A 57,671-nucleotide genomic window follows, 5' to 3' on the forward strand; every position below is an offset into this window, starting at 1 on the left:
CAGGTTGATGGTTCACCGGTGGGAAGGGACCGGGCCATGCCACGGCCTGTCCGAAAGGACGACCAGGATCCACTCGGTCTCCTTCCCACTTCAACCATACACCAGAACCAACACACAGGATCCTCGGGTCTACGCGTCCGCTTCGCTCCCGCTCCGCCCGTGGATGACGCAGTTCGGGCGCAGCCATTGGGGTCGAGGCCTACGCTGAAAGCATCGCCAATTCCTCGCTCGTCAGATGCCGCGCCTGACCCTTGGCAACCTCGCCGAGTTGCAACTGGCCGATCGCCACCCTGATGAGCCGCAGCACCTCGATGTCGAAAGCGCCGAGCAGCCTGCGGATCTGCCGGTTGCGTCCTTCGTCGAGCACGATCTCCAGCCAGGCCGTCCGCCCGCCGCTGCGCAACAGCGCGATCGAGCTCGCCGTGAGCAACTCGCCATCGACGACGGCGCCCTGGCGAAAGCGCTCCAGCATCGCCTCGTCGGCCGCGGCGGCGATCTGCACGTGATAGGTCTTGGCGACATGCGAGGCGGGGTCGAGCAGTCCGTTCGCCCAGCGCGTGTCGTTGCTCAGCAAAAGCAGCCCTTCGCTCGCCTTGTCGAGCCGGCCGACCGGCGACACGAAGGGCAGGTCGAGCCCTGCCAGGCAGTCATAGACCGTGCCGCGGCCTTCGGGATCGTCGCGGGTCGTGACCAGCCCGCGCGGCTTGTTGAGCATCAGATAGACTTTGCGCTCGGCAACGATGCGCTCGCCGTCGACCCCGATGCGGTCGCGGTCGGGATCGATGCGCAGCAAGGCATCGCGCACCGTCTTGCCGTTTACTTGCACCCGCCCTTCGACGACGAGATGCTCGGCCTGCGTGCGCGAGCAGAAGCCAAGCTTGGAGAGCGCTCGGGCGAGGCTGACTTTTGCGGTTGCGGATCGTCTGTCGTGTTGGCGTGCCACTATCGTTGTCTTCGATCGCCTCAAAACGCGCAACCGATGCCACGCTTGACGACATGGGCGCAAGCGGCTCCGTCACCTGCTTCGGGCCGTCCAACGTCACTCCTGCGGCGCGCTTAGCCGCCAGTAAGAGACGCCGTCGAATGTTGCCGTCACGAAGCTGTTAACCGACATCTTGCGCTTGCGCCCGTCGCTGCAAGCATAGAGCGGCCAGCCGGCTTCGCTGCACTCGCTGGCCGTGCATATGCGGGTCACGCAGTTGCCGATCGTCAAGCGGAAGCCGCCTTTGCCGCCAAATCCCTGCAGCAGGCTGCCGTCCGCCGAGCGCCATGTCCGTTGCTGGAATTCGGGCCGCAGCAGGCGAGGCTCGAGCGGCGCGGCCAAACCGGCCTGGGCCGCGGAGCCCGAATATTGAAGCCGGTAGCGCGCCATGCCGGTCGTGTATGCGGTGAGGAGATCGGATTGGCCCGAATAGGCTGCGGCGAGGTCGGACCGGTCGAAAAGATGGGACGAGCGCGGTTCCGCCCCTGACGGTCTCGTCAGGGCAGCGATGGCGACAAAAGCCAGGCAGACGCGCAACATCCCGATTTCCAGCAGCCAAACCCCATCCGGCGTGCCGGCTCGCCGGCTGCCTTTTCTACAATTCCGCCAAACAATGCTCTGTGCAAGTCGCCGTTGCCGGGAAGACGCCTTTCATGCGGAGGCCTGGGCTACGCGCGAGCCAATACCGGGCATCAGCCGCCGGGGCTCATGCGTGCGAGGCAGCGTGCCTGGTCGCGTGGCCGCCCGAGCTCCTCGTAGCGGCCTGCCGCCTCCTCGAAGGCGGCCAGCGCGCGCACTTCCTTGTTCTGCGCCCGCCGCTGCACGCCGCGTGCCTCCCAAAGCGCCGCGGCCCAAGGGCCACCCTGCCACATGCCGGCGATACGTTCGGTTCAGGCGGCGGTCCACTTGTTCCAGGTCGCCGGCTTCGGCAAGCGCTATTGCCGATGCGGTGCGCAACGCCATCGAGCAGGGTTGGCAAGCGCCTGGCGTCAACAGCCGGTCGCCGGCGAGGATTTCCTCGGCCACCATCTTGGGTGTTGACGCGGCGCGCACGGCCAGCGCCTGCATGCGCATGATCAGGTGCGGGGAAAGCCAGGATCGCTCCGCATCCGCCAGGCCGCGGCGGATGAGACGGCCGGCGCGCCACCTTTGGCCGCGCTCTAGCGCGATCTCGGCCAGTCGCTCGATTGCAAGCACGCGGCCCGCTACCGCATCCGCCTCCTGAAGCAATTGTTCCGCCGTCGTGAGGAAGCCTTCGGCGCTGTCGAGATCGCCCGAGAAAAGCGAGGCCTCCCCAAGCAGCAGGCAAGCGAGACCGCGGCCCGCACTCGATCCGGCCTCCTCGGCCACGCTGAGCAATTCCCGGGCAAGTCCCGCGACCTCGGCGTGGCCTTTCGCGCTGCACAGGCAGAATTCGGAAAGGCAGAGATGACCATCGAAGACATGCTGAACGAAGGAGGGTTTGGCGCGGACCCATTCGATGAATTCGGACCGGAACAGTTGCGGCCACCGGGCTTGCATCATCGATGCGATGCCCAGCAGCGCGCTGGACTCGCCGACCTCGCGCGGCAGGTCGGCGCCGAGTGCAAGGTCGCGCGTGCGCCGGGCAATTTCGCTTGCCTTGTCGAATTCGCCGCTTTGCAGATGCACCAGCCCCAGGCGAGCGATGTGCGTATCTGCTCCACCGGGCTGACGATCTCCGTGCCGGACAGAGCCAAGGCCTTCTCGTAGAGCGCGATGGTGGCGGCGGTCGGCCCGACGCCGAGCTCGGCATGCAGATTGTCGCGAAGCTGATTGAATTGGCGGATCGCTTCGACGCGGTTGCCGGCATCGAGTGCTGCCTGCATCAGCGCGCATTGCGCCTGCTCGTCGGCCGGGTCGAGCGCGATCAGTCGCTGCCAGAGATTGCCGGCGCGCAGGAGGTCGCTATAGCGCTGCTGCAGTTGCGCGCGCGGAGTTTCCAGCCATTCGACGAACAGATCGTCGGGCAGGAGCATGCCTCCGTAGAGGTCGGTGGCGTGTGCGAAGGCCCGGCTGTCGCCGCCTCGCAGGGCGGCCTTCGTGGCGGTCTCGAAGCTCTCGGTGTCGATCGCCAGTTCGACATCGGGGGCGAGCGCCACGATATCGTTGCTCACGTCGATCAGGTCGTGGCTGCCCAGCGCGCGGCGTGCGAAATGGACCGCCTTGCGCAGGCTGGCGCCGGCGGCGTCGGGGTCCGCGTCTGGCCAGAAGGTCTCCATGATCTGCTCGCGGTGGGCGCGATGTCCAGGCCGCAAGGCAAGCAGCTTGACCAAAGCCGCGGCGCGGTCGCGCCGCCACTCGGCCGCCGGGACCACCCGGTCATCGACGCTGACGGCGAACCGGCCGAGGAGGTGGATCGAAACGCGCATGCATACACCGTCCGGAACAAAGGGCACCGCCGCCGAAGCCATCACCGGGCGGCCGTCGTCGGGGAACGCTGGCGGAACATAGATTTCCTAATTTAGCGCCGCAATCGAATTCCAACCCGAAAGGAACACAACCATGTCACTCCGTATCGCAGATATCGCCCCCGACTTCATGGCCGACACCACCGAGGGTCCGATTTCCTTCCATGAATGGCTGGGCAAGGATTGGGGCATCCTCTTCTCAATCCGAAGGACTACACGCCGGTCTGCACGACCGAGCTCGGCTATATGGCGCGTCTGAAGCCCGAATTCGACAAGCGCGGCGTCAAGGTCATCGGCCTGTCCGTCGGCCCGGTCGAGAAGCATGCCGGCTGGGCGAAGGACATCGCCGAGACGCAAGGCATGGCGCCGAACTTCCCGATGATCGGCGATCCGACGCTGGCCGTCTCGCAGCTTTACGACATGCTGCCGGCGTCGGCCGGCAACAGCGCCGACGGGCGCACCGCAGCCGACAACCAGACGGTGCGCAACGTCTACGTCATCGGCCCCGACAAGAAGATCAAGCTCGTCATATCCTACCCGATGACGACGGGCCGCAACTTCGACGAGGTGCTGCGCGTCGTCGACTCCCTGCAACTGACGGCCAAGCATCGCCTGGCGACTCCGGTGAACTGGAAGCCCGGCGACGACGTCATCATCGCCGGTTCGGTGTCGAACGATGAAGCAAAGCAGCTCTATCCGCAGGGCTGGAAGGAACCGAAACCCTATATCCGCATCGTGCCGCAACCTGTGCTGACCTGACAGGTCAGGCATCGAGGTCTGAGGCGACGGGCATCGGCGGCGAGGACGTGAGAGACACATCCCCGCCGCCACACAACCGAAAGACAGTGAGCAAATTCAAATCCGGCGCTTCTGCATCGCGCCAAGACGTGGGGAACCGAGATGAGCACTGCAAGCAAACCGCGCATCGTCGTCCTGGGAGCGGGCTTTGGCGGCCTGGAACTGACGACGCTGCTGTCCGAGGCAATGGGCGACGGCATCGATGTCACGCTCATCGACAAGAGCGACGCCTTCGTGTTCGGCTTTTCGAAACTCGACGTGATGTTCGGCCTGAAGGCGGCGGAGGCGGTCCGCTTGCCCTACAACCGTTACGCCAAGCCCGGCGTGAAATTGCTGAGGCGCACCATCACCGCGATCGATCCAGAAAGGCGCCGTGTCACCACCGACGACGACGGTGTCTACGATGCCGATTATCTGATTGTCGCGCTTGGCGCTGAATATGATTTCGACGCTACGCCTGGGCTGTCGGGCACCAACGAGTTCTATTCGGTTGCCGGCGCGGAGCGGCTGCGCGACGTGTTGCCGGGCTTCAAGAGAGGCAGGGCGATGGTCGGCGTCTGCGGCGCGCCCTACAAATGCCCGCCGGCCCCGAGCGAATGCGTGTTGATGCTGCATGACTATCTGGTGCGGCAAGGCGTGCGCGAGGCCTGTGAGATATCGCTGGTGCTGCCGCTCGGCAGCCCGGTGCCGCCGTCACCCGATACCTCGAAGGCGCTGCTTGCGGCTTTCGCCGAGCGCGGCATCAAGTTCATTCCCAGCCGTCGCATCGCCTCGGTCGACAATAGCCGAAACGTGGCGGTGCTCGACGACGGCACCGAAATGCCTTTCGACCTTTTCCTCGGCGTCCCCAAACATCGCGTGCCGCCGGTCGTGCTGGAAAGCGGCATGTCGGAGAACGGCTGGATCCCGGTCAACCCGCGCACGCTCGAGACGAAATACGAGAATGTCTACGCGGTCGGTGACGGCGCCAACACCGGGACGCCCAAGGCCGGCGTCTTCGCCGAAGGTGCCGCGCGCGCCGTTGCCTCAGCACTCGTCGCCAAGCTGCGTGGCAGCGGAAACGGCACGCTCTATGACGGCTTCGGCACCTGTTACATCGAATTTGGCGGCGGGCGCATCGGCAAGGTCGAGGTGGACTTCTTCTCGGGTCCCTCGCCGACCGGCAACTACTATGAGCCTTCGTTCACGCTTCGTGCCGACAAGGAGATGTTCGGCGCAAGCAGGAGGTCGCGCTGGTTCGGCCTCTGACGAGAGGGGCTGCGGCAGGCGTGGGCGTCGTTCGCGGCCTTTCAGCCGTTTGCGGCTGGCGGCAGCTCGAACAGGGTGGCGCCGTTCTCCCGCCCCCGGTCGATATAGCCGATCACGCGGAACCATTTCGCGACGTCGGGCCTGTCCAGCCAGCTGCGCGAATGTATGGGAAGATTGCCGGCGAGCGCCTGGACATGGCGGATATGCCGCTTGCAGAAGCGGACCGTCGCGGCGTTGAAGAAATCCTCATGCGCGGCAAAGAGCGTATCGGCGGCGTCCGCGTGCTCGTGCCAGGCGATGATCGCAACCGTCCTGTCGTCCTGCGCGAGCGCATGCGCCCGGCCTTCCTTCAGGTTCATCATCAGATTGTCATAGGCGCTTTTGCTGTCCTTGCCGGCCGCCACATATTCGTCCGACATTCGCTTGGACAGGCCGCGGAAAACATCTTCGAGGTCTCCGACCGTCGCCGCGCGTGCTCTCATGTCTCCTCCTGACGGCCCGGGTAGCAGTTTGCCTCAAGGAACAGGGATCACCAAGTAAACCAGATCCCCACTCCGGGCTATGCGCGCAATCTCATTCCGGGCGGAAGGGCTCGACCGCTGATCACGCTCGCATATCAGCGTTGGCTTGAGATCACATTTCCGCCGGTCTTACCCCGGCGGAAACGGCCGCAGGGGGCGGCATCATTGGAGCGGCGGAAGAAAGCGTATCGTTGAATTCATCGCCAGCCTGCCATACAAGTTGCAAGCTTTCGACTGGCCTTGGACTGCAGCGTTAGGGGTATGCATTGACGTCGAGCAGGCCGATCCTGATCACCGGCGCAGCCGGCTTCATAGGTTTTCACCTTTGCCAGAGGCTGCTCGCCGAAGGCCGGCAGGTTGTCGGCCTCGATTCCATGAGCGAGTATTACGACGTCACGCTCAAACAGGCGCGGCTGGAGCGGCTGAAAGGGTTCGCCAACTTTCGTTTCGAGCATGTCGATCTCGCCGACCGCGATGGCATCTCGGCGGTCTTTGCCTCGGCCGCGCCGGAGATCGTCGTCAATCTCGCCGCGCAGGCGGGCGTTCGCTATTCGCTGATCAATCCGCATGTCTACGCGCAAAGCAATCTCAACGGCTTCCTCAACATCCTGGAAGGGTGCAGGCAGGCCTCGGTCGGCCATCTCGTCTATGCGTCGTCGAGCTCGATCTATGGCGGAAGCACGCGCATGCCGTTCTCGGTGCATGATTCCGCCGACCATCCCCTCAGCCTCTATGCCGCCAGCAAGAAGGCGAACGAGCTGATGGCCCACACCTACAGCCATCTGTTCGGGCTGCCGACGACGGGCCTGCGCTTCTTCACCGTCTATGGTCCGTGGGGACGGCCCGACATGGCTTTGTTCATCTTCACCAAGGCCATCCTCGCCGGCCAGCCGATCGACGTTTTCAACCATGGCAACATGCAGCGCGATTTCACTTATATCGACGACATCGTCGAGGGGGTGGTCCGCGTCATGCATCATCCCGCGACGCCCAATCCCGATTGGACAAATGCTGCGCCGGATCCCGCGACAAGCAATGCACCGTTCAGGATCCACAACATCGGCGACAGCTCGCCCACCGAGCTGAATCGGCTGATCGACGTGCTGGAAGGAGCGCTTGGGCGCAAGGCCATCCGCAATATGATGCCGCTCCAGCCGGGCGACGTGCCGGCAACTTTCGCCGATGTGACCTCGCTCGAAGAGGTGACCGGCTTCAAGCCCAGCATCCCGATCGAGATCGGCGTCCCGCGCTTCGTAGAATGGTATCGGGATTTTTACCAGGTCTGATCGCAGTTAGCGGCCGCAAACCGAGCCTGCTGCTCGTTCAGTCGGCCTGGCGTGCCTGCGTGTCGATCCAGAGCGCGATCAGCGTGCAGGCGGCGCCTGAAAGCAGATAGGCGCCGGCGGCGATGAGGCCGAAGGTACCGGCCAGCAGCAGCGCGGCTAGCGGCGCGAAGCCTGCGCCGAACATCCAGGCGAGGTCCGACGTCACGGCCGAGCCCGTATAGCGGTGCCGGCGCGAGAAGCTCGATGCGACGACGCCCGAGGATTGCCCGAAGCTTAGGCCCAGCAGGATGAAGCCCAGCACCATGAACACCGTCTCGCCGACCGTGCCGCCATTGAGGAGCTGCGGGGCAAAGCCGCTGAATGCGGCGATGGCGACGGCGCCGCCGCCGAGCAGGGCGCGACGTCCGACGCGGTCGGCTAGCGGGCCTGATGCGACGATCGCCGCGATGCCGAACAGCGCGCTCACCGCTTCAATGACCAGGAACCGCTCCGGCCCTTCATTGGTGAACAGGAACACCCAGGACAGCGGGAACACCGTCACCATGTGGAACAGGGCGAAGCTCGCCAGCGGCGCGAAGGCGCCGACGACGACGTTACGGCCTTCCGTGCGGATCATGTCCCTGATGCGGGTCGGCTGCAGGTCGCCGCTCTCGTAGAGTTTCGAGAACTCGGGCGTCACCACGATGCGCAGTCTGGCAAACAGCGCCACGACATTGATGGCGAATGCGACGAAGAAGGGGTAGCGCCAGCCCCAGGCGAAGAAATCTTCGGCCGAGAGGTTGGCAACGAAGAAGGCAAACAGCGAGCTGGCCACGATGAGGCCGATCGGCGCGCCGAGCTGCGGGATCATCGCATAGATGCCGCGCCGGTTCTGCGGCGCATTTAGCGCCAGGAGCGAGGGCAGCCCGTCCCAGGTCCCGCCAAGCGCAAGGCCCTGCAGGAATCGGGTAAGCGCCAGCAGCCAGGCGGCGACCGCGCCGACGTCTTCATAGGAGGGCAGGAACGCCATGGCGACGGTCGAGGTGCCGAGCAGGAACAGCGCGATCGTCAGCTTGGCGCCGCGGCCATAGGCGCGGTCGATCGCCATGAACAGCACGGTGCCGAACGGGCGGGCGATGAAGGCAAGCGCGAAGATGGCGAAGGAGTAGAGCGTCCCCACCAGCGGGTCGTGCGTTGGGAACACAAGCTTGGGGAACACGATCACGGAAGCGATCGCGTAGACGAAGAAATCGAAGAATTCCGACGTTCTGCCAATGATCACGCCGACCGCGATATCGCCCGCGCTGACCTGGCCGTGATGCGAGCCGATCAGCCTGCTGTCAGTTTCGCCAGTCGAAGTTTCAGCCATCTTGTCCGTCGCCACCGAGCTCAAGTTCGGAACGCGATTGTCGTCGTCCCGATGCGTCATCCAGATGCGATGTTGTCGTCATCCAATTATGCGTGCACACTTTCGCCAAAGCCATAGCAATCCGGCATTGGACAAATTGTCCAATGTCGTCGCCGTGCCCGCGGCAGTAGCCGTTGGTCCATATCGCATCGCAACCTGCAGAGATCCTGCTGCAGGGCCATCGAGGGCAGCGTTTGATGAGACGATCTGGAGCCTTGCTTCTTTTTCCGCTCGCCGCGCTGCTGAGCGGTTGCGATCTGGTCGTGCTGGCGCCCGCGGGCGACGTGGCAGTGCAGCAGCGCGACCTGCTCGTCGTCTCGACCCTGCTGATGCTGCTCATCATCTTGCCGGTCATGGCGCTGACCGTGCTGTTTGCCTGGCGCTACCGGCAATCCAGCACCACGGCGACCTATACGCCGGACTGGGACCATTCGACCAAGCTGGAGCTGGTGATCTGGGCCGCGCCCCTGCTCGTCATCATCTGCCTCGGCGCGCTCACCTGGCTCGGCACCCATCTGCTCGATCCCTATCGGCGCATCGACCGCATCGAGGCTGGACAGCCGGTCACGCAGAACCACAAGCCGCTCAAGGTCGAGGTCGTCGCGCTCGATTGGAAATGGTTGTTCATCTATCCGGATTACGGCATTGCCTCCGTCAACGAGCTGGCGGCGCCGGTCAACCAGCCGATCGATTTCCGCATCACCTCGTCGACGGTGATGAACTCCTTCTACATCCCAGCCCTTGCCGGGCAGATCTACGCCATGCCCGGCATGGAGACCAAGCTCCACGCCGTCATCAACAGGCCGGGCACCTATACCGGCTTCTCGGCCAACTACAGCGGCGCCGGCTTCTCCGGCATGCGCTTTGCGTTCCACGGTCTCTCCGACCAGGCCTTCGGCGAGTGGGTGGCGCAGACCAAAAACGCTCAAGGTACGCTCAGCCGCGAGACCTATCTCGAGCTCGAACGTCCGAGCGAGAACGAGCCGGTCCGCCACTATGCCTCCGTCGATCCTGACCTCTATGGCGCGATCCTCAATCTGTGCGTCGAACGCGGCAAGATGTGCATGAACGAGATGATGTCGATCGACGCCAAGGGCGGCCTTGGCCTGGCCGGCGTGCGAAACACCCTGCCGCTGCAATATGACAAGCTTGCGCGTCGAGGGGCGGTGTTCGGCAACGATCCGTCCTATGTCGCAAGCATCTGCACGGCGGAGGAGGCCGCCGCCGCTTCGCGCGCGGCCCGTAATGACGATGACAGGGGCTGGCCGCTCAGGGACCTTTCCCCGCTGCGCGGCGTTGGCCTGCTCGCGCCCGGCGCCGGCAGCCGCCGCGCCGACGCCGGCGCGCCGTCGCTCGGCCTGCTGCGTTTCGAATTGTGAGGGATCGCGGATGCCTGAGTCGCTAACCAAGTTCATCTTCGGCCGCCTCACTCTGGAGTCGCTGCCGCTGCACGAGCCGATCGTCGTCGTCACCTTCGTCGTGGTGGCGTTGGGCGGGCTCGCGGTGCTCGGCGCGGTCACCTATTTCAAGCTTTGGGGCTATCTGTGGCGTGAGTGGTTCACCAGCGTCGACCACAAGAAGATCGGCATCATGTACATGGCGCTCGGCCTCGTCATGCTTTTGCGCGGCTTCTCCGACGCCATCATGATGCGCCTGCAGCAGGCCATCGCCTTCAACGGCTCCGAGGGCTATCTCAACGCCCATCACTACGACCAGATCTTCACCGCCCATGGCGTGATCATGATCTTCTTCGTGGCGATGCCATTCGTCACCGGGCTGATGAACTTCGTCGTGCCGCTGCAGATCGGCGCGCGCGACGTCTCATTCCCCTTCCTCAACAATTTCAGCTTCTGGATGACGGTCGGCGGCGCCATACTGGTGATGGCCTCGCTGTTCGTCGGCGAGTTCGCCCGTACCGGCTGGCTGGCTTATCCGCCGCTCTCGGGTATCAACTACAGTCCCGATGTCGGCGTCGATTATTACATATGGGCGCTGCAGGTGGCGGGTGTCGGCACGACCCTGTCCGGCATCAACCTGATCTGCACGATCATCAAGATGCGCGCCCCCGGCATGACCATGATGCGCATGCCCGTCTTCACCTGGACCTCGCTTTGCACCAACGTGCTGATCGTGGCGTCTTTCCCGGTGCTGACGGCGGTGCTCACGCTGCTCGCGCTCGACCGCTATGTCGGCACCAACTTCTTCACCAACGACTTCGGCGGCAATCCGATGATGTATGTGAACCTCATCTGGATATGGGGTCACCCAGAGGTCTACATCCTTATCCTGCCGCTGTTCGGCGTCTTCTCCGAGGTCACCTCGACCTTCTCCGGCAAGCGCCTGTTCGGCTACACCTCGATGGTCTACGCCACGATAGTCATCACCATCCTGTCCTATCTTGTCTGGCTGCACCACTTCTTCACCATGGGCTCCGGGGCCAGCGTCAATTCCTTCTTCGGCATTACCACAATGATCATCTCGATCCCGACCGGGGCGAAGATATTCAACTGGCTGTTCACCATGTATCGCGGCCGCATCCGCTTCGAATTGCCGATGATGTGGACGGTGGCCTTCATGCTCACCTTCGTCGTCGGCGGCATGACCGGCGTGCTGCTTGCGGTGCCGCCGGCCGACTTCGTGCTGCACAACAGCCTGTTCCTGATTGCGCATTTCCACAACGTCATCATCGGCGGCGTGCTGTTCGGCCTGTTCGCCGGCATCGCCTATTGGTGGCCCAAGGCCTTCGGCTTCAAGCTCGATCCGTTCTGGGGCAAGGTCTCGTTCTGGTGCTGGGTGCTCGGCTTCTGGTTCGCCTTCATGCCGCTCTACATCCTTGGCCTGATGGGCGTGACGCGCCGCATGCGCGTGTTCGACGATCCCTCGCTTCAAATCTGGTTCTTGATCGCCGCTTTCGGCGCGGTGCTGATCGCCTGCGGCATCGCCGCCTTCCTGGTCCAGATCTTCGTCTCCATTCGCAAGCGCGCCGAGCTGGTCGACGTCACCGGCGATCCGTGGCACGGCCGCACGCTCGAATGGTCTACCTCCTCGCCGCCGCCGGCCTACAATTTCGCTTTCACGCCCATCATCCGCGACAATGACGCCTGGTGGGACATGAAGAAGGCCGGCTACCGGCGCCCGCTCTCCGGCTTCAGGCCGATCCATATGCCGAAAAACACCGGCACAGGGGTGATCCTCGCCGCTTTCAGCGTCGCGCTGGGCTTCGGCCTGATCTGGTACATATGGTGGCTGGCGGCGCTGAGCTTCGTCTGCCTGATCGCCACCGCGATCGGCCATACCTTCAACTATCATCGCGACTTCGACATCCCGGCGGCCGAGATCGCGCAAACGGAAGAGGCGAGGACGATGCTCCTCGCCGCCGATGGGGCTAGGGCTTGAGCATGACATCGACGGCGATCACGGCCGGCTCAGAGCCGGTCTTCCACCTGGAAGAGGAGCACGCGCACGCCGAAGGCGGCAGCACCATGCTCGGCTTCTGGCTTTATCTGATGAGCGACTGCCTGATCTTCGCCATGCTGTTCGCGGACTTTGGCGTGCTTGGCGGCAATTACGCGGCGGGTCCGGCGCCGAAGGACCTGTTCGATCTCCGTTTGGTGGCGGTCAACACCACCATGCTGCTCCTGTCCTCGATCACCTATGGCTTTGCCATGTTGACCATGGACAAGGGCCGCGTCGGCGCGACGCAAGGCTGGCTCGCGGTGACCATGCTGTTCGGCCTGGCGTTCCTCTCCATCGAGCTCTACGAATTCGCGCACATGATCCATGAAGGCGCGACGCCGCAGCGCAGCGCCTTCCTGTCGTCCTTCTTCACGCTGGTCGGCACGCACGGCCTGCACGTTACCTTCGGCATCGTCTGGATGCTGACGCTGATGGTGCAGGTCGCGCGATACGGCCTCATCAAGGCCAACCGCCGCCGGCTTATGTGCCTCTCGATGTTCTGGCACTTCCTGGACATCGTCTGGATTGGCGTCTTCACCTTCGTCTATCTGATGGGGATGCTCAGATGAGCGCTCATGATCATGCCGATCACGACCACACCCATGGCGGCGCCGCGCACGGGTCGCTGAAGGGCTATCTGATCGGTTTCGTCCTGTCGGTGATCCTCACCGCCATCCCGTTCTGGATGGTCATGACCAGCGCCCTCGACAACAAGCAGGCCACGGCCATCATCATCATGGCCTTCGCGGTGGTGCAGATCGTGGTGCACATGGTCTTCTTCCTGCATATGAACCCCGCCTCGGAAGGCGGATGGTCGATGCTGGCGCTCATTTTCACGGTGATCCTCGTCGTCATCGTGCTGAGCGGCTCGCTCTGGGTAATGTACCACCTCAACGCCAACATGATGCCCGGGCTCCACGAGATGCGGGAGATGCCATGAACCCCATTTCGGGCGCGTCGGGCGCGGGGAGGGCCAAAGTCGAGGCAAAGGATATGACCAGCCGGGCAGGTATCGGCTCTCATTCGGCCTCGAAGGGTTCCGCGTCGCGATTCTTGCTTGCGCTGCTTGGGCTTTTCGGCGTTCTGGTGTTTCTCGGGCTCGGCGTCTGGCAGCTGGAAAGACGGGTCTGGAAGCTCGACCTGATCGCCCGCGTCGACCAGCGCATCCATGCTCCGGTCGTCGATGCGCCCGGCCCGCGGGACTGGAGCGGGTTGAGCGCGCCGGACTACGAATATCGCCATGTGCGCCTGGCCGGGCATTTCCTCGGCAGCGCCAACACGCTGGTGCAGGCGGTGACCGAGCTTGGCGGCGGCTATTGGGTGCTGACGCCGATGCGCAGCGACCGAGGTTTCACGGTCCTCGTCACCCGGGGCTTCGTTCCGCAGGAGCGCAAGGCGGAGTTCGAGCGGGAGAATGCCGGGCTCACCTCGCCGGCGACGGTTGACGGGTTGCTGCGCATCAGCGAGCCCGGCGGCGGTTTCCTGCGCCGCAACGATCCTGCTGCCGATCGCTGGTATTCGCGCGATGTCGATGCCATCGCCAAGGCGCGCGGCCTGACCGATGTCGCGCCCTATTTCGTCGATGCCGAAGCCTCCGGCGCTGCTGGCTGGCCGCGCGGCGGGCTCACCGTCGTCACCTTCCGCAACAGCCATCTGGTCTGTGCTTTGACCTGGTTTGCCCTGGCGGGGTTGCTGGCGATGGCGCTTGCCAGGCAGGTCTTCGCCGACCGCCTCCAGGTGGAAGCGCCGAGATGAGCATCTCGATCGCCAGGCCCCATCACGACAAGCCGTTCCTGACAGTTCCCCCGACCGGACAGGGAGGCGCCGCCTCGAACGCCGACGTCACGAACAGGAAGAACCTGCTCCTGCTCATCCAACTGCGCTGGCTGGCGGTGGCGGGGCAGGTGCTGACCATCCTGGTGACGCAATACTGGTTCGCCATCCCATTGCCGCTCACCGAGATGGCGGGCGTGGTGCTGTTTCTCGTCGGCCTCAATATCTTCAGCCTGCTCGCCCTGCGCGGCAACCGCCGCATCTCCAACGCGCAGCTCTTCGTCGCGCTGATCTTCGACATGGCGGCGCTGACGACGCAGCTTTACCTGAGCGGCGGCGCCTCGAATCCTTTCGTGTCGCTCTATCTGTTGCAGATCACGCTCGGCGCCGCGCTGCTGGCGCCGTGGTCGACCTGGCTCCTCGTGGTGGCGGCCTCGGCCTGCTTCGTCTTCCTCATCTTCGTCTTCCAGCCGATCGCGCTCCCGCATCACGGTGGCAGCGACCTCCTGGCGCTGCATCTGCGCGGCATGTTTATCTGCTTCGTGCTCGCGGCCGGGCTGATCGTGATCTTCATGACGCGCATCAACCGCAACCTGCGCGAACGCGACGCCTATCTCGCCGACCTGCGCCAGCGTTCGGCCGAGGAAGATCACATCGTGCGCATGGGGCTGCTGGCCTCGGGTGCCGCGCATGAACTGGGCACACCGCTCTCGACCATATCGGTCATCCTGTCCGACTGGCGCCAGATGCGCGGCGTCAAGCGCAACCGCGAGCTTTCCGAGGACGTGGCCGAGATGCAGGCGCAGATCGAGCGCTGCAAAGGCATCGTCACGGGCATCCTCATGTCCTCCGGTCAGGCGCGGGGCGAGGGCACCATCCGCACCACGATCCGCCGGTTCCTCGACGATCTCGTCGAGGAATGGCGCGTCAGCCGCCAGCCTATCAAGATGGACTACGGCAATGGTTTCGAGCCGGACGAGCCGATCGTGTCCGACACGGCGCTGAAACAAGTGATCTTCAATGTGCTCGACAATGCGCAGGAAGCATCGCACGATTGGGTCGGCGTCACCGCCGTGCGGCAGGATGAGAAGCTGGTGCTCTCCGTCACGGATCGCGGACCGGGTTTCGACAAGGATATTCTGGCAACGCTCGGCCAGCCCTATATGTCGAGCAAGGGGCGTCCGGGCGGAGGCCTGGGCCTCTTCCTGGTGTTCAACGTGGTGCGCAAGCTCGGCGGCGACGTTTCGGCGCGCAACATGGCCAAGGGCGGCTGCGTTACCCTTTCGCTGCCTCTGGCGGCGCTGACCGATGGAGGCGACCGTGAAGCCTGATCGATCCTTGTTTGTCGTCGAGGACGACGCGACCTTCGCGCGGACGCTCAAACGTTCGTTTGAAAAGCGCGACTACGACGTCGTGGTCTGCCACGACCGCGAGGCGCTGCTGGTCGCGCTGGAAACGGCGGTTCCGGCCTACGCCGTTGTCGATCTCAAGCTCGGAGCGGGATCGGGGCTCGAATGCGTCAAGCTGCTCAGCGCCCGCAATCCGTCGATGCGCATCGTCGTGCTGACGGGATTCGCCAGCATCGCCACGGCGGTCGAGGCGATCAAGCTCGGCGCCTGCCATTATCTGGCCAAGCCTGCCAACACCGATGACATCGAAGCCGCCTTCGGCCGCGCCGAGGGCGATGTCTCGGTTGCGCTCACCAGCCGCCCCACCTCGATCAAGAACCTCGAATGGGAGCGCATCCACGAAACGCTGGTCGAGACCGGCTTCAACATCTCCGAAACCGCGCGCCGGCTCGGCCTGCACCGGCGCACGCTCGCCCGCAAGCTCGAGAAGCGTGTGGTGCAGTAGGGCGCCGCGCCAGGATTATTCCTGAACGGCCACGGCCAGCACGGAGACGCAGTCGCCCGCCTTGACCAGGCCGGGGAAGTGACGCGCGGCGAGCAGTCCCGACATCCTGGCCCTGATCTCCTGCGGCGCCTGCCCGGTGCGGCCGACCGGATGGATGCGCGCGACAACCTGGCCGTTCTCCACGGGTTCGCCGAGATCGACCATCGTCTCGATCATGCCGTCATCCTCGGCGAAGGCGAAGCAGTCGCCCGACGGCATGTCGAGCCACTGAGTTCTGCCCTTCTCGACCGCACCATCGACGATGCCGGCATGGCGGAGCACGTTGAGGATGCCGCGCCTGGCAATCCGCACCGTCTCGGCGCGCGAGGTCCCGCCGCCGCCGAGCTCGGTGGTGACGAAGACCTTGCCCATCTCCTCGGCGGCCGTGTCATACATGCCGACCGCGTCGATCTCGGTCATGCGCATCGAGAACGGCGCCGAGAAAGCCTCGACCGCGGCGAAGGCCTTTTTCTCCTGCGCCTTGTCCGGCAGCGTGTGCGCCGCGCAGAACGGCACGAAGTCCAGCGTTTTGCCGCCCGAGTGGAAGTCGAAAACGATGTCCGCCCGCGGTAGCAGCTCGCGCTGGAAATAGTCGGCGATCTTCTCCGTCACCGTGCCGTCCGGGCGCCCAGGGAAAGAGCGGTTCATGTTGCCCTTGTCGATCGGCGAGGTGCGCGTGCCGGCCCGGAAGGCCGGATAGTTCATCGCCGGCACGATGATGACCGTGCCGGAGACATTTCTCGGATCGAGCGTGCGCGCGAGTTCGTAAAGCGCCAGCGGCCCCTCATACTCGTCGCCGTGGTTGCCGCCGGTGAGCAGCGCCGTCGAGCCCTTGCCGTTGCGCACGACACAGACCGGGATCATCACAGAGCCCCAGGCGGAATCGTCCCGGCTGTAGGGCAGGCGCAGGAAGCCGTGCTGGACGCCGTCGCGCTCGAAGTCGACGGTGGGCGCGATCGGCGACGGACGCAAAGCGGACATCAGCTCAGTCCTTCACGAACAGCTTGCGCGGCACATTGGCCAGGCACTCGACGCCGGTGTCGGTAATGAGAATGGATTCGGTGATCTCCAGCCCCATCGTATCCAGCCACAGTCCAGTCATGAAATGGAAGGTCATGCCGGGCTTGAGCTCGGTGCGGTCACCGGGGCGCAGGCTCATGGTGCGCTCGCCCCAGTCCGGCGGATAGGAAAGACCGATCGAGTAGCCGGTGCGGTTGTCCTTGACGATGCCGTATTTCTTCAAGACGGCGAAGAAGGCATTGGCGATGTCCTCGCAGGCATTGCCCGGCTTGGCGGCGGCCAAGCCTGCTTCCATGCCCTCAAGTGTGGCCTTCTCGGCATCGAGGAACGCCTGCGTCGGCTTGCCTAGGAAGACAGTGCGCGACAGCGGGCAGTGGTAGCGGTTGTAGCAGCCGGCGATCTCGAAGAACGTGCCTTCGTTCACCTTCATCGGCTTATCGTCCCAGGTGAGATGTGGCGCCGAGGCGTCCGCCCCCGACGGCAAGAGCGGCACGATCGCCGGATAGTCGCCGCCGATGCCGGCGACGCCGCGTGTGCCGGCATCGTAGATTTCGGCGACCAGGTCGCATTTGCGCATGCCGACTTCTACTTTGTCGACGATGCGCTGGTGCATCGCCTCGACGATGCGGGCGGCGTTGCGCATGTACTCGATCTCGGTCGGGCTTTTCACCGCGCGCTGCCAGTTGACCAGCGCGGTGGCGTCGGCGAAGCGGGCATTAGGCAAATGCTTCTGCAGCGCCGCGAAGGCGGCGGCCGAAAACCAGTAATTGTCCATCTCAATGCCGATGCTGAGCTTGTCCCAGCCGCGCTCGGCCAGCACGCTGGCGAGATAATCCATCGGATGCCGCTCGGTCGACTGCACATAGTGGTCGGCGTAGCCAATGATGTTGTCATGCGCGAGATAGGCGGTGCGCTTGGCGCCGTTGGCGTCCTGGCCGCGGCCGTACCAGACCGGCTCGCCGGAAGGCGGCACGATGACGGCCTGATGCACATAGAATGACCAGCCGTCATAGCCTGTCAGCCAGGCCATGTTGGAAGGATCGCTGACGATCAGCAGATCGACGCCTTTAGCCTCCATGGCTTTTCGCGTCTTGGCGAGGCGATCGGCAAATTCGCTCCGCGAGAATTTCAGATTTGGCTGCATTTTGTTGTCCTCGTTTGTTGGGCCTGACGGCCAGCATCAACTTTCGAAATTGAGCCCGGCATTGGCGGCGCGCGCGCGGTCGCGAGCCAAAGCGGCGATCGCGGTGTCCTGCACACCGGTGCCGGTGAGGTCGGCGATGGTGATGTCGCTGGCCGAGCGCCGTCCGGGCTTGCTGCCGGCGATGATCTGGCCGAGCTCCGTCACCTCGGCGTCGGCGGCGAAGACCGCCGCCTCGATGGCGTGATGAAGTTCGCCCAGGCGCCGCGTCTGCTTGGCGCTGTCGGCGACATAGAGATCGGCCATGCGCAGGATCGCCGGCGCGATCTCGTTCTTGTGCTCGGCATCCGAGCCCATCGCGGTGATGTGCTGGCCGGCGGTGACGAAGCCGGCCTTGATCAGCGGCTCGGTCGACGGCGTGGTGGTGACGATGATGTCGGCGCCCGCTGCCGCGTTCGCCGCATCCGGCTCGGCCCGCACCAGGATACCGAGCTTCTCGCGCAGGCGCGCGGCGGTGGCTTCAGCCTTGGCGGCGTCACGCGCCCAGATGCGCGCTTCCTCGATCGGCCTGACGAGACGCAGCGCTTCCAATTGCAGGCCGGCCTGCAGGCCGGCACCGAAGATCGCCGCCACGCTTGAGTCTTGCCGCGACAAATGCCTGGCCGCGACCGCGCCGGCGGCGGCCGTGCGGATATCGGTCAGATAGCCATTGTCGACCAGAAGCGCCTCGACCACACCGGTCCTGGCCGAAAGCAACACCATCATGCCGCCGCCGCTCGGCAGGCCGAGCGTCGGATTGTCGAAGAAGCCTGAGCTTATCTTGACGGCGAAACCGTCTATGCCCGGCACATAGGCCGACTTCACGTCGACCTCGCCGCGATGCTCGGGAATGTCAAGCCGCAGAATCGGCGGCATCGCCACCGGCAGCGTGGCCAAGGCGCGAAAAGCGTTCTCGACGCAGGCAACGGCGTCCAGATCGAGCGTCACGATCTTGCGAAGCTCCGCCTCGGTGAGAATTGTTAGGCGGCTCATGCTGCGCGCTCCGCGATTATCTCGCCGCAGACGATGCGGCGGTGCAGGCTCATGTCGATGTTCTTGCCGGAGAGGATGAGAACAGTGGGGCCGCTCACTTTGACCTTGCCGGCAAGCAGCGCGCCGATGCCGACGGCGCCGGCGCCTTCGACGATCTCGCGCTCCTCTTCATACGCATGGCGGATGCCGGCGGCGATTTCGTCCTCGGCAAGCAGGACGACGTCGTCCAGCAGGTCGCGGCACATGGCGAAGGTCAGCCGGTTGTCGAGCCCGATGCCGCCGCCGAGCGAATCCGCCAGTGTCGGCAATTCCTCGACCTGCACCGGCCGGCGGGCATCGAGGCTGGCCTTCATCGCCGCGCCCCGCGCCATCGAGATGCCGATGACCTTGGTGCCCGGGCTCATGCCTTTGACGGCCGCCGCCACGCCAGCCGCCAGCCCACCGCCCGAGAGCGGCACCAGCACGCTTGCCGCATCCGGAACCTGCTCCATGATTTCCAGCCCGAGCGTGCCCTGCCCGGCGACAATATCGGGATGGTCGAAGGGCGGCAGCATGACCAGCCCTTCATCCGCCACCAGCCTGTCGACTTCCTGCTGGGCGTCGTCCTGGCTGTTGCCGACGATGCGGATATCCGCGTCGAGGCGACGGATGGCGTCGAGCTTGTTTTCCGGCACCAGCCTCGACATGCAGATCACCGCGCGGATGCCTTCGAGCTTCGCCGCATGCGCCAGTGCGCGGCCATGATTGCCGGTCGAGGCGGCGACGACGCCGCGCAATTTTTCTTCCGCGCTCAATGCTGCGATCGCATTGGAAGCGCCGCGCAGCTTGAACGCGCCGGTGGTCTGGTGATGCTCCAGCTTGAGATAAACAGGACGGCCCGCGCGATCCGAGAGGCTTTGCGACAGCACAATGGGGGTCCGCTCGACCTTGCCGGCAATGCGTTCGCGCGCCGCGCGAATATGCTGAAGCTCAACAGTCGTTTCGATCACGGGCATTTCGCTCACTGGGCCAGCGGCTTCGTCCACAGCCGGCCGAACTCGGGCCGGGGCGTCTCGTCACCGCAGAGCCGCAGGCAGTTCCAGGCGCTGGCTTGGTTGCTGGTGACGACCGGACGCCCGATCGCCTTTTCCATGCCTGGAACCGCGAGCGCGGCGCGCAGCGCGGTGCATGAGACGAACAGCGCATCGGCCTGCGGATGGGTGATCTTGCGCGCCAGCTCGACCAGGGACGCCGGCGTGATGCGCGCCATCTCGCGGTCGTCCTCGAAACCGAGGCAGGAGAAGCTCTGGATATCGAAGCCATGCGCCGCGAAATAGGTGGCCATCGGCCGGCTGGTCTCAACGGTGTAAGGAGTCAGGATGCTGATACGCTTCACCCCGAAAGCGTTCAGGCCGCGCACGCCGGCCATCGGTGGGGTGACGACGGGCACGCCGGGCTTGGCTGCATGGATCGCCTGCTCGATCTCGGCGTCGCCGATCACCACCGACGCCGAGGTGCACGAGTAGCATATCGCATCGAGCGGCTCGTCCGGCAGGATGAGCGCCGCGCCCGCCGAAAGCGACGGCTGCATCTTGCGCAAATTTTCCGGTGTCGTCGGGTTGGCATAGGGGATGCGCGCGACATAGACGCCGATCCGCTCGCTCGCCACCATGCGGCGGAAGTCCACTTCGCTGGTGTGGTCGGTCGCAAGTGCAATCAGGCCGACACGCTTTTCCAGCGGACGCGAGTCTAACGTAGGACGCGCCGTTTCGAGGCGGATCTCGGGCAATGCTTTCATGACTTTCATCTTTCGATCCTGCCGTAGCGATGCTCCAGCCAGCGCAACAGCACGACGGAGCAGAGGCTGATGACGAGGAAGAAGGCGCCGACCAGCGTCATCGGCTCGATGTAGCGGTAGTAGGTGTTGGCGACGCTCTTGGCCTGGTTCATCAGTTCCAGCACGGTGATCGCCGACAGCAGCGGCGTCTCCTTGAACATAGCGATGAAATAGTTGGCCAGAGCCGGGATCATCGGCGGGATCGCCTGGGGCAGGATGATATGCGTCCAGGTATGGCGGCCGCTCAGATTGCAGGCCTTGGCAGCTTCCCACTGGCCGCGCGGCACATTGTCGATGCCGGCGCGATAGACTTCGGCCGTGTAGGTGCCGTAATGCAGGCCAAGCCCGATGACGCCCGCCACCAGCGGCGGCAGCAGGATGCCGATATCGGGCAGCACGTAGAAGATGAAATAGAGCTGCACCAGCAGCGGCGTGCCGCGGATGAACTCGGCGAACCAGCCGACACTGCGCGCGACCATCCGGTTCTCCGAGCGCCGCGCCAGCGCGATCCCAAGCCCCACGATCGCCGCAAGGATCGAGCCGAGCACCGTCGCCAGTATGGTGATCTTCACCCCCTGGATCAGGGTCGGCATGATCTCCCAGACGAAGTTCCAATCCCATTGCATCAGACACGCACTCCGTCGAGGCCGCGCGCCATGCGGCGCTCCAGCGTGCGAATGCCCCAGGAGATGATCAGCGCCAGCGCGAAATAGATAACGAGAACGGAGAGGAAGGGCATCAGCGTGCTGCCGGTCTGCGAGCGCACCACCTGCGCCTGGAAGGTCAGGTCGGCGAGCGAGATAAGCGAGACGACCGAGGTTGCCTTGAGCAGCTCGATCGCGTTGTTGCCGAACGTCGGCAGCATCACCAGCAGCGCCTGCGGCAGGATCACATGGCGCATGCCTTGCCAGCGGCCGAGATTGAGCGCCGTGCAGGCCTCGTATTGCTCGCGGCCGACCGACAGGATGGCGCCGCGCACGACTTCCGCCGCATAGGCGCCCACATTCAAGCCCAGCGCCAGAACGCCGGCCTGCAGCGGCGTGAGCGACAGGCCGGCGAAGGGCAGCACGAAATAGGCCCAGAACAGCTGCACGAAAATCGAGGTGCCGCGGAAGAATTCGATGTAGGTCGTCGCCAACGCGCGGATGATGAAGAAGCGCGACACGCGCCCGATGCCGGCAAGGAAGGCCATGATCAGCGCAAGCACCGACCCCATCAGCGTCAGCTCGATGGTGACAAGCGCTCCCTGCAATATCAGGCCGAGATAGCCGGACCACTGGGTCATGAAACTAGAAGTTTCCCAACATTTGATGTGCTTGGCCATCTGCCTCGCTCGGAGAGGCAGAGATGCCGGTTTACCCTCCGTAGCTGCAGCGCAGCTGCTGCGTAGGATGGGCAGGCAGATGAGGGGCGGAGCCAGCCTTGCAGAACTTGGCGCCGCTCCTCATCCGGCTCTTCGAGCCACCTTCTCCCCGCAAGCGGGGAGAAGGCAAAGGAGCTACTTCGCCGCGCAGAGCTTCTCGCGCGTCGTCGACATCGCCGCCTTGGCGGAGAAGCCGTAGGGCTCGATGATTTTGGCGAACTCGCCGGATTTCTTCATCTTGGCGAGCTCGACGTCATAGGCATCGCGCAGCGCCTCGTCGCCTTTCTTGAAGGCAGCGCCATCGCAATAGACCGGCGCGCCCTGCACCGGCGCGATCACTTCGAGGTTCGGATCGTTGGCCTTCTTCATCAGGTCGTTGATCGACAGGACAGGGAGCGAATAAGCGTCGATACGGCCGTCCTGCACCATCTTCAGGCCGCTCTGGCCATCCGGCACGACGATGACGCGATCGCGCGGCACGCCGGCATTGAGCGCCAGCTTCTCCTCGGTGCCGCCGCCGGGCGCGCCGACCGTGGCGGAGCTGTCCTTGGCGATGTCCTCATAGCTCTTGAAGCCCTTCGGATTGCCCTTCTTCACCAGCATCGCTTCGGCATCGCAAAGCACCGGCTCGGAATAGGCGACTGCCGCGCAGCGCTCCGGCTTCATGAACAAGCCCGCGGTGACGACGTCGAAGCGGCCGGCCTGCAGGCCGGGGATCATCGCACCGTATTCGGAGATGGAAGCGACGATGTCATTGACGCCGAGACGCTTGAAGATCTCGCGCGCCACGTCGGGCGCCGCGCCCGACACCTTGCCGTCGGCCGCGACCGCCGTATAGGGCGGCTCGTTGGCGATGGCGACGCGGGCGAAGCCCTGCTGCTTGAGCTGCTCCAGCTTGGCGTCATCCGCCGACCGCGCGCCGGGGGCGAGCAACATCGCGGTGATCGCGAGGCCGGCGACGCCAGCCAGAATGCCAAGTTTCTTCATCGTTCCCAACTCCTTGTTTGTCTTCTTGGTTTGCCTGGTTCGGGACGGCTTTTGGCCGCCCGTGGACGGCTTGCGCCGCCCTTCTGCATTGCGGTCAGACGCGATGTCCGGCTGCGATGATCTTCTTCAGGAAGCTCTGCGTTCTTTCCTGTTTGGGATGGCGGAAAATCTCATCGGGCTTGCCTTCCTCGACGATCCGTCCGCGGTCGAAGAACAGCACGCGGTCGGCGAAGTCGTGTGCAAAGCCCATCTCGTGGGTGACCAGAAGCATCGTCATGTCGGTCTCGGCAGCGAGCTTGCGCATGACGTTGAGCACTTCCTCGACGAGCTCGGGATCGAGCGCCGAGGTGACCTCGTCGAACAGCATGATCTTGGGCGACAGCGCCAGCGCCCTTGCGATCGCCACGCGCTGCTTCTGGCCGCCGGAGAGCTGCGCCGGCATCGCCTTCGCCTTGTCCGCAAGTCCGACCATGTCGAGCAGTTCCATCGCCCGCTTCTCGGCGGCGGCGCGCGCGACGCCCTTGGTCAGCATCGGCGCCAGCGTCACATTGTCCATGACGCATTTGTGCGGGAAGAGATTGAACAGCTGGAAGACCATGCCGATCTTCTGGCGCATCCTGGCCAGATGCCGCTCGTCGGCCGGCAGCAACTGGCCATTGCGCTCCACGTGATAGAGCTGCTCGCCGTCGACCTGGATATGGCCGCCGTCGATCTTCTCCAGCGTCATCAGGATGCGCAGGATCGTCGTCTTGCCTGAGCCGGACGGACCGATCAGCGCCAGCTTCTCGCCTGGCATGACCTGCATCGACAGGCCGTCCAGCACCTTAAAGGAGCCGAAGCTCTTCGAAATCGCATCAACCTTGATGATGGGCGCGGGCAATCCATGTCCCCGTTCTGGAGAAGCCTATGCCCTTAACGATGCGAAACGTGCTAAATCATGTCAATTGGGAAAATAATATCATGACAATATTTCCGGCGCGGCATAATTTCAGGGCAATCTGCGCTCCACTTGGGCATCAGATGGCGAGCAGGAGATGCTCCGGATCGCCGAGCAACAGCTTGGCGACAACGCTCAAGCCGGCGCGCAGTTCCCCCTCGGTGGTCGATCCGAGCGAGATGCGCACGGCCGGGCGCCAGGGCGTGTCGGCGATGCGGAACGAGGTGCCCGGCGCGATCGCTACCCCGCGCAGGCGCGCTTGCGCGACAAAGCTCTCCTCGGCGCGGTCTCCCGGCAGCTCGAGCCACAGATGCAGCCCGTCGCGGTGGACACGGTAATCGACGCCGGCCAGCATTTCGGCGGCGATCTCCTGCCGGCGTCTCAGCGCGCCGCGTTGCCAGTTGACCAGTTCCATCGCGGTGCCGTCGGTCACCCAGCGCGTGGCGATTTCCGCCACCATCGGCGTCGCCATCCAGTTCGAGACGAGGTGGCGGTTGGCGACGGCGGCGACATAGCGGTCCGGCACCGCGAGATAGCCGATGCGCAGGCCGGGCACGGTGATCTTGGTGAAGGAGGTGACGTAGAGCGTCCGCTCCGGCGCGAAGGCGGCGACGGCCGGCGGCCGGCCTTCGACCAGCGGCCCGAGCACGTCGTTCTCGATGATGGCGATATCGTGCTTGCGCGCGACCGCCGCGATCTGCTCGCGCCTTGTGGCGTCCATCAACGTCGCCGTCGGGTTGATCACCGACGGCTGGACGAAGACGGCGCGGATGTCCGAGAGACGGCAGGCCTCATCGAGCGCTTCGGGGATAAGCCCGTTGCCGTCGATCGGCAGGCCTTCGAGGTTGAAGCCGAGATAGCGGGCGAGCGGGATGAGCGTGTGGTGGCCGATCGCCTCGGTAGCGACGGTCGAGCCGGGCGGCGCGACGCTCATCAGCGCCACCGTCATGCCGGCGGTGGCGCCGTTGGTCAGGCTGATATTCTGCGGCGACGCCTCCAGCCCGCAGAGCTTCAGCCATTCGACCGCGACCGCGCGGTGGCGCGGGAAAACCATGTTCGGCCGGAACGATAGCGCCGAGCTCGACGGCAGGTTCTCGGCCAGCCACCCCAGCGCCTGCTTCAATTTTTCCAGATGCATCGGCTCGCAGACCGGCTTCAGGATGGAAAGGTCGATGACCTCGCCCAGCCGCTCCGGGATGTAGGGTGGCTCCGGCTCGCGGCGCTGCGTTTGCACGAAACTGCCGCGGCCGACCTCGCCGGAGATCAGCCCTCGGCGGATCAATTCCTCATAGGCGCGGCTGACGGTCTGCACCGAAAGCTTCAGATCGTCTGCCAGCCGGCGGTGCGTCGGCAGCCGCGTGCCGTTGGCCAGACGCCCGTCATGGATGGCGCGCGCGAACTGGTCGGCCAGCGAGAGATAGGCCGGCCGGCGGATGAGAGCAGGATCTGGCTGCCATAATGTCATGACTTATTAGAGATCGAAATCAGTGCAATTGACAATCGAAATAATGCACCGTCATGGTGTCCGCAACGAAAGGCGGATCCCGCATGGCGGCAGCGAAACTCGACCCGATCGACCTCAGGATTCTCGACGCCATCCAGCGCGACGGGCGCATCACCAAGCTCGCGCTGGCCGAGAAGGTCGGCCTGTCGCCGACGCCGTGCTGGATGCGGCTGCGCAAGCTGGAGAAAGCCGGCATCGTCTCCGGCTATCACGCCGCGATCGCCATGCGCGTTATCGCGCCTGTGGCGACGGTGCTGATGGAGGTGACCCTGGCCAACCACCGCCAGGCTGACTTCGACCGTTTCGAGCGGGTGGTGCGGGACGTCCCGGAGATCGTTGCCTGCTGGTCGGTGGGCGGCGGCGTCGACTACGTGCTGAAAGTGATGGCGCGCGACATCGACGCCTATCAGCGGCTGGTCGACGGCTTGCTTGAGCGCGAGATCGGCATCGACCGCTACTTCACCTACATCGTCACCAAGACGGTCAAGGATGAGACCGTGCTGCCGGTGGCCGATCTGCTGCCGGAATAAGGGTGATGTCTCGGCGAAGGCCCCCTCATCCGGCCGCTTCGCGGCCACCTTCTCCCCGAGGGGAGAAGAGATTTGGCGCCGGCGCTCGCTTCCTCCTCTCCCCTAGGGGAGAGGTCGGATTGCCCCGAATTGCTCTTCGCAATTCGGTTGGTAATCCGGGTGAGGGGGAACTTTGCCTCAGCCGTCGAGCTAGAGAGATCGTCTGCTTCCGCACGCCAATAGAGACCATCTCTCTCTGTCAGCTTGTCGAAACAGCCCCTTTGTCTCGATCGCGCGACTAGTCTCTCCATATCGCCTCGGCACCGGGAGACCCGACTGATGTCCGCGCATTTTGCCCGTACCAACCACCATGAAGCGCTCGACCGCCTCGCCGATCGCCGGCTGCTGCGCGCGCTCGCCTATATCGATGGCCATTGGACGGCGAGCGAAGCGGCGGCAAGTTTTGAGGTTACCGATCCGGCGACCGGCGCTATCGTCGCCTTCGTAGCCGCGCTCGATGCCGCCCAGACGACAAAGGCGATCAATGCCGCGTCACGCGCATTTCCCGCCTGGCGCTCGGCGCTGCCGCAGGAGCGCTCGAAAATCCTGCGAAAATGGTTCGATCTGGTCATCGCCGCCAAGGACGATCTGGCGCTGCTGATGACGCTCGAGCAGGGCAAGCCGTTGAAGGAATCGCTTGGCGAGATCGACTACGCCGCGTCCTTCGTCGAGTGGTATGCCGAGGAAGCGAAACGCCTCAACGCCGAAAGCGTCACCAGCCATCTGCCGAATGCCGAGATGTCGGTGCGCCGCGAGCCGCTCGGCGTGATCGGCGTCGTCACGCCCTGGAATTTTCCGTCGGCCATGCTCACCCGCAAAGCGGCGGCAGCTTTGGCTGCGGGCTGCACGGTGGTGGCGCATCCGTCCTCGGAAACGCCGCTGTCGGCCTTGGCGCTGGCGGAGCTTGGCGAGCGCGCCGGGCTGCCGGCCGGCGTCTTCAACGTCGTCACCGGGGATGCGCGCACCATCGTTGGCGCGATGTGCGCCGATGCGCGGGTTCGCGCCATGAGCTTCACCGGCTCGACCGAAGTCGGCCGGCTGATCGCCGCGCAAAGTGCTGCGACGATGAAGCGGCTGGTGATGGAGCTCGGTGGCCATGCGCCGCTGATCGTCTTCGACGACGCCGACATCGACAAGGCGGTGACGATCGCGCTCGATGCCAAATTCGCCACCTCCGGGCAGGATTGCCTCGCCGCCAACCGCATCTACGTTCAGCGGCCGATCTATGATCGCTTCTGCGCCGCTTTCGCCCGCCGCATCGATCAGCTCCGCACCGGCAATGGTCTATCCGCAGACGCAGATATCGGGCCGCTGATGCATGAGCGCGCGGTCAAGAAGGTCGAGGAGCAAGTCGCCGATGCGCTCACCCACGGCGCGCGCTGCCTGACCGGGGGCAAGCGTCATGCGGCCGGTCCGTTGTTTTACCAGCCGACGCTGCTCGTCGATGTGCCGGACGCGGCTTTGATCATGCGCGAAGAGACCTTCGGCCCTGTCGCGGCTGTGACGCCGTTCGACGACGAGGCGGAAGTCGTCGCCCGCGCCAATGCCACGGAATACGGCCTGGTCGCCTATGTCGTCACCGAAAACGGCGCGCGCCAGAAGCGCATGGGCCGCGCCCTGGAATACGGCATGGTCGCGATCAACCGGGTCAAGATCACCGGCGCGCCGATCCCCTTCGGCGGCGTCAAGCAATCCGGTATCGGCCGCGAGGGCTCGCGCCACGGCCTCGAAGCCTTCACCGATCTGAAATACCTTTGCCTGGACGTTGCCTGAGCGCGCGCCGGCAGGATCCGAACAAGGAGTAAAAAAATGCTCGAACAATCCAACGAACTCGCGGCTTGGGATCGCGACCACTTCTTCCATCCGTCGACGCATATGGGCACGCATGCGCGTGGTGAATCGCCGGCTCGCATCATGGCCGGCGGCGAAGGCGTCACCATCTGGGACAACACCGGCAAGAAGAGCATCGATGCCTTCGCCGGCCTCTATTGCGTCAATGTCGGTTATGGCCGGCAGAAGATCGCCGATGCCATCGCCGAGCAGGCCAAGAACCTCGCCTACTACCACGCCTATGTCGGGCATGGCACGGAAGCCTCGATCACTTTGGCCAAGATGATCATCGACCGCGCGCCAAAGGGCATGAGCCGAGTCTATTTTGGCCTCTCCGGTTCCGATGCCAATGAGACCAACATCAAGCTGATCTGGTACTACAACAACGTCCTCGGTCGGTCGGAGAAGAAGAAGATCATCTCGCGCTGGCGCGGCTATCACGGCTCGGGCGTGATGACCGGGTCGCTGACCGGGCTCGATCTGTTCCACAACGCCTTCGACCTGCCGCGCGCGCCGATCCTGCACACCGAAGCGCCCTACTACTTCCGCCGTGCCGACCGCTCGATGAGCGAGGAGCAGTTCTCGCAATATTGCGCCGACAAGCTGGAAGAGATGATCCTTGCCGAGGGCCCCGACACGGTCGCGGCCTTCATCGGCGAGCCGATCCTCGGCACTGGCGGCATCGTGCCGCCGCCGGCCGGTTACTGGCAGAAGATCCAGGCTGTGCTGAACAAATACGACGTGCTGCTCGTCGCCGACGAGGTGGTGACCGGCTTTGGTCGTCTCGGCACGATGTTCGGCTCCGACCATTACGGCATCAAGCCGGACCTTATCACCATCGCCAAGGGCCTGACCTCGGCCTATGCGCCGCTTTCCGGCGTTATCGTCTCCGACAAGGTCTGGCAGGTGCTGGTCAAGGGTTCCGACAAGCTTGGCTCGCTCGGCCATGGCTGGACCTATTCGGCCCACCCGATCTGCGTTGCCGCGGGTGTGGCCAATCTCGAACTGATCGACGAGATGGACCTGGTGCGGAACGCCGGCGAGACCGGCGCTTACTTCCGCGCCGAGCTTGCCAAGGCCGTTGGCGGCCACCGGAATGTCGGCGAGGTGCGCGGCGACGGCATGTTGGCCGCGGTCGAGTTCGTCAAAGATCGCGATGATCGCGTCTTCTTCGATCCGGCGCTTAAAGTGGGGCCGCAGATCGCCATGGCGCTGGCCGCCAGCGGCGTCATCGGCCGCGCCATGCCGCAGGGCGACATCCTCGGTTTCGCGCCACCGCTCTGCCTGACGCGCGAGGAAGCCGACATCGTCGTCGCCAAGACCGCCGACGCGGTGAACGGCGTGCTCTCAGCTCTCTGATTTTTGGTCGTTGGCGCTGCCCCTCATTCGCCTGCCGGCACCTTCTCCCCGTAAAGGGCGGGGAGAAGGGACAAGCTCCGGCGTTGGCGACCCCTCTCCCCCGTCTTCACGGGGAGAGGGTAAGGGTGAGGGGCAGCGCCAACCTGCACGTTTGGAAGTAACATCTATGAAGTCCTATCCCACCGTTCCCGCCAGGATGGCCGCCGTGCAGCTCATCGGCCATGGCGGCCTTGAGAAGCTCGTCTACCGCACAGATGTGAAAGTACCCGCGCCGGCCGCCGGCGAGGTGCTGGTCAAGGTCAGCGCCTGCGGCATGAACAACACCGATGTCTGGGTGCGCCAGGGCGCCTATGGCACGGAGGAAGATGCCGGGGCGGTATCGACCTGGCGCCGGCAGGGCAACACGCTCACCTTCCCGCGCATCCAGGGCACCGACACGGTGGGCACGATCGTCGCCGTCGGCGACGGCGTGTCCTCCGATCGCATCGGCGAGCGCGTCATGGTCGACTTCTCGATCTACAACCGCGACGACGATTCGCTGGCCGACATCGACTATATGGGCCACGGCCGCGACGGCGGTTATGCCGAATACCAGGCGCTGCCGGCCGAGAACGCGCATGTCGTCGACACCGACCTGAGCGATGTCGAGCTCGCCACCTTCTGCTGCGCCTATCTGACCGGCGAGCAGATGCTGGAACGCGCGGGCTTGAAAGCCGGCGAGCGTGTGCTGGTCACTGGCGCCTCCGGCGGTGTCGGCTCCGGCATCGTGCAACTGGCAAGGGCGCGGGGCGCCATCCCCTATGCCGTCGTCGGCAAAGGCAAGGAACAGGCCGTGCTCGACATCGGCGCCGAGAAGGTGATCACGCGCGGCGTGGCCGACCTGCTCACCGCCGTCAACGAAGCGACGAATGGCCAGCCCATCGATGTGGTGGCCGACCTCGTCGGCGGCGCCATCTTCAACGACCTCCTACGCATCCTTCGGCCCGAAGGCCGCTACACCACGGCGGGCGCCATTGCCGGGCCGATCGTGCAGTTGGACCTCCGCACCATGTATCTGAAGCAGCTTCAGCTACACGGCTCAAGCCAAGGCACGCGGGCGGATTTCCGCCGCATCGTACGCTACATCGAGGAAAAAAAGATCAGGCCGCTGGTCGGCGGCGTCTACAAATTGTCGGACTTCCACCGCGCACAGACCGACTTCATGGGCAAGGACATCGTCGGCAAGCTGGTGGTGGTGCCGGACGCAATGTGGAACAGCGCCTGAGGCGGGAAAGAGGCCGGCGCGGTCAGCGGCCGGGGACACTTTATTCGGCTTCAGGCGGCGCCGCCGCGACCTTTCGTCAATTGCGGCCAGCTCGGCTCCTTTGCAGCCAGCCGTTCAGCCCGTTCGGCCATGCGATTACGAAGACCGCAAGCAGCAGCCCAAGGCCGATGTTGCGGTAATCGGACAATTCCCGCATGCCTTCGTCGGCCAACATCAGCACGGCGGCGCCGAGCAGGGGGCCCCATATCGAGCCGAGGCCGCCGACAACGATCATGGCAATCAGGAACAGCAGCGTCGAGAAGGAAAAGACCGTCGGGCCGACGACGCGGAAATGCACCGCGTAGAAGCCGCCGGCGATGCCGGTGAAGAAGGCGGAGACCGCGAAGATCCAGAGCTGATATTTGAAACGGCTGATGCCGCGCGACATGGCATAGCCCGGATTGTCGCGCAGGGCCCGGAAGGCCAGGCCCAGCGGTCCCCTGATGACGACGATCGAGATCGTCACCGCGACAGCCAGCAGCGCCAGCCCGACATAATAGTGGGCGATGTACCATTTCGACGGGAACAGCGCGCGCAGGCCGATGTCGCCGAACTGGCCGATGCCGCGTACGCCGCCGAACAGCGGCATGCAGCCGCCGGTGGTGGTGAAGCAGTCGGTGTCGTTGACGATGAGCACATACATGACCTGCGCGATCGCCAACGTCAGCAGCGCCACGTAGGGGCCGCGCAGGCGCAGGCACGCGAGGCCGATCAGCATGCCGACCGCGACGGTGACCACGCCGGCCATCGGGATGGCGGCAAGCATGGGCACCTTCCAGTAGAAACCCAGCATCGCGGCGGCATAGGCGCCGGTGGCAAACAGCGCCATCTGCGCCAGGGAGAAGATGCCGCCTATGCCGAGCACGAGGTTCCACTGCACCACCACGATCGCCCAGATGAAGAACAGCGTCGACTGGGTGATGACGTAGCGCCCGGGCATGGCGACCGGCAGCGCGATGGCGACAGCCAGGCAAACGAGGCCGATCAAGACATCGCGGCGGATGGATGTCATAGGCGCACCACCTGCTGTTTGCCGAACAGGCCGTAGGGCCGCCAGATGAGCACGAGGATGACCAGAAGCAGCAAGGTGGCGAAGCTCCAGCGCACCCCGAGCACATATTGGGTGGCGGCCTCGAGCAGGCCGAGCGCGATTGCCGCGATCACGGCGCCGTAGACATTGCCGAGCCCCGCGACCACGCAGACGATGAAGGCTTTCAGCATCGGGTCGCCGCCCATCACCGGCGTCAGCGTGGCGATCGAACTGATCATGATGCCGGAAACGGCGGCCAGCGCGCCGGAGAGCGCCAGCACCTCCGCGTAGACCCGGCCGACCCTGACGCCCATAAGCTGCGCCGCCTCGCGGTTCATCGAGGTGGCGCGGATGGCGCGGCCGGCGCTGGTGCGCTGCAGGAGGATGGCGACCCCCGCCATCAGCACGATGGCAACCCCAAGGATGAAGACGTTCTGCAGCGGAATGTGCACATTGCCGATGACCACCTGGCCGCCGACCGCGAGCGGCTGCGGGATCGGATAAGGTCCAAAACCCTTCAGCATCAAATTCTCGATGACGCTGCCGATGCCGATCGTGGCGATGAAGATGTTGGTCTCGAAATTCTCGGCCCTGAGCAGCGGCAGGGCCGCGCTGAAATAGATCAGCAGCCCGACCAGCGCGCAGACGAATGCTGCGGCGAGAAGCGCCAGCGCAGGATTGAGGCCGGCGTGGACGATCACCGCGTAGCAGATATAGCCGCCCAGCGTCAGGATGGCGCCGTGCGCCATGTTGAGCATGTTGAGCGAGCCGTAGACCAGCGAGAGGCCGATGGTGGCGACCGCGTACATGGCGCCGAGCGTCAGGCCGGAAGCGACGATCTGGATCAGGACGTCCATCGCTCACACTCCGAGATAGGTTTCGACGATTTCCGGGCGCGCCATCAGTTCCGCGCCCAGACCCGACCAGGCGATGCGGCCATTGTCGAGCAGGTGGATCATGTCGGCATGCTCGGCGATCCGCTCGGCATTCTCCTCGACCAGAAGGATGGTGCGGCCTTCGCGCCTGAGGTTGAAGATGACCTCATAGATCTGCTCGATGACGATCGGCGCTAGTCCCAGCGAGGGCTCGTCGAGCATCAGCACCTCGCCGCCCGCCATCAGGCCGCGGCCGATGCCGCACATGCGGCGTTCGCCGCCCGAAAGCGTGCCGGCGGTCTGGTTGCGGCGTTCCTTGAGCTTGGGCAGAAGCGCAAAAACGAAGTCGAGCCGCTCGGCCAATCCGCCGCTGTTGGCATAGGCGCCCATCAAAAGGTTCTCGTGCACGGTCATCGCCGGAAAGAGCAGATCGCCCTGCGGAACCTGTATGACGCCGCGTTCGACGATCTGGTCGGGGCGCAGGCGGTCGATGCGCGAGCCGTCGAGGCGGATCTCGCCCGACGTCACCAGGACAAGCCCGGAAATCGCCTTGAGCAGGGTGCTCTTGCCGTGGCCATTGGGGCCGACAATGGCGGTGAGTTCGCCCTTCCTTGCCGACAATTTGATGGCGTCGAGCACCATGCGGCCGGCATAGCCGGCGCTGGCGTCGATGATCTCAAGCGCCGCTTCAGCCATGCGCGTTTTCCATGAAGGAGCGCAGCCGCTCGGAGGCGCCCTGGCCGAGATAGACGTCGACGACGGTGCGGTCGTCGAGGAGCTTTGTCGGAAGGCCTTCGAAGATCTTTTCGCCGTGATGCATGATCATGATGCGGTCGGAGAGGCGCACCAGGAAGCGCATCACATGCTCGATGAGGATGATGGTGACGCCCGCCGCCTTGATGGCGCGCACGGCTTCCATGACACGGTCGACCTCGCGTGCGGTGAGGCCGCCGACGGGTTCGTCCATCAGAAGCAGTTTCGGCTTCGTCGCCATGGCGCTCGCCATCATCAAGAGCTTGCGGTCGAGCACCGGCAGCTTGCCGGTGACCTTGTCGGCGCGGTCTGCGATGCCGAGCATTTCAAGCGCGGCATCGGCCGCTTCATGCGCGGCGCGGCCGGCGCGCAGCGTCGGCACGGCCCGGTTGCTCCGGCCGAAATAAGCGCCGACCAGCACGTTCTCGCGCGCGGTCATGCTGTCGAAGCCGGCGTTGAGCTGGAAGGTGCGGGCAATGCCGGCATGGCAGATCTGCTCGGGCGCATGCCCGGTGATGTCCTGGTCGTCGAGCACGATCGTGCCTTTGGTGGCCGGGTTGAGGCCCGAAATCACCTCGAACAGCGTCGTCTTGCCGGCGCCGTTCGGCCCACCGATGCCGAGGATCTCTCCGGCTCCGACATCGAAGGACAGATCGCGGACCGCCGCGAGCGCGCCGAATGATTTTCCGACATGCCTGCACGACAGCAATGGCGTCGCGGCGGCGTCTCCTGTCATCCGGCTAGGCCTTGATCCATGCCGGCATCATGAACTTGGTCGTGCCGTATGGCGCCGGCGCGATCAGGCCGGGCCCCTTGGTGTAGTCCTGGATCTGCAGGAATTGATGCGGCATGCCGAGCGATGAATCGTTGACCTGGGTCGGATAGGTGTAGGCGGCGTTCTCGAGCGGCATGAAGCGGGTCGTGCCGGTCACGCCGCGCCATATCATTGCGCTCATCCGGGCCGCAACCTTGCGGTTCTGGTCCTTGTTGCCGGGTTCGCCCGTGCCGCCGGCAAGCGCCGCCGCGGTCGCCCAGACATAGGCGCCGTCATAGGGCTGCGCGCCGGAATTGTGGCCGGCGTTCGGGCCGAACTTCGCCTTGTAGCGCTTCTCGAAGGCGGTGCCGATCTCGTCCTGCAGCGCGCCGACCACGGTTGCGTAGATAATGCCGTTGGCCGCCTGCTTGGCGATGTCGCGGAAGGCCGGGATCGATGGGCCATATTGCATGTAGACCAGGCTCGGCGTCGGATTCGAGGCGAATTGCAGCGCAAACTGCCCGAGATCGGCGGGCAGGAAGTGGGTGATGCAGATCACCGCCGGCGGATCCTGGCGGATCTTGGCCAGCGTCGGTCCCCATTCGGAAGCGGGCACGCTGACGGTCTCGAACAGGCTGATGTCCCAGCCAAAGCTCTTGGCCTGTTCCTTGACGGCGTTGGCGATGTTGGAGGCATAGACGCCGGCCGACAGGATCACCGCCATCTTGTTGTTCTTGCGCTTCCACTCGCCGTTTTCCTCCAATTGCTGCAGGAACTTCAGGAAGCCGGGGCCATACCAATATTCGGCGGGATCGCCCTGGAAGGAGCCCCAGTAGCGGTCCGGATTGGACTTCACCAGGTTGTTGTGGCCGATCGTGGTGTCGTAATGGATGTAGATGATGCCGTTGTCGGCGGCGACCTCCTGGATCGCGGCGCCCGAGCCGATATTGTAGCCGTTGAGGATGGCGTGCACGCCGTGCCGGTCGACGAGGCGCTGCGCCGCCTGCACGTTGGTGGCGTCGCCCATCTGCGCGGTGTCCTCGAAGGACGGTTCCAGCGGCCGGCCCAGTATGCCGCCGAGCGCGTTGATCTCCTCGCAGGCGAGCGTCAGACCGTTCTTGAATTCGATGCCGTCGGGCGCGGCGAAGTCGGTTGTCGGGCCGCACTGGCCGACCGGGATCGGATCGCCTTCGGCGCGCGCCTCGTTGTTCATCGCAAAGAGCATGGCCGGCATGCCGGTCAGTGTAGCGGCGGTCGCAAGTCCGCCCTTGATCAGGAAGTTGCGGCGGGAGCCGGCAATCACATTCGGCGTGGTGAGTTTCGAACTGCGCTTCATCTCGATTCCCCTTGTAGGTTTTTTGTCAGTTTATGTTTTTGACCAGTTCGGCCGCCTGATCGATGATCGCCGTCTGATGCGGCTGCGCCGACATCCCACCCCATTGTCCCATCAGCTGGTCCCACGGGTCCTCGACGCCCGTGCGGTGCCCGCAAAGCTCCTCGATCACGGCAAGGCCGCAATAGGGCACGTACATTTCGGAGTAGCCGCCCTCATGCGTCATCAACAGGCGCCCGCCGCACAGCTCGCGCGCCGCATCGAGCAGCATGCGCGCCAGCCTGCGGTAGCCGCTGGAATTCATCAGCATGCGCCCCATCGGATCGACGCCGGAAGCGTCGAAGCCCGAAGGCACCACGATCAGCTCCGGCTTGAAGCGCGTCAGCGCCGGGATCACCACGCGCTCGAACGCCGCGGCGTAGGCGCCGGGACCGGACCCCGGGGGCAGCGGGACGTTGATGTTGAAGCCCTTGCCCTTGCCCTCGCCATTCTCGGCGATCGCGCCGGAATTGGCCGGGAACAGATTGTCCTGATGCAGCGAGATCGAAAGCACGCTCGGATCGTCATAGAAGATCGCCTGCGTGCCGTTGCCGTGATGCACGTCCCAGTCGACGGTCGCGATGCGGGTGAGGCCGTGCAATTGTTGCGCATGCCGGATGGCGATGGCCGCATTGGAGAACAGGCAGAAGCCCATGCCGACATCGGCGGTGGCGTGATGGCCGGGCGGGCGGATCAGCGCATAGGCGTTGTCCACCTGGCCGGTGATGACGGCTTCGATGGCCTTGATGGCGCCGCCGGCCGCCAGGAGAGCGATCTCATAGCTGCCGGCGCCTAGCGGCGTCAGCGAGCTGGCATCGCCATAGCCGCGGTCGCTGATCTCCCTGATCTTGGCGATATGCGCCGGCGTGTGGACCCGCGACAGCTCCTCGACGGTGGCGCGCCGCGGCTTGATGGCAACCAGATGGTCGAGGATGCCGCTCACTTCCAGAAGATTGCGCAGGCGACGCTTGGTCTCGGGATTTTCGGCATGGGTGCCGGGCTGAACCGTCAGGCTCGGCGGAAAGACCTGGGCCCAATTCCAGGTGTTGTGCCAAAGATAAAGTTCGTGGAAAACGAAACCAGTCGCCATGCGGCTCCCACCCAGCATATTTCGGCCGGATGATGGCCCGCTGCGTGAGCGCTGTCCCGACACCTTCGGGTAATGGGTGGTTTTTTAAACCCACCCATTCGGGTGGTTAGCCCGCCAATTGCCGCTCGGTGGCGGCGTCGAGCCCGATTTCCTTCAGCTTGAGGACGGCCTCCGTCCGGCTTGAGACGCCGAGCTTGCCGAAGATGTTCTTCAAGTGCCATTTCACCGTGTCGGGCGCCATCGACAGCGTCTCGGCGAGCTGACGGTTGGTGTAGGCGCGCAGAAGCAGAGCGGCGACATCGGTTTCCTTGCTGCTCAGCATTTGCTTCCTCCCGGCGATCGCTATCGGGCGCGCACGTTCGGGCGCGGCCTTGCTCAGTTCGCGCAGAAGCGTGTCGACAAAAGTGGCCGTGCTGGAATTGCGCGACCAGGCCGGAATTCGTGAGCGGGCGAATTCGAGCACCTCGCGCATCGGCAGGCCCTCGTCGATCAGCGAGCGCAATGCGTTCTGCGGCAGCGCTAGGGTGACGACATCGACTGCCGCTGCCAGCGCCAGCAGCGTTTCGCCCGCGCGGTGCGCGGCGATCGCGACAAGCGCGCGGACCTGCATGAAGCCGCGCAGGCGGCCGTCGCGGCGCATGCGTTCGGCGATACGGTCGAGCACGGCGATGGCCTTGGCCGGATGACCTTCGGCGATCAGAACGCGCGCGGCGCCGATATGGGCGTATTCATCGAGCGGATGGATCGGCGCGGGCCGGCTTTCGGCCGAAGGCTCTATGCCGCGCGAGCGCAGTGCCAGCCGGGCGGCGTGGACGTCGCCGCGCGACAAAAGCAGCCGCACCCGCTCGTTCAGCGCGGCTGCCGTCAGCCGGCGGTAGCGCTTCTCGATGCCCAGCCGTTCGGCGCGTTCGAGGAAGACGATGGCCTCGTCGTGCCGGCCATGCGCGGCGGAGAGCCGCGCCAGATGCAGCTTGCAGGCCATCTCGTGGACGACCAGTCCGCATTCCTCGATGATCTGCCGGTGCTGGTGCAGGATGCGCTCGGCGCCCTGCAGGTCGTTCCATTCATAGGCGAGCTCGACATGGAAGATCGCCGTCATCGCCTCCGTGTAGGAACCGGACCCCAGGCGCTCGCGGGCGAGCCGGCAGGCACGGTCGAGCAATTGGTGCGCCTCGGCGAGATTGCCGGCGGAAATCTCGACCAGCCCCAGCAAGAGGTCGCAATAGACGACGCCGAAGACGGAATTGGCGGCGGCGTGATGGTCGCGCGCCGCGAGGCTGCGCAGGCGCGCGGCGTCCAGCTCGCCAAGCGAATAGTGGCTGAAGGCGCAGATATTGGCGAGCGTGCCGCGCGCGAAAGGCTCGTCTTCGGGAAAGTCCGCCAGCCAGCGCGAGGCGACGCGGGTCGCGGTGCGGGAGCGGTCGGTGGCGCTGATGACGCCGGCCGTCAGCGTCTGCAGCTCGGCCTTCAGCGAGCGGGTGGTCGCGCGATCGATCTCGCCGCGCTCGGAAAGCTGCCCGATCAGGGTTTTGGCCTGTTTGAGAATGCGGACCGCCTGGCGCGGCCGGCTCATGTGGAACTGTGCCCAGACACGCGCCAGGAGCAGGCGAGGGCGGGCGGCGATCAACTCGGGGGGAAGCTGGTTCAGCCACTCCGTCAGCCTGGGAATGTGACCCTGCATGGTGAGCGGCATGGCGCATTCCTCGACCAGGCCCGCGGCATGGTCGGCATCGCCGCTCGCAAGCGCATGGTCGACCGCGTCGGAGATATGGCCCCGGGCCGCCAGCCAAGCGGCGGCGGCGCGATGCAGGTCCCTGCGTGCCTCCGGCGCCCAGGCATCCAGCCTGTTGCGTAGGAATTCCGAGAACAGGTGGTGATAACGGAACCATTGTCCCGTGGAATCGAGCGCGATCAAAAAAAGATTCGAGTGCTCGATCGTTGCCAACGCCGCGGCGCAGTCTCGTCCAGGACAAACCGCCTCGACGAGGCCAAGGCAGAAGCGGTCGAGGATCGAAGTCCTGAGCAGGAAATCCCGGATTTCGGGCGCCTGCCGGGCGAGCACGTCATGCGTCAGGAACATCGCCACGTCGCGCTGGCTGCCGGAAAATTCGGCGATGAAGGCCTCTCTCGATCCCTCATGTGCCAACGCCAATGCCGCAAGCTGCAGGCCGGCCGGCCAGCCTTCGGTCTTGTGGTGGAGCGCCACCACGGCCGAGACGGCGAGGTCGAGGCCGCAGACATTGGCAAGATAGTCCTCGGTCTCCTCGAGCGAAAAGCGCAGGTCGCTGTCGCCGAGGCTGACGACATGCCCCTTCATCTTCATATGGGCGAGCTCAAGCGGCAGCTCGCCGCGGGTTGCGAGCACGATGCGCAAGGCCGGCGGCGCATAGGCGACCAGCATGTTGATGCAGGCGGCGATCTCGCCGGAGACGATCAGATGCGCATCGTCAAGGACGAGGTAGATCGGCGCGGTGCGCCGCGACAACTGGTTGATGATGGCGGTGACGATGGAATCGACCGGCGTCACCGGGCTGGAGTCGATCAGCGATTCCGCGTTGCCGGCAATGTCGGGGTCGACGCGGTGGAAGGCGGCGGCGAGATATTTGAGGAAGCGGGCGAGATCGTTGTCGAGCCGGTCGATCGACAGCCACGCTACCTGGGCTATGCCGCCGGATATCCCGGCCGCCCATTGCGAGAGCAGGGTCGATTTGCCGAAGCCGGCAGGCGAAGTCACCACAGTCAGCTTTCCCGCGGTCGCGGTGTCCAGGGTGCGCAGCAGCCGAGGCCTGCGGACCAGGGCGTCGCGCAAATGAGGCGGCTGAAGCTTCGTCTCTATCAGCATCTGGTTCTCGGCAGTTGCTTTCGCAGCGTTTAATAAACGCGGAGTGCGGCGCGGAGGCAATGGCCGGTGAGCTGGATGCTTCCCTGAGCCGGCATGGCTCGCTGATCGCGATCCTGCGCCGAACAGCGGCGATGCGCTTGCCCAGGTCATTGCGGCGACCGCGCCTCTGAGTTATTTTAGTAGTTTATTTGATACGCGACCTGCCTGCCATCGCGGGGGCGTCTCCTTTCCGTCTTGGCAGATTGTGAAGTCTTTAACAGACCACGATGCCGCAAGCTGCGTTCTTGTGGCCGACAGGATGATAGCAGTTAGGGATTTTGCCATGCTGCGATGCTGCGCGCTGATTGCAGCCTTGATCCTCGTGGGCCTCGCGACTGTGCAGGCGCACGCCGATCGAAGGGTTGCGCTTGTCATAGGCAATTCCGAATACCGCGAAATCCCGGCCCTCAAGAATCCCGACAAGGATGCCGAAGACGTGTCGAGCACGTTCCGGCTGGCCGGCTTCGATGTGTTCGTCGCCAAGGACCTGACCAAGCTCCAGTTCGAGAAGGAGTTCCGCAATTATCTCGCGGCGGCGGACGGGGCCGATCTGGCGGTTGTTTATTATTCGGGCCACGGCTTTCAGATCGGCGGAGAGAATTTCCTGATCCCGGTCGACGCGTCGCTCAAGGATGCGGCCGACATCGAGGTCCAGGCGGTCAAGCTCGACGATGTCCTGCAGCAGTTGCGCGCCAAATCGAAGATCCAGGTCATCATCCTCGACGCCTGCCGCAACAACCCGTTCCCGCGCAAGGATTACTGGCTGCGCGACCAGTTGATCGCGGCCGGCGGCACCGGCCTGGCGCAGGTGAAAAGTTCGCTGAACACGCTGATCGCCTTCGCCACGGAGCCCGGCGCCGTCGCCTATGACGGGTCCGGCGATCTCAGTCCGTTTTCATCCGCCTTCTCCCGCCGCGCGCTGGCGCCGAACCAGGAGATACGCTCGGTGATGGCGGCCGTGCGCCGCGACGTGGTCGAGGCCACCAAGGGCGCGCAGGTTCCGTGGGAGAATTCCTCGCTCATCGACGAGGTGGTGCTGATGCGCCGCGCCAACCGGCCGGCTTTGCCGCCAGTGTTGGAAAAGACCGTGCCCTCGGGCGTCGGACCGGTCGCGCTCGGCCTGCCGGTTCCGGTCGATGTCGATGGCGGCGCGGTCACCATCAGCATCGAAAGGCCGCCGGCGCTGGGGCGTCTGATCCTGGACGGCAAGCCGGTCGCAACGGGCGAGCCGATAGACGGCAAGGATCTGCCGCGACTCGCGATGGATGTGCCGAAGGGTGCCGACGCCGAGGACCAGGTCGACATGCTGGCCTATGCCGCGCATGACGAATGGGGCGGCGGATCGCAGGGCATACTGGTATTCCGGGTCAAGAATGGCGAGGGTGCCGCGGGCAAGCAACTCGTGGCCTCGCTGGAGTCTGAGCAGAAGCAGGAGGTGGTGGAGCGCGGCATCCACATCGCCGGCGCCGCCGAAGCGATCGAGAACCGCGATGTCAAGATTCCGGTCGGTGTCGGCCCCGTGCCGCTGAAGCTGGACGTCCCGACCAAGGATCCGGGCGTCAGCGTGAAGCTCGCGAATTATCCGGCAACCGGGACGCTGTCCCTGCCGGATCGGACCTTGTCGCCCCAATCGAGCCTGATGGCCGGTGAAGTCGATCAACTGCGCTACGAACCGCAGATAGGCGCCGCAAAACCGTTGATCGTCGGCTTCGAGATCACGGCTGACAACACGCCGTCGAAACCGGCGACGATGAAGCTTTCGCCGAGCGTCGACCCATGCGACACGCAGGCAGGCGAGCCTTTGGACCTGCAGGGCGTCGTCCCTGGCCTGCTGCCGAACGAGATCGGCGCCGGCGCGGTGGAGGCCTGCCGGGCGGCGGTGAAGGCCTATCCCGACGTCGCCCGCTTCCACTACGAACTCGGCCGCGCGCTGCTCGCCGCCGGCAAGGTCGAGGAAGCGAAGAAGTCCATCCAGAAGGCTGCCGACAAGGGTCATGTCCGCGCGGTGTTCGAGCTCGGCTATATCGCCTCGTCCGGCATAGGGACGGCCGTGGATCCCAAGAAGGCAAATGGCTTCTATGCGAAGGCGTCCGACAAAGGGGACCCCTATGGAATGACCGCATGGGGACGTGCCCTGTTCAATGGTCTCGGCGTCCAGCGCGATACCGGCAAGGGCTTGGACCTGCTGCTGAAAGCCGCGGCCATGGGACACACCTACGCCATGAACGATCTAGCCGCGATCTTCACCGAAGGCCGCAACGGCGTGCCTGCCGACCCGGCGCGCGCTGTCGCTTTCCTGAAGGCCGGCGTGGCGCGCCAGGATATGTATTCGATGAACATTCTCGGACGCAATTATCTCAGCGGACGCGGCGTCGAGAAGGACACCAAGCAGGCGCAGGCGCTGTTCCAGAAGGCGATGGAGCTCGGCCAGCCTTATGCGCCCGGCAGCTTGGCGCGCATGTACAGGGACGGTGAGGGAGTGGACCGGAACCTTGCTGAGGCGCAGAGGCTGTTCGAACTGGCGACGGACCGCGGCGACTACTCGGCGGCATACGACCGCGCGGCCATCGAAATGCAGAAAGGCGACAAATCCGATCAGGCCATGGCCGTCCGCTATCTGGCGTTCGCCGCAGGGCTTGATCTCCGCAACGAGTTGCCGGGCGCGCGCACGACACTGGCGCAGTTCGGCGCGAAGCCGAAGTCGGCCGCGTTGAAGCAACTGCGCTCGGAACTCAAATCGAAAATCCCCACCGGCGGCTCGGTCGACGACCAACTGATCAAGACGGCCAGAGCCGTCTGGGAGCAAGCCAATCCGCGTCGGGACCTGTTTTGATCAACAAGGAGGAAGTGGTGGGCAGGGCATTGAAGCAGGCGGTCATCGCAACATTCCTATCCTTTGCGGTTGCAGGGTGCACGACCGTGGCGCCTACGGTCGAGCCGGCGCCGACGACGAAATATCGTACGAAGGCCGTTCGCACGACGACCGAGCCCAAAGTTAAGGTGGTCCAGCAGAAGAAGGTTACCGCCAAGAAGCTGGTCAAACCGGTCACGACCGAAACCGCGCCCGTGATTGAGCCTCTGGGTGGCAGTGGCGGCGGTGGTGGCGGCGGGTGGTAAGCAACGTCCGCTAAGTTCTCCGGTTCCGACGGAATCTCCCGAGGGCGAACAAGGCGCTCGCCGAACGGCGCGCCCAGGCGGCCGAACTCGCCCCTGAAGCCGCGGCGGCTGCCAATAAACCCGCCCTAATACGCGTCGACCGATTGGCGTTGCGCCTCCATCTCCACCATCTGGATGCCCATTTCGACGAAGGCGGAAAGCACGCCAAAGCGGTCCGCGGTCGCGACGCGGGCCAGCCCCGCCAGGATCCCGGCGTTGACGGCGTGGGCGGCGGGAAATCCGGTCGATAGCATATCGAAGGTCGGGTCACGCCACGCCGCAGACAGGGCGATCCATGCAGCCGGCGTGGTCGACGACGGATCGACGGCGCTGCTGAGCGCTGCCCGATGGCGGGGATTGCTTGGCTCGCCCACCCAGTCAGTGACGAGAGCGAGCAATTCGAGATCCCTTTCGGCAAGGAGCTCGGCGACATTGCTCAGACATTCATGTCCCCACCAGACGGCCGCGCGCTCGGGCAGAAGGTAGGCGCAGAACGTGACGGCTTCCTCCGGCACCCGCCCGGAGAGCAAGGTGCGGCAGAATTCCAACGGGGGCTGGGCGGCGGCTGGCGATTTCATGTCCCGGGCGATCGCGGGGCAGGCAAGAAACAGATCCCTTGCCGTTCTGTATCCGAGTTCATTGGCCATCGCTGCCACACCCCGAGCACCGGCACAAATAGCACTGAAACCCGCGGCTAAGCGGCGGTCAAGCCTTAACCTCTAACAGGCCGCAGCCATTCGCAACGTGCGCTTGTTCACAGACAATCGTTTCAAGATTTGATATAGTCCGCGCCAGCGAAAACCCGTTCAAACAGGCCCGTTCAAATAGGAGTGACGGTCATGCGGTGGGGCAGCTCAGCCTTGGCATTGGCGGCCGTGCTTTTTTCAATGCACGTTTACGCCGATCCGCTTCAGAAATCGGAAGACATCGTAAAATTCTTCGCCGGCCAGAGCAATCTCGGCGCGTCGCGCGGCATCTGCGTCGGCACGGAGGAAGAGTGCAAGAGCAAGGCCGAGAAGAACGAGGCACCGCCCCAGAAGGCCGGGCTCGACATGATGATCAATTTTGCCCTGGACTCGGCCCAGCTCGACCAGACCGCGCGCAAGGAGCTGGACGAGTTCGCCAAGGCGCTGAAGGACAATCGGCTGAGCACGTTCAGCTTCGTCGTCGAAGGCCACACCGACGCGACCGGCCCGGATCGCTACAACCAGGACCTGTCGCAGCGAAGGGCGCAATCGGTGGCCGCCTTCCTCGAAGCGAACGGCGTTGAATCGGCGCGGCTCGAAGCGGTCGGCCTCGGCAAGTCGCACCCCCGCGTCGCCAATCCCTACGACCCGGTCAACCGCCGCGTGGAAATGCGGATCAGGACGGAATAGGCGACCGGCGCCGATCAGCTCTTAGCGAACTGCCGATGGGGTCTTGCCGACAGGCCGGACTCGCATTCTCGATCAGCATGAGCCCGAAAAGTGGGAACCGGTTTTCGGAGAAGATCATGCTCCAACAAAAAGTTAGATCAGGATGGCGATTCAACGAAACGTCATCCTGATCTAAGCCGCAATATCAGGGCGGGCCTTCAACAAACACATAGGCGCTGAAACCGTGGATGCTGCCCATCTCCGGTGGGGCCGGTTAGCCGATTTGGCAAGGCATATCACCGGCAAGGATGCCGCGTTCATCCGCTGGTCTGGGACTGTCGATCGCTCTTCTTTCTCGGGCCCTCGACCTTCGATTCCGACCGAAGTCGGATGTCGCTGCGCAATGGTCCATCGGCTGAAACAATCCGCCAGCTATTCCATTTGGATCTCAGACTGGCGAGCATCGTCCCTTCATCGTCAGTTGCGATTGCAAGAAGAAAACACCCGCCGCGACCTGCGAAGCGGCGGGTGTTTCATTGTCAGGAAAGTGCCCGCATGCAGCTTGGCGAAATCATTGCAAACTTGTTCGCCGCCCTGTTGCTGGCATGTATTATCGGGGCCGCTTTCTTTTTCGCCACCCAGCCGATTTGGCCGGACCACCACAAGGGACAGATGGTGATCCTCCCGCCCGCCGACGCGATCACAACGGGATCGATCAAAGCGACCACACATCCGCATTTGCCCAACGCGATCGACGGAAACCTTATACAGCCGAGGCCTTCACGGCCCTAATTTAAGGGAAGCGATTTACCACTCGTTTACGATATTAGCGCAGGCTGATATTCGGCCATGCTGGTACAGCGTACATGCCCAAAGAGCCCCAGCGCCGATCCCCCTCAGCGCTGGGGTTTTTTACGCATGATCCATTCGACCATGTTGGGGTCGACGTAGTCGTCCCCGGTCATGATACGGACCAGCTTCGTTGCGCGCGGCCGCCATTGATCTTCAGGAGCCTTGTCCTCATCCACCCAGCGCCTGAACGCTTCGCGCATGACGTCGAATTCGAAGTATGAACCGTTGTCGTTGGACTGTTTTTTGACCATGGCCGGCAACGTCGAATCCCCTGAAATGTTCCAGCTCGCCGCGCGTCGAAAAACGCTGTTGCCTGATGAGCCGAAAGACCACGGTTAGCCGGGCGCCAGCGTATTCTGAATAGAACCAATCAGCGCGATGACCGCCTGCTTGTATTTCTCGAACTCGGGAGAGGTCTGCCGGACTTCCGTCGTGGTCGTCGTCGGCTGGCCTTGATCGGTCACCACGCGCGGCACCTTCTGCCCCATCTTCCGCTCGGCCCAATCGACGACGTAGCTGACGGTCTTGCCGGTCAGGAACGGGTTGGCCTGGATGACGGCCGATCCCAGAACGGCGCTCAATTGCGACGAAGCCGGCGCCGCCAGCACCTGATGCGCGCCCTCCATGCCGAGGAAATGGCACAGATAGAGCCGGCCGGCAGAAATCTGGTGGCCGCGGGCGCGCAGATAGGCTTCACCTTCGCGCGCTAGGTTGCGCACCATTTCACGCGACAGCGTGGCGTCGTAGCGAAGCGCAAGCAGGTCGGCGGTCGACAGCGAGCGGGCAAGGTCGGGCCGATAGGTGTTCATCATCCGGATCCAGGTCTTGGAGATGAACTGGCCGGCGCCGGTTGCCGAGGAAAGCGGGTTCTTGGCGCGGGCGCTGCCGCCGCTTTCGACATGCACGATCCGGTCGGTCAGCGTCTCGACCGCGGCATCGCCGGAGCCGCCGGAACTGATTGAGACGGAAGCGGCGACCGAGGTGACCGTGCCCAGCGGGTCGATCGCCTCGCCGTTCTGGTAGAGCTCGAAATGCAGATGCGGGCCGGTCGAAAGCCCGGTGGTGCCGATATAGCCGATGACGTCGCCGGCCTTCACCTTGGTGCCGACGCCGCTGGTGATGGCGAATTTCTGCATATGCGCATAACGCGTCTCGCGGCCGTTGGCATGCGTGATCTTCACCAGATTGCCGTAGCTGCCGCCATCGCCCTGGAAGGAGATCTCGCCATCGAAGGCGGCCACGACCGGCGTGCCGACCGGCGCCGCCCAGTCGACGCCCTTGTGGATGCGGACCGTGCCCAGGATCGGATGCTTGCGCGGGCCGAAGGTCGAGGTCATCACGCCGGCGACCGGCGTGACCATGCCGTTGGTGACGGTCAGCGACCGCACCTGATCGTCGCCGGTCACACAGGCATACTGGCCATCGCTTTGCTGAAAGACGAAGCAGTCGAGGCTCTTGTCCGTGCCTTGGACGCCGACATAGAGCACTCGTCCGGAGATCTCGCCCTGGCCGCGCGGCGTCTGCGAATAGATCAGCACCAGGCGCTGGTCCTCGCTGGCGAAGGCGTCGAGATCCTGCCCCCGCGACAGATACATGATCGCCTCGCCGATGACGCTGGTCGGCACCTTGTTGCGCGCCGCCGTCGAATAGATCGCATCGAGCAGGCGGTATTGCCGCTTGGGTCCGCCCTGGTCGGAGGCGCCGGAATAGTTGAACAGGTCCTCGCGGACCCAGGGGTCGACGCCCGACACGAAGGCACCGGCCGCATTGCGCGTCAGCGTGCCCACATAGACATTCTTGGCATAGATCGAGACCTGCATCAGCGACATGGTGGTCGTCTCGCGGTTCGGACGGAACCCGCGCATGGCCACCACAAAGCCGGACTCCAGCCCGTCGCGGTTGAACAGCGTCTTCAGCGCCTCGCCGGCAAGCTTCGCATCATCGGCGGAGAAATGCGCATCGAGCGCCACGCTATCCAGGCTGCGATCGTTGAGGATCTTCACGAACGTGTCCTCGGTCGCCTCGAAGCGCTGATACTCGCTGGTGACGGTCGCAACGGTCGTGTTGTTCTCGATCGCGGTTTTTTTGAAAGCCGGGAGCGCGGCTTCGCCCTGGTCGATGGTCTCGCCCCAGCCGGCCTCGGGATCGTCGGCGTCGGCCTTGGGCGCCGAGCCGGTGTCGCTCTCGTCCGGCGCCGCCTGCAAGTCGTTCGCCAGATCGCCTTGCGGGGCGCCCTGCTGACCGTCCGGCGCTGCGGCCGGAGCGGGCGGGGCCGATTGCTCGTCACCGGGCGCCGCTGCGGAAGGCTTGGGAGCGGCTTGCCGCTGCGCCTGGAAGAAAGCGAAATCCTCCTGCGTCGACGGGATCGTCGTCATGAACTTTTCGCTGGCGCTCAGCATCACGTCGGAGAGGATCTCGATCTGCGGCGAGGCGCCCGAACTGTCGAGTTCGGCAGGGCGCGCGACGGTCTTGCCTTTCGTCGCGGTGTCGGCATCGGGCGCCAGCGTGATCCACATCGGATCGCCGGCGAGATCGATGATCGCCGGCACATAGACCGAGGCATCGGGCGGCACGTCTTCCATGCCCTCGACGGGATGCAGCTCCTCGTCCTCGTCACCGAACGACCAATAGTCCCTGGTCAGATAGAAGCCGGTGGCTAAAGCGACGACAGCGAGTGTGGCAAGGACGCCGAGAGCCCGGCGCCAGAGCCTGCGCCGGCGTTCGGCCAGCCGCGCCTGCTTCTTCTGCCTGAAGCTCGTGTCGATCGAGTGCGTCACGGGCTGTTTCCGGTCAGGAAATAGGTCCAGCGCACCTGCTCGAGCGTGTCGACCTCGACGAAGCGCGCCGCGATATGGCCGCGCTGCCAGCACTCCTCGATGCCCCGGATCGAGAAGCGCCGCCGGTCGATGCACATCTCGGTCGACCCGTTGAGGATCGCGTGGCCGAAGACGTCCGTCGCGTAGAGATAGATGTAGCGGTTGGCCAGCTCCTCGCGGATGACGTTGACGCATTGGTTGGCGCCGATGGTCCACCAGCCATCCGTCTGGTCGGCATTGTCGACTTCCTGCCCGACCGCCAGATTGACGACGTCGAGCGTCTGATTGCAGACGGTGAATTCGGCATGCGCCTTGCCGGGCGAAAGCATCGAGAGCAGCGCCGCGCCGAGCGCCGCAAGCGTCACGCGGCCCGGGAACAGCAATCGGAGCCGGCTACGCTGCTTGCGTGGCGAGAACCGGCTCAAGGTACGCGGGCGGCGAAGATCCATCGGCGTTCATGCTATCCGCCAAGCCGGAAATAGGTGGCCGTGGCGGAGAACTGCGACCCGTCGGCCTCGATCTCTTCGAGGATCCTGGGCAAAAGCTCCGAGGCCGGCGTCGGCCTGGAGAACATGGCGGCCTGGATGTCCTTAGGCCCGGTGATCACCAGCATGATCTGCGGCACCGCCTTGCCGGCTGCTTTGTCCGGGGCGGCAAGACCGATCGGGATGTTGAAGGTCACCTTATCGGTTTGCCGCACCATGCGGTCATCAAGATTGAAGGCGATGCCCTTGTGGTCGATCAGCATGATGTTCGAGATCAGCCCGCCGCCCGTATAGAGAGCGCCGCTAACCGGCGAGCCGTCCGGGACCGCTGTCAGGTCGAGCACAAGCTGTGGTTTCGCGGCAGAACTCCGGTCGAGGAAGCGAAGGAAAGTGGGCACGCCGCACTGGGAGAGCGTGATGAGGCGCACACTGATGTCCGGCTCGACATGGAACCTCGTCTGGAAATCGTTGAGCAATTGTTCGAAGGGCTGCACCGCCGTTGCGTATCCCTCGATCGTCGGGGTGGCGCCGGGTCCCGACGTTACGTTTGCATAAAAACAGCTGCCGCCTGTGAAATCGCGCACCCAAGAGCGCTGGTCGTTCCACTTGGCCATATCGTCTTCCGCTGACGGGAGCGCCGGCTTGGGCACATTGATGGCGACGTCGGTGTTGTCGGGCTGCTTGGCCGCTGGTGTCTGCGCTTGCTGCGCTGGTTGTGCCGGCGCGATCGGCGTTTCCGGCTGGCTGGGTCTTGGGGTCTGCGCCTTCGGCTCGGCCGGCGGAGGGGTCGGCTGCGTCGATGCCTGGCTTTGCGAAGCCGGGGGCGGGGAAGCCGCCGGCTTGGGCAACTTGGAAAGCATGTCCACGAGCTCTTTTACGCTCGGCTTGGCCGCCGGCGGATTTGCCTTTTGCGCCGGCTTGTTCTCAGCCGCCTGGCTCGGTTCCGGCGTCTTGGCCGCCGGCTTGCCTACAGGCTGCACCGGCTTCTGGCTTTCGACGGCCGCTGGCGCGGGAGCCGGCGCAGGCATCGGCGATTGCGCCGCCGGCGGTCGCGCCGGTTTGGTCTCGACCTGTGGGAGATGCGGTTGGCTGTTGGCCTCGCTCTCCGGCTGAATGGCAGGCGGGGCCGGGCTCTCGACGGGCGTCTTGGCCACCGCATCGGGTTGGGCGGGCGGCTTCGCCGTCTCAATGGTGGCGGCGCTGTCAGGTTTCGGCGCCTGCGGTCGAGCCGCGGCCGGTGCCTGCGCCTGAGATTTCGGCGCCTCCGGTGGCTGCGCCTCGGCCACCGGCTTGGCGGTCTCGGCGACCGGCTTCGGCGTCAGCGGCTTGGATGTTCCCGCTGCCGGCGGGGGCGCCAGGACACCGCTGAAATAAACGCCGCCCCCAACCAGCACAGCGAGAGCCGCGACCCCTCCGGCGATGGCGGGCATGCGCGAAGTCTTTTTGGGTGCGGCCGGTGCGGGCGCGCTGGCCGGGGCGGCAGCGGGCGCGGGGCGTGGCTCCGACAGATATGCTGGGCGTACATGCTCAACGAAGCGCGGCTCGCCGGGTAGTGGGGGTTGGGGCTTTGAGTCCGGCGGCGCCGTCCAACCGGCGCGCGGCAGGCCGGAGCGTTCGCGTGCGCCAAACGACACCGGCGGCGGCAATGTCGCCTCGAGATCCTCGCCGCGCGAGGCCCTGGCAATCTCGGCCATGCTGGCCGGCCGGTCGCGCGGATCCGGCTGCAGCATGGCTTCGATCAGCTCGCGGAAATCGGGATCGATATCCGACAGGTCCGGCACGGCCCGGCGCTTTTCGATGACCTCATATTGCGACCCGCTCATGTCGAGCGGCTTTCCGCGCAGCGCCGCGGCCAGCACCAGGCCGAGGCTGTAGATATCGGATTGCTCGCTGACCTCGCCGCCATAGAGGCCGAGCTGTTCCGGCGAGACGTAGTTGTATTTGCCGGCAAATTTGCCTCCAATCAGCGTTTCGCCGCCGACGGTGGCCGACCGGGCAATGCCGAAATCGATGATCTTGGCGCGCTCGACCTGCCCGCCCGGCAGAATGATGTTGTCCGGCGAGAGGTCGCGGTGCACCGCGCCAGCCTTATGCACTGCGGCGAGCCCCGATGCGAGCCGATGGCAAAGCCGGCGCACGTCCTCTCCGGGCATCGGCCCGCGCCGCATGACGTCGAACAGCGATTGGCCGTCCACGAACTCCATCGCCAGATAGGGGCGGCCGATCCCCGTATCGATCGTAAACACGTGGTAACGCACCACCGCGTCGTGCGACAGATGGTTGAGGATCGATGCTTCCTTGCGGAACAGCGACAGGATCGTCTGATCGCGGGCGAATTCGGGCAGCACGATCTTGATCGCCACATGGTCGCCGGTCTGGATGTTATGGCCGCGATAGACTTCGCCCATGCCGCCGGAGGCGATCCTCTCGTCGAGCTCGTAGATGCCGCTGAGCTGCGTGCCGACACCCGCATAGGTGACGTTCGCCGAAATCCGTGTCCTGTCGTCGTCGCTCATCTGGCCAGGCCCTCCACTGCGGACCGATCCGGATGGAGCGCGCCGCTCTGCCCGCCGCCGATCTTCACGAGTACGATGGTCACATTGTCGGTTCCGCCGCGCGCCAGCACCATGTCCAGCAGGGTCTGGCATGCCGCCCGCGGCGTGGCGGATTTGACCGCGGCCTCGATCTCGGCGTCGCTGACATGCGCGGTCAGTCCGTCGGTGCCCAGGACGAAAACATCGCCCGCCATAAGCTCGCCCTGCTGGAAATCGATCTCGAGCTCGTCGCTGACGCCGACCGCATGCGTGATCACATTGCGGCGCGGCCAGTTGCGCGCTTCCTCGGCGCTGATCATGCCGCGGTCGAGCAGTTCCTGCACCTCGGTGTGGTCCTTCGAAACCTGGAAGATCGAGCCATTGCGCACGAGATAGATGCGGCTGTCGCCGGCCCACAGGCAGGCGAAGCGTCCATCCATGGCAAGCAAGGCCGCGAAAGTGGAGCCGATGGTGGTGCCGCGCGAGCGCGATATATCGCGGATTTCGGCATTGGCGCGGCTCAGCCGGTCCTCGAAGCGGGCGCGAAGGTCCGGCGCCGAGCTCGCAATACCGATCGTCGCCAGATGGTCGACAATGCTGGCCGAGGCGACTTCGCCGGCCTCATGCCCGCCCATGCCGTCGGCCACCACCCAGAGCCCCGTCTGCGGTTCAATGAGGTAATTGTCTTCGTTGTGGTCGCGCACGCAGCCCTTGTGGCTCACGCCGAAGCTTTCGATGGGGAGGGCGACAGTGCTCAATTTGCCACCAAGCGCTTCGTGAGCGTCCTCTGTGACCAGCCACGGGCCGCGTGCCCACGCCACTCTGCCACAAGCGTGTACATTAGAGTATCGAAATGAAGCTTCGCGCCGGCCATCTCAGAACGCCTTCGGACAGCTGAAGCCGGACAAGGCCGGCAGGAGCAATGGATTGGCGCCCGAGCCGACCTGGACCGTGTAGGCGATATCGCGCCCGCCGATCACGAAGCGCGCTTCGGTGTTGGCGCCGTCGCCGGTGATGGTCGCCTTGTCGAAAAGCCGCTTCAACGCCCACGGCCCGTCGAATTTGAGCGCGGACTCGCGACCGGGCATTTCCGGCACGAGGGTAAGACTCGCCGATCCGGAAGCGGCGCCGCTCGGCCATGTCACGATGCTCGGCGCGTTGCCGGCCTGCGCGCTCTGGACCGTCTGCCCGTCGACGTTGAGCACAGCGCTGTCGACTTCGCTGTTCACCGATGTGGGTGTGATGGTGATCGAGACCGAGGGCACCGAGCCGCCGGAAGGGAAAAAGGCGCTGCGGATTTCCGCCGCCGACTGGAACGCCTTCAAGGTCGATTTTGCAAGGTCCTTGCTCGAACGCGCATCCTGTTTCCAGGTCCATTCCTGGCCGGTCATGTCGATCAGCGGTGCGAGGTTCTGCGCGAAAAAACGGTCCATCAGGCCGCCCGGCGCGAACAGCTTGGTGAAATCCGCCATCGAAATCTCGTCGGCGCCGTCGCGGGTGAAGGGATAGCGGCCGTTGACTGCCTCCTCGCAGACGCGCGTCACCGTCTGGTCGAGGGTCTGGTTGAGGTTGGCGACGGAGGCCGCGGCGACATTGCCTTCGAGCTCGTCCGCCGCCGCGTTGACCATGCGCGCCAGCGGCTTGGGCAGGCGCGAGACATTGGCGCGTAGCGTCGAGATCTGCAGCTGCAGGTTGGCGTTGACGCGTTCGGTCTGCGTGGGGATATCGGCCGCGAGCTTCAGGCTCTGGAAGATGTCGTGGAAGTTCTGCGTCAGCGCATCGAGCGGCCGGCGCCCGGCGGCCCCGCCGACCAGCGCCTGGAACGAACGGAACTGCGCCTCGACGCTGGCGCCGGCATTCTGCGCAATGGCCGAGCTTGCGCCGGCGCGGCTTTGCGACTTGCCGCCGGCGATCTGCAGGCCGATACGGGCCAGTCCCTTGGCCATGCTGGCGGGATCCTGCTGCGCCGTGCCGATATCGCCCTCGGCGCCGCTGTCCTTCGTCAGTGCGGTTTCATCGGCGATCGCGGTGAAGAGCTGGTCGAGGGGCGAATCCGGCGTCGCGAGGGCGGAGAGCGCCAGATATTGCGGCTTGTCCTTCAGCATTGCCTTGAGCTTCAACTGGTCGAGCACGCCGTTCCAGGCGGCGGCGAATTCCTTACCGTAGCGGTCTATGAGCTCGGGACCGAGCCTGGGCAGGTCCTGGTCGATGCCGCCCTGTTCGCCGCCGCCGCCGAGCACCCACTGGTCGTCGACGAGCATCTGCGCGATGCGCGAGAGCTGCGGCAGGAAGAAGCGATTGAACCCGGCGCGCGTGTAAAGACCGGGGACCTGAAGATCGGTGAGCTCGCTGCCATCCGTGCGCTCGAACACCAGTTGCGCTTCCGGGCCGGCTTTCGCGGCGATGGAGAAATCCTGCAGCTTTGCCGCGTAGACCGCCGACTTAATTTGCGCCGAGGCGCGGTCGGCGAGGCTCATGCGTCCGAGCGAGCGCTGCGCGGCCTCGACCAGCGGCTGGTTGAGCTCGAAGGTTGGATCGTAAGCGTCGTCGAGCGCAAGCATGGCGCGCAGATGCTTTTCGAGCTGTGCGCGGCCCTCGCGGTTGTTCTCGCCGGGGTAGCGGTTCTCTTCCCAGTCCTGCCTCATCCAGGAGACGATCAGCTCGTCGTCGACCTTCGGCGCCTTGCCGCCCAGCATCAGGTAAATCTTGAGCGGCTCGTAGAGCGCGACCGGATCGGCCATCCTGGCCTGGATCGTCCGTTCGGCCTGCACCAGCAGCCGCGAGCGGAAGGTCTGCTCCAGCGCCTGCCGATAGGCTGTCTTGGAAGCCGACAGCAGCCTCTCGCGCTGGCTGAGCCCGAACGTCTCCTCGATCGGCTTTCCCTGGTCGCTATTTTCGAAGCCGGCCGGCAGGTTGCGCAGCTGGTCGAGCGGACCGATGACGTTTTCGAGGTCGACGTCCGTCACCGTGGTGCTCTTGAGCAGGCTATCGGCGCTGTCGCGATAATGCGCCATGGCTTGGCGTGTGGAAGCGATCAGCGCTTTGTTGGCGAAGAAGCTTAGACCCAGCAGGCCGAGCGCCGCCAACGCCGCCAGCGCGATCGCGGCCAGGCCGCCGAACCTGGCGAGCTTCGCGCGCCGCTCGGCTGCCCGGTCGAACGACACCCAGCCCGATTCCGGGAAAATCACATTGGCCAGCAGGTCGTGCAGGAAGAAGCTCTTGCCGGCGCCGGAAAGATGCGCTTGCGAAGCACTGCCGAAACTGCGTCCGATCGCGCCAAGCACCTGGTCGAAGGGCGTGCCTTCCTGTGTGCCCGAAGAGAAATAGAGCCCGCGCAGGCTGACATTGACCTGTGACCGCGAGATATCGAACAGGCTGCCGACAAACTGCGTTATCCGGTTCTTCAGCGCGCCGAACTGGGCAGGAAAACCGAACAGCGCGATCCGCGCCACCGGGTCGGGCTCTTCCTGCAGACGGTCGGCGACTTCTTCGGCGAGCCGCTTCGCCAGCCTGTCGAATTCCACCGGCGCCTCGCCGGCCATGTTCCTGGTGCGGTCGGCGGTCTGGAATGTCGCGCCCCACACCTTGCGCCTGCGCGTCTCGTCGAAATCGCCGAAATAATCCATGAAACCGGCGACGAGATCGGCCTTGGTGAAGAGCAGATAGACCGGGAACTGGACCTTCAGCGTCTCGTGCAATTCGCGCAGGCGGCTCCTGATCTCGGTGATATGCGCGTCGAGCTGCCGGTCGTCGAAGCCGATCAGGTCGGCAAGGCTGATGGCGAGGATCACGCCGTTGATGGGCTGCTTGGTGCGGTGCTTCTTGAGCAATCCCAGGAAGGCGAGCCAGCTTGCCTTGTCGCGCTCGCGGTCCGATTCCTGCGTCGTATAGCGGCCGGCCGTGTCGATCAGCACCGCCTCGTCGGTGAACCACCAGTCGCACGACCGCGTGCCGCCGACGCCGGCCAGCGGCTGCGCGCTGCCGGAGCCGGCAAGCGGGAACTTCAGCCCGGAATTGACCAGCGCCGTCGTCTTGCCTGCGCCTGGCGGGCCGATGATGATGTACCAGGGAATGTCATAGAGGAAATTGCGCTTGCCGCTTGTCCGCTTCAGCGTCGCGATGGCTTCGCTCATGCGCGCTTCGAGCACCTGTGAATCGTCGTTGCGCTCATCGCCGCGCGCGATGGACGTTTCGAGCGCTTTCTGCGCCTTGCGCCGCTGCCAGAAGCGGACCCCGTAGAACAGCGCAAGCATCGCAACGCTGACGCCGATGATCGTGGCCCTGAGCCACACAGGCCCGAGCGGGCGTGTATCGGCAAAGCGGATCAGCGGCCCGGCATACCAGACCGCCGCCGAGAAACCGGCAAGCGCAGCCAAGCTGAAGATCCGCAGCATCCAGCGCATCAGTCGCCGTTCTCCGCGGAGCCGTTCTGCAAGGTCTCCTGTTTCGGGATCATCACGTCGACGCGGCGGTTCTTGGCGCGGCCGTCCACCGTGCCATTGTCGGCGATCGGTTCGTCCTCGCCCTTGCCGTCGGCGCTCAGCCGCGACGGGTCCTTCAACTGCTTGGCCATCAATGCCTGGACAGCCTTGGCACGAGCGACGGAAAGATCGAAATTCGATTTGAAAATGCTCGACTTCTTCGGTTTCACATTGTCGGTGTGGCCGACGATGGAGATCGGCCCGCTTTCGGCATCGAGCGCCGTGGCGATGTCGGCCGCGATCGGCTGGAACTGCGGCTTCAGTTCCGCCTGGCCGGGCGCAAACAAAAGCTGGTTGTTGATCTCGATGACGATGAACTGGCCCTTCTCGCCGATGCTCAGTCCGCCATCGGCGATCTCCTTGGCAAGTGCGGCGCGGATGCGGTCGATCTGGGTGGTATCCGGAACCGCGGGCGGTGGCGGGCTGGCTTGCGCTGGCTCAGTGGGCGCCGCCACGCTGGCGCGCTCGATGGTGACGGGCGTCGACGGGTTGAGCGCCAGCAATTCGCCGGCGGTCGCGTCGCCTTCATCGGTGATCAGCACCCGCAGTCCGAAGAAGACCGCTGTCGCCAGCGTCGCCGCGGCGGCCGCGACCGCCCAGAGCGGCAGCCGCGCCCCTGGCTTCGGCAACGCCGCCGCCATGCTTTGCCAGCGTGGCGAGATGTCATCATTGGCGCGCGGCTTGAAGTAGCGCAGCGTGTCGTAGACGTCGCGCCGGACCCGTTCGAGCGTGTTTCGTTCTTTGGCCAGCGCGCGATACTGGCCTTCGAAACCCAGCGACAGGCAGGCATGCATCAGTTCGAGCAGGTCGTAATGCGCTTCCGGCTTGGCGAGAATCTTGTTCAGCGCTTCGTAGAAGCCCGTGCCCGTCGGTTGGGTGTGGAAGAACCGCGCCGCCAGGCTGTGCTGAAGCCAGCTGTCCTCGTCCGGCCAGGGCAGATTGCCGACGAGGTCGTCGGCGGTTTCGCAAAGGGCGAATTTCGCGATGCGTGCGTCTTCCTCGGCTACGCCGGCTTTGGCTATCGCGCGGTCGAAGGATTCGATCGCGTCAGCGATACGCTCCGCCAAGGGTGCTGCTTGCCGTTCGACCGGCATCAGCCGCAACTGGCCGAAGAGCATCAGCAGCGGCGCCGCCGCGGCAAGGATCGGATTTGTCGCGGCGTATTGCACGCCCTCGGCGGCGGCGAGCAGGGCATCCTGCGGCAGCCCCGGCGTCGCATTGGCCTCTGCTCCCTGGGTTGGCCCTTGAAACAGCACTGTTCCGGACGACCAGCCGGTTGGCATCTGCTGGCCGCCGCCGGGGTCGAACACTGTCGCTTCGCGGGCGGGCGATGGAGCAGGCCGTGCGCCTTCCGGACCGGATCGCTCGGGAGCCGCAAGCGGCTTCTGCTTCGGCCGCGGCGCGCGGATGACGGTTCTATCCGCCGGCCTGGAAGGATCGTCCTTTGAGCTCATCGGCGATGACCCGCCGTCGAATTGCAATGAGCAGGTTTTTGCCCGGGGAAACGCGTTTCAGGCTGAACCTCAGCGGCGGGCCGCACGGAAAGGCTCATCTCGCCGAAACATGACATTGCTGCACACGCCCCAAGCCACGCCGCTTTGCCCGCCGGGCAAGCGTCCCTGGGCATTCTAGTCGCCCGGATACCCAATTGAAACGGCCCGCCGATTGAAATCGGAGAGCAAGATGCTCGAAGGGGCGGCTTCTTCTATGAGACCCGTCACATACGGCCGGCGCGGTCCGTGCCGTGCAGCTATTTCTGCTTGTCGGCCTTGGCGTAGGCTTCGGCGAAATAGGCGAGGAAGACATCCAGCATGCCGTTCTCGTGCTTGTCTTCCATCGTCCGCCAGGTCGCGACAAGCGCATCCCAAGCCTGGCTCTTTCTGGACGAGAAGGACGCCGGCGGGATCTTTTTGGCGATCGCCTCCGGCGACAGGTCGTCAAGCAGCCTGGACAGCGCGGCCTGCATGGCGGCGTAGGTCGCGATCTCATGCGTCTTCAGGTCGCGGAACGCATCCTCGACGCTGCGCCTGGCATCGAGATAGCCGGCTCTGCGCCTGGCGAACATGATCTCCAATATGTCGTCGGTGCCCGGCACGAATTTCAGCGGGTTGTTGTCCTCGGCGCCGATCATCGTGCGGTGCGAGCTCTTGGCGAGCACCTTTGCCGCCGCACGCGCCTTGAGCAGCAGGGATAGTTGCTCGACCGTGGTCCTCAGCACGGAGCCGATCTCGGCCGCGACATCGTGCGGGTCGCGCGACTGCAGCAATTCAGGCGCGATGCCCGCCGCCCTGGCGATCTCCCGCAGCATCGCGTCCGCTTCCGCCGGCCGATTGGCCGGGGCCGCCGGACCGGGCTGCGGGGCCGAGGATCTGGAGATGGGCGCCGTCCCGGTCGGGCGCTGTTCCGCCGGACTGAAGAACGGCTCATGGCCGGGATCCGGCGGGCCGCCGGGCGAGGGTGGCAGCTCGCGCTGCGTCGATCCCGTCCTAGCCTGCGGATGTCCGGTCGCGGCCCGTTCGTCTTCGATCGAAACGCCGACGACGTAGCGGCCGATCAGCAGCCGGTCTCCCTGGGCCAGCCGATGCGGCCCGCTCAGGCGCTGG

The 57,671-nt window shown here is 64.8% G+C and carries 48 protein-coding genes and 1 pseudogene (1 of these 49 running past the window's edge); 18 read left to right on the plus strand and 31 right to left on the minus strand.

Features of this window, described 5'->3' with window-relative positions; translation table 11 throughout:
• Positions 1-199: 199 nt before the first annotated feature.
• The 3 genes from O7A05_RS24400 to O7A05_RS24415 form a co-directional block, all read right to left on the minus strand.
• Entirely contained in the window at positions 200-943 is a 744-nt protein-coding gene (locus O7A05_RS24400) for a pseudouridine synthase (RefSeq protein ID WP_337095479.1), read from the minus strand.
• 96 nt (positions 944-1,039) lie between these two features.
• Complete coding sequence (locus O7A05_RS24405) at positions 1,040-1,522, minus strand: hypothetical protein (protein ID WP_337095480.1); 483 nt, start codon at positions 1,520-1,522, stop codon at positions 1,040-1,042.
• A gap of 980 nt (positions 1,523-2,502) precedes the next feature.
• Positions 2,503-3,372 carry an AfsR/SARP family transcriptional regulator gene (locus O7A05_RS24415; RefSeq protein ID WP_337095481.1) on the minus strand — a complete coding sequence of 290 codons (870 nt, stop codon included), beginning with the start codon at positions 3,370-3,372 and terminating at the stop codon, positions 2,503-2,505.
• Between the two features lie 133 nt (positions 3,373-3,505).
• On the opposite strand from O7A05_RS24415, the pseudogene O7A05_RS24420 reads away from it, so the two are divergent.
• Both O7A05_RS24420 and O7A05_RS24425 read left to right on the plus strand, forming a co-directional pair.
• Positions 3,506-4,170, plus strand: a pseudogene (locus O7A05_RS24420) (peroxiredoxin).
• Positions 4,171-4,311: 141 nt separating this feature from the next.
• On the plus strand, positions 4,312-5,457 hold the full coding sequence (locus O7A05_RS24425; protein WP_337095482.1) for an NAD(P)/FAD-dependent oxidoreductase: 1,146 nt from the start codon (positions 4,312-4,314) through the stop codon (positions 5,455-5,457).
• Positions 5,458-5,498: 41 nt separating this feature from the next.
• On the opposite strand, the gene O7A05_RS24430 is transcribed toward O7A05_RS24425, so the two are convergent.
• Positions 5,499-5,939 carry a hypothetical protein gene (locus O7A05_RS24430; RefSeq protein ID WP_337095483.1) on the minus strand — a complete coding sequence of 147 codons (441 nt, stop codon included), beginning with the start codon at positions 5,937-5,939 and terminating at the stop codon, positions 5,499-5,501.
• Positions 5,940-6,244: 305 nt separating this feature from the next.
• On the opposite strand from O7A05_RS24430, the gene O7A05_RS24435 reads away from it, so the two are divergent.
• Positions 6,245-7,264 carry an NAD-dependent epimerase gene (locus O7A05_RS24435; RefSeq protein WP_337095484.1) on the plus strand — a complete coding sequence of 340 codons (1,020 nt, stop codon included), beginning with the start codon at positions 6,245-6,247 and terminating at the stop codon, positions 7,262-7,264.
• A 37-nt stretch (positions 7,265-7,301) separates the two neighbouring features.
• Here the strand turns inward: O7A05_RS24435 and O7A05_RS24440 are convergent, their stop codons facing one another.
• Positions 7,302-8,612 (minus strand): MFS transporter, encoded by a 1,311-nt coding sequence (locus O7A05_RS24440; protein ID WP_337095485.1) that lies wholly within the window; start codon positions 8,610-8,612, stop codon positions 7,302-7,304.
• Positions 8,613-8,848: 236 nt separating this feature from the next.
• Here O7A05_RS24440 and cyoA point away from each other — a divergent pair, with 236 nt between their 5' ends.
• From cyoA to O7A05_RS24475, 7 genes are read left to right on the plus strand one after another with little or no spacing between them, the layout of a single operon-like run.
• Positions 8,849-10,030 carry a ubiquinol oxidase subunit II gene (gene cyoA / locus O7A05_RS24445; protein ID WP_337095486.1) on the plus strand — a complete coding sequence of 394 codons (1,182 nt, stop codon included), beginning with the start codon at positions 8,849-8,851 and terminating at the stop codon, positions 10,028-10,030.
• 10 nt (positions 10,031-10,040) lie between these two features.
• A complete protein-coding gene (cyoB, locus tag O7A05_RS24450; protein WP_337095487.1) occupies positions 10,041-12,047 on the plus strand; it encodes a cytochrome o ubiquinol oxidase subunit I in 2,007 nt (668 codons plus the stop codon).
• 2 nt (positions 12,048-12,049) lie between these two features.
• Complete coding sequence (gene cyoC, locus O7A05_RS24455; RefSeq protein WP_337095571.1) at positions 12,050-12,676, plus strand: cytochrome o ubiquinol oxidase subunit III; 627 nt, start codon at positions 12,050-12,052, stop codon at positions 12,674-12,676.
• Positions 12,673-13,047: a cytochrome o ubiquinol oxidase subunit IV gene (gene cyoD, locus O7A05_RS24460; protein WP_337095488.1), complete on the plus strand. Its 375-nt coding sequence runs from the start codon at positions 12,673-12,675 to the stop codon at positions 13,045-13,047. Before cyoC ends, cyoD begins: the two co-directional genes overlap by 4 nt.
• 53 nt (positions 13,048-13,100) lie before the next feature.
• Positions 13,101-13,862: an SURF1 family protein gene (locus O7A05_RS24465; RefSeq protein WP_337095572.1), complete on the plus strand. Its 762-nt coding sequence runs from the start codon at positions 13,101-13,103 to the stop codon at positions 13,860-13,862.
• Positions 13,859-15,211 carry an ATP-binding protein gene (locus O7A05_RS24470; protein ID WP_337095489.1) on the plus strand — a complete coding sequence of 451 codons (1,353 nt, stop codon included), beginning with the start codon at positions 13,859-13,861 and terminating at the stop codon, positions 15,209-15,211. Before O7A05_RS24465 ends, O7A05_RS24470 begins: the two co-directional genes overlap by 4 nt.
• A complete protein-coding gene (locus O7A05_RS24475; RefSeq protein ID WP_337095490.1) occupies positions 15,201-15,734 on the plus strand; it encodes a response regulator transcription factor in 534 nt (177 codons plus the stop codon). Before O7A05_RS24470 ends, O7A05_RS24475 begins: the two co-directional genes overlap by 11 nt.
• Before the next feature lie 15 nt (positions 15,735-15,749).
• Here the strand turns inward: O7A05_RS24475 and doeB are convergent, their stop codons facing one another.
• From doeB to ehuR, 10 genes are all read right to left on the minus strand, one after another.
• Positions 15,750-16,754 (minus strand): N(2)-acetyl-L-2,4-diaminobutanoate deacetylase DoeB, encoded by a 1,005-nt coding sequence (gene doeB, locus O7A05_RS24480; protein WP_337095491.1) that lies wholly within the window; start codon positions 16,752-16,754, stop codon positions 15,750-15,752.
• A gap of 4 nt (positions 16,755-16,758) precedes the next feature.
• Positions 16,759-17,937: an ectoine hydrolase DoeA gene (gene doeA, locus O7A05_RS24485; RefSeq protein ID WP_337095492.1), complete on the minus strand. Its 1,179-nt coding sequence runs from the start codon at positions 17,935-17,937 to the stop codon at positions 16,759-16,761.
• Between the two features lie 36 nt (positions 17,938-17,973).
• Positions 17,974-18,966: a cyclodeaminase gene (locus O7A05_RS24490; RefSeq protein WP_337095493.1), complete on the minus strand. Its 993-nt coding sequence runs from the start codon at positions 18,964-18,966 to the stop codon at positions 17,974-17,976.
• Positions 18,963-19,961 (minus strand): hydroxyectoine utilization dehydratase EutB, encoded by a 999-nt coding sequence (gene eutB, locus O7A05_RS24495; RefSeq protein ID WP_415927050.1) that lies wholly within the window; start codon positions 19,959-19,961, stop codon positions 18,963-18,965. The genes O7A05_RS24490 and eutB overlap by 4 nt, the downstream gene beginning before the upstream one ends.
• Positions 19,962-19,966: 5 nt before the next feature.
• A complete protein-coding gene (eutA, locus tag O7A05_RS24500) occupies positions 19,967-20,743 on the minus strand; it encodes an ectoine utilization protein EutA (protein WP_337095573.1) in 777 nt (258 codons plus the stop codon).
• Positions 20,744-20,748: 5 nt separating this feature from the next.
• A complete protein-coding gene (gene ehuD, locus O7A05_RS24505; protein WP_337095495.1) occupies positions 20,749-21,408 on the minus strand; it encodes an ectoine/hydroxyectoine ABC transporter permease subunit EhuD in 660 nt (219 codons plus the stop codon).
• The gene (gene ehuC, locus O7A05_RS24510) at positions 21,408-22,067 is read right to left on the minus strand and encodes an ectoine/hydroxyectoine ABC transporter permease subunit EhuC (protein ID WP_337095496.1); all 660 of its coding nucleotides are present in this window, start codon (positions 22,065-22,067) and stop codon (positions 21,408-21,410) included. Before ehuC ends, ehuD begins: the two co-directional genes overlap by 1 nt.
• Before the next feature lie 213 nt (positions 22,068-22,280).
• Positions 22,281-23,132 (minus strand): ectoine/hydroxyectoine ABC transporter substrate-binding protein EhuB, encoded by an 852-nt coding sequence (gene ehuB, locus O7A05_RS24515; protein WP_140687920.1) that lies wholly within the window; start codon positions 23,130-23,132, stop codon positions 22,281-22,283.
• Positions 23,133-23,226: 94 nt separating this feature from the next.
• Positions 23,227-24,012 (minus strand): ectoine/hydroxyectoine ABC transporter ATP-binding protein EhuA, encoded by a 786-nt coding sequence (gene ehuA / locus O7A05_RS24520; protein ID WP_337095497.1) that lies wholly within the window; start codon positions 24,010-24,012, stop codon positions 23,227-23,229.
• Between the two features lie 136 nt (positions 24,013-24,148).
• On the minus strand, positions 24,149-25,534 hold the full coding sequence (ehuR, locus tag O7A05_RS24525) for a MocR-like ectoine utilization transcription factor EhuR (RefSeq protein ID WP_337095498.1): 1,386 nt from the start codon (positions 25,532-25,534) through the stop codon (positions 24,149-24,151).
• Between the two features lie 83 nt (positions 25,535-25,617).
• On the opposite strand from ehuR, the gene O7A05_RS24530 reads away from it, so the two are divergent.
• The 4 genes from O7A05_RS24530 to O7A05_RS24545 all read left to right on the plus strand — a co-directional run bounded on the left by O7A05_RS24530 (position 25,618) and on the right by O7A05_RS24545 (position 30,595).
• Complete coding sequence (locus O7A05_RS24530; protein WP_337095499.1) at positions 25,618-26,103, plus strand: Lrp/AsnC family transcriptional regulator; 486 nt, start codon at positions 25,618-25,620, stop codon at positions 26,101-26,103.
• A gap of 318 nt (positions 26,104-26,421) precedes the next feature.
• Positions 26,422-27,915, plus strand: a complete 1,494-nt coding sequence (locus O7A05_RS24535) for an NAD-dependent succinate-semialdehyde dehydrogenase (protein ID WP_337095501.1) — start codon at positions 26,422-26,424, stop codon at positions 27,913-27,915.
• A gap of 36 nt (positions 27,916-27,951) precedes the next feature.
• Positions 27,952-29,331: an aspartate aminotransferase family protein gene (locus tag O7A05_RS24540; protein ID WP_337095502.1), complete on the plus strand. Its 1,380-nt coding sequence runs from the start codon at positions 27,952-27,954 to the stop codon at positions 29,329-29,331.
• A 166-nt stretch (positions 29,332-29,497) separates the two neighbouring features.
• Entirely contained in the window at positions 29,498-30,595 is a 1,098-nt protein-coding gene (locus O7A05_RS24545; RefSeq protein ID WP_337095503.1) for an alcohol dehydrogenase family protein, read from the plus strand.
• A 76-nt stretch (positions 30,596-30,671) separates the two neighbouring features.
• On the opposite strand, the gene O7A05_RS24550 is transcribed toward O7A05_RS24545, so the two are convergent.
• The 7 genes from O7A05_RS24550 to O7A05_RS24580 form a co-directional block, all read right to left on the minus strand.
• The gene (locus tag O7A05_RS24550; protein WP_337095504.1) at positions 30,672-31,646 is read right to left on the minus strand and encodes a branched-chain amino acid ABC transporter permease; all 975 of its coding nucleotides are present in this window, start codon (positions 31,644-31,646) and stop codon (positions 30,672-30,674) included.
• On the minus strand, positions 31,643-32,521 hold the full coding sequence (locus O7A05_RS24555) for a branched-chain amino acid ABC transporter permease (protein WP_337095505.1): 879 nt from the start codon (positions 32,519-32,521) through the stop codon (positions 31,643-31,645). Before O7A05_RS24555 ends, O7A05_RS24550 begins: the two co-directional genes overlap by 4 nt.
• 3 nt (positions 32,522-32,524) lie before the next feature.
• Positions 32,525-33,235: an ABC transporter ATP-binding protein gene (locus O7A05_RS24560; RefSeq protein WP_337095506.1), complete on the minus strand. Its 711-nt coding sequence runs from the start codon at positions 33,233-33,235 to the stop codon at positions 32,525-32,527.
• Complete coding sequence (locus O7A05_RS24565) at positions 33,228-34,028, minus strand: ABC transporter ATP-binding protein (RefSeq protein WP_337095507.1); 801 nt, start codon at positions 34,026-34,028, stop codon at positions 33,228-33,230. The genes O7A05_RS24560 and O7A05_RS24565 overlap by 8 nt, the downstream gene beginning before the upstream one ends.
• 4 nt (positions 34,029-34,032) lie before the next feature.
• A complete protein-coding gene (locus O7A05_RS24570; RefSeq protein WP_337095508.1) occupies positions 34,033-35,382 on the minus strand; it encodes an ABC transporter substrate-binding protein in 1,350 nt (449 codons plus the stop codon).
• Between the two features lie 25 nt (positions 35,383-35,407).
• A complete protein-coding gene (locus O7A05_RS24575) occupies positions 35,408-36,508 on the minus strand; it encodes a class II histone deacetylase (RefSeq protein WP_337095509.1) in 1,101 nt (366 codons plus the stop codon).
• A gap of 106 nt (positions 36,509-36,614) precedes the next feature.
• Positions 36,615-39,350, minus strand: a complete 2,736-nt coding sequence (locus O7A05_RS24580) for a LuxR C-terminal-related transcriptional regulator (protein WP_337095510.1) — start codon at positions 39,348-39,350, stop codon at positions 36,615-36,617.
• Positions 39,351-39,672: 322 nt separating this feature from the next.
• Here O7A05_RS24580 and O7A05_RS24585 point away from each other — a divergent pair, with 322 nt between their 5' ends.
• On the plus strand, positions 39,673-42,222 hold the full coding sequence (locus O7A05_RS24585) for a caspase family protein (protein ID WP_337095511.1): 2,550 nt from the start codon (positions 39,673-39,675) through the stop codon (positions 42,220-42,222).
• A complete protein-coding gene (locus tag O7A05_RS24590) occupies positions 42,219-42,506 on the plus strand; it encodes a hypothetical protein (RefSeq protein WP_337095512.1) in 288 nt (95 codons plus the stop codon). Before O7A05_RS24585 ends, O7A05_RS24590 begins: the two co-directional genes overlap by 4 nt.
• 125 nt (positions 42,507-42,631) lie before the next feature.
• Here the strand turns inward: O7A05_RS24590 and O7A05_RS24595 are convergent, their stop codons facing one another.
• Complete coding sequence (locus tag O7A05_RS24595; protein ID WP_337095513.1) at positions 42,632-43,192, minus strand: DUF6931 family protein; 561 nt, start codon at positions 43,190-43,192, stop codon at positions 42,632-42,634.
• Positions 43,193-43,384: 192 nt separating this feature from the next.
• On the opposite strand from O7A05_RS24595, the gene O7A05_RS24600 reads away from it, so the two are divergent.
• Together O7A05_RS24600 and O7A05_RS24605 are read left to right on the plus strand one after the other, a co-directional pair.
• On the plus strand, positions 43,385-43,921 hold the full coding sequence (locus tag O7A05_RS24600) for an OmpA family protein (protein WP_337095514.1): 537 nt from the start codon (positions 43,385-43,387) through the stop codon (positions 43,919-43,921).
• 369 nt (positions 43,922-44,290) lie between these two features.
• Positions 44,291-44,692, plus strand: a complete 402-nt coding sequence (locus O7A05_RS24605; protein ID WP_337095515.1) for a hypothetical protein — start codon at positions 44,291-44,293, stop codon at positions 44,690-44,692.
• A gap of 104 nt (positions 44,693-44,796) precedes the next feature.
• Here the strand turns inward: O7A05_RS24605 and O7A05_RS24610 are convergent, their stop codons facing one another.
• From O7A05_RS24610 to tagH, 8 genes are all read right to left on the minus strand, one after another.
• Entirely contained in the window at positions 44,797-45,012 is a 216-nt protein-coding gene (locus O7A05_RS24610) for a hypothetical protein (RefSeq protein WP_337095516.1), read from the minus strand.
• 75 nt (positions 45,013-45,087) lie between these two features.
• Positions 45,088-47,529 (minus strand): M23 family metallopeptidase, encoded by a 2,442-nt coding sequence (locus tag O7A05_RS24615; protein ID WP_337095517.1) that lies wholly within the window; start codon positions 47,527-47,529, stop codon positions 45,088-45,090.
• Positions 47,526-48,017, minus strand: coding sequence for a DUF1036 domain-containing protein (locus tag O7A05_RS24620; protein WP_337095518.1), 492 nt, complete (start codon positions 48,015-48,017; stop codon positions 47,526-47,528). Before O7A05_RS24620 ends, O7A05_RS24615 begins: the two co-directional genes overlap by 4 nt.
• Before the next feature lie 11 nt (positions 48,018-48,028).
• Entirely contained in the window at positions 48,029-50,569 is a 2,541-nt protein-coding gene (locus O7A05_RS24625) for a serine/threonine-protein kinase (RefSeq protein ID WP_337095519.1), read from the minus strand.
• Positions 50,566-51,345: a PP2C family protein-serine/threonine phosphatase gene (locus O7A05_RS24630; RefSeq protein ID WP_337095520.1), complete on the minus strand. Its 780-nt coding sequence runs from the start codon at positions 51,343-51,345 to the stop codon at positions 50,566-50,568. Before O7A05_RS24630 ends, O7A05_RS24625 begins: the two co-directional genes overlap by 4 nt.
• A 117-nt stretch (positions 51,346-51,462) precedes the next feature.
• Entirely contained in the window at positions 51,463-54,990 is a 3,528-nt protein-coding gene (gene tssM / locus O7A05_RS24635) for a type VI secretion system membrane subunit TssM (protein WP_337095521.1), read from the minus strand.
• Positions 54,990-56,522, minus strand: coding sequence for a type VI secretion system protein TssL, long form (gene tssL, locus O7A05_RS24640; RefSeq protein WP_337095522.1), 1,533 nt, complete (start codon positions 56,520-56,522; stop codon positions 54,990-54,992). Before tssL ends, tssM begins: the two co-directional genes overlap by 1 nt.
• A 296-nt stretch (positions 56,523-56,818) precedes the next feature.
• Positions 56,819-57,671, minus strand: the 3' portion of a protein-coding gene (tagH, locus tag O7A05_RS24645) for a type VI secretion system-associated FHA domain protein TagH (protein WP_337095523.1). It continues 227 nt past the right edge of the window; the window shows 853 of its 1,080 coding nt (coding positions 228-1,080); its start codon lies beyond the right edge, outside the window — the gene reads right to left on this strand; it ends in the stop codon at positions 56,819-56,821.

The sequence above is a fragment of the Mesorhizobium argentiipisi (SeqCode) genome, from assembly GCF_037179585.1.
GTDB classification, from domain to species: domain Bacteria; phylum Pseudomonadota; class Alphaproteobacteria; order Rhizobiales; family Rhizobiaceae; genus Mesorhizobium; species Mesorhizobium argentiipisi.

Excerpts from the sequence above, each read along its gene's own strand:
- tssM (WP_337095521.1), bottom strand. The coding sequence starts at position 54,990 with ATGCGCTGGATGCTGCGGATCTTCAGCTTGGCTGCGCTTGCCGGTTTC.
- O7A05_RS24490 (WP_337095493.1), bottom strand. The coding sequence starts at position 18,966 with ATGAGCCGCCTAACAATTCTCACCGAGGCGGAGCTTCGCAAGATCGTG.
- cyoB (WP_337095487.1), top strand. The coding sequence starts at position 10,041 with ATGCCTGAGTCGCTAACCAAGTTCATCTTCGGCCGCCTCACTCTGGAG.
- ehuR (WP_337095498.1), bottom strand. The coding sequence starts at position 25,534 with ATGACATTATGGCAGCCAGATCCTGCTCTCATCCGCCGGCCGGCCTAT.
- cyoC (WP_337095571.1), top strand. The coding sequence starts at position 12,050 with ATGACATCGACGGCGATCACGGCCGGCTCAGAGCCGGTCTTCCACCTG.
- O7A05_RS24575 (WP_337095509.1), bottom strand. The coding sequence starts at position 36,508 with ATGGCGACTGGTTTCGTTTTCCACGAACTTTATCTTTGGCACAACACC.
- O7A05_RS24620 (WP_337095518.1), bottom strand. The coding sequence starts at position 48,017 with ATGGATCTTCGCCGCCCGCGTACCTTGAGCCGGTTCTCGCCACGCAAG.
- O7A05_RS24605 (WP_337095515.1), top strand. The coding sequence starts at position 44,291 with ATGTCGCTGCGCAATGGTCCATCGGCTGAAACAATCCGCCAGCTATTC.
- O7A05_RS24550 (WP_337095504.1), bottom strand. The coding sequence starts at position 31,646 with ATGACATCCATCCGCCGCGATGTCTTGATCGGCCTCGTTTGCCTGGCT.
- ehuB (WP_140687920.1), bottom strand. The coding sequence starts at position 23,132 with ATGAAGAAACTTGGCATTCTGGCTGGCGTCGCCGGCCTCGCGATCACC.
- eutB (WP_415927050.1), bottom strand. The coding sequence starts at position 19,961 with ATGCCCGTGATCGAAACGACTGTTGAGCTTCAGCATATTCGCGCGGCG.
- O7A05_RS24425 (WP_337095482.1), top strand. The coding sequence starts at position 4,312 with ATGAGCACTGCAAGCAAACCGCGCATCGTCGTCCTGGGAGCGGGCTTT.
- O7A05_RS24625 (WP_337095519.1), bottom strand. The coding sequence starts at position 50,569 with ATGAGCGACGACGACAGGACACGGATTTCGGCGAACGTCACCTATGCG.
- O7A05_RS24585 (WP_337095511.1), top strand. The coding sequence starts at position 39,673 with ATGCTGCGATGCTGCGCGCTGATTGCAGCCTTGATCCTCGTGGGCCTC.
- O7A05_RS24565 (WP_337095507.1), bottom strand. The coding sequence starts at position 34,028 with ATGACAGGAGACGCCGCCGCGACGCCATTGCTGTCGTGCAGGCATGTC.
- O7A05_RS24555 (WP_337095505.1), bottom strand. The coding sequence starts at position 32,521 with ATGGACGTCCTGATCCAGATCGTCGCTTCCGGCCTGACGCTCGGCGCC.
- ehuD (WP_337095495.1), bottom strand. The coding sequence starts at position 21,408 with ATGCAATGGGATTGGAACTTCGTCTGGGAGATCATGCCGACCCTGATC.
- O7A05_RS24470 (WP_337095489.1), top strand. The coding sequence starts at position 13,859 with ATGAGCATCTCGATCGCCAGGCCCCATCACGACAAGCCGTTCCTGACA.
- eutA (WP_337095573.1), bottom strand. The coding sequence starts at position 20,743 with ATGAAAGCATTGCCCGAGATCCGCCTCGAAACGGCGCGTCCTACGTTA.
- tssL (WP_337095522.1), bottom strand. The coding sequence starts at position 56,522 with ATGAGCTCAAAGGACGATCCTTCCAGGCCGGCGGATAGAACCGTCATC.
- O7A05_RS24535 (WP_337095501.1), top strand. The coding sequence starts at position 26,422 with ATGTCCGCGCATTTTGCCCGTACCAACCACCATGAAGCGCTCGACCGC.
- O7A05_RS24595 (WP_337095513.1), bottom strand. The coding sequence starts at position 43,192 with ATGGCCAATGAACTCGGATACAGAACGGCAAGGGATCTGTTTCTTGCC.
- O7A05_RS24465 (WP_337095572.1), top strand. The coding sequence starts at position 13,101 with ATGACCAGCCGGGCAGGTATCGGCTCTCATTCGGCCTCGAAGGGTTCC.
- O7A05_RS24540 (WP_337095502.1), top strand. The coding sequence starts at position 27,952 with ATGCTCGAACAATCCAACGAACTCGCGGCTTGGGATCGCGACCACTTC.
- cyoA (WP_337095486.1), top strand. The coding sequence starts at position 8,849 with ATGAGACGATCTGGAGCCTTGCTTCTTTTTCCGCTCGCCGCGCTGCTG.
- O7A05_RS24560 (WP_337095506.1), bottom strand. The coding sequence starts at position 33,235 with ATGGCTGAAGCGGCGCTTGAGATCATCGACGCCAGCGCCGGCTATGCC.
- ehuC (WP_337095496.1), bottom strand. The coding sequence starts at position 22,067 with ATGACCCAGTGGTCCGGCTATCTCGGCCTGATATTGCAGGGAGCGCTT.
- cyoD (WP_337095488.1), top strand. The coding sequence starts at position 12,673 with ATGAGCGCTCATGATCATGCCGATCACGACCACACCCATGGCGGCGCC.
- O7A05_RS24580 (WP_337095510.1), bottom strand. The coding sequence starts at position 39,350 with ATGCTGATAGAGACGAAGCTTCAGCCGCCTCATTTGCGCGACGCCCTG.
- O7A05_RS24415 (WP_337095481.1), bottom strand. The coding sequence starts at position 3,372 with ATGCGCGTTTCGATCCACCTCCTCGGCCGGTTCGCCGTCAGCGTCGAT.
- O7A05_RS24545 (WP_337095503.1), top strand. The coding sequence starts at position 29,498 with ATGAAGTCCTATCCCACCGTTCCCGCCAGGATGGCCGCCGTGCAGCTC.
- doeA (WP_337095492.1), bottom strand. The coding sequence starts at position 17,937 with ATGCAGCCAAATCTGAAATTCTCGCGGAGCGAATTTGCCGATCGCCTC.
- O7A05_RS24405 (WP_337095480.1), bottom strand. The coding sequence starts at position 1,522 with ATGTTGCGCGTCTGCCTGGCTTTTGTCGCCATCGCTGCCCTGACGAGA.
- O7A05_RS24570 (WP_337095508.1), bottom strand. The coding sequence starts at position 35,382 with ATGAAGCGCAGTTCGAAACTCACCACGCCGAATGTGATTGCCGGCTCC.
- O7A05_RS24530 (WP_337095499.1), top strand. The coding sequence starts at position 25,618 with ATGGCGGCAGCGAAACTCGACCCGATCGACCTCAGGATTCTCGACGCC.
- O7A05_RS24600 (WP_337095514.1), top strand. The coding sequence starts at position 43,385 with ATGCGGTGGGGCAGCTCAGCCTTGGCATTGGCGGCCGTGCTTTTTTCA.
- O7A05_RS24440 (WP_337095485.1), bottom strand. The coding sequence starts at position 8,612 with ATGGCTGAAACTTCGACTGGCGAAACTGACAGCAGGCTGATCGGCTCG.
- O7A05_RS24430 (WP_337095483.1), bottom strand. The coding sequence starts at position 5,939 with ATGAGAGCACGCGCGGCGACGGTCGGAGACCTCGAAGATGTTTTCCGC.
- doeB (WP_337095491.1), bottom strand. The coding sequence starts at position 16,754 with ATGTCCGCTTTGCGTCCGTCGCCGATCGCGCCCACCGTCGACTTCGAG.